Genomic DNA, 45056 nt, shown 5'->3' on the forward strand with positions numbered 1-45056 from the left:
TTGCCCCGCGTGTACATCTCCGCCGTCTTCTCCTCAAAACGCCGGATCGTCGCCATCCGCCGATATAATTCCAGCAAATCGTGCTCGCCCAGCTTTGCCAGCGCACGCTCGCTTACCCGCTCTCGTTCTAGTGCCATGATGCTTCTCTCGTTTGACGTTGGATTCTACTGGCTGGTGAAGACCGTTAAACGATCCGGTCCCCGGCAAGGAGCGTACGGCTAATGGCAAGCTCCAGGCTTACGAAGAAACCTGCGTTGGCAAAGAAGGGGCCGGCGCAGAATCGGAAACGCAAGGCACCGACCAGCCCTCACCGCCGTCAGGTCAGGGTCCGCCACAAGCTACCACCTGCCTATGCTAAACCCGCATTTAACCAAATAAATTATGGATTTGGCTTAGGCGACACAATAGGCCGCGCCCCAGGGCGGGGAGCATTCGACGCGCCCCGCCTGAGCGCTCAAAGCCAAAGGCTAAGTCATTAGTTTGCGGGCCGCGGCTTCAGCTCCGTCGCTTCTGCAGGTCGTGATAGCCGACCTTGGCGCGCGCGCTGCGCAAATCGATGCCCGCCAGCACCATCTCGCGAATCTGGTCCTCGGCGCGATGGATATCCTGGGCCGCCTCGAGGATCTGATCGATACGCGAGGCCGGGATGTTGACCACCCCGTCACCATCGCCGCGCAGGTAATCGCCGGGTTCGACCCGCACGCCGCCGATAGTTACCGGCACGTTGGTGGATTCCAGCCGGACGCGATCCTTACCGGTACGCATCCAGTTGGCCCGCGAATAAATAGGGTAGTTAAGCTCCAGGCTGCGGTCGACGTCGCGACAGATGCCGTCGATCACGGTGCCGGCGACCCCGCGCCGATGGGCAGTGGAGGTCAGCAAATCGCCCCAAATAGTAGCGTCCAGACGGCCGGTATTGTCGATGACCACCACCTGGCCCGGCCCCAGATCATCGATAAAGTCGCCCACGTTGCCGCGGTCGATTCCCACCGAGGCGTAATGCAGGGTGTAGGCGCGGCCGCAGAGGCGAAAGTTACGGGCCAAGGGCATTATCTGGTAGCACTGGCCGTTGAGGCCGTAGCGGTCCAGCGCATCGCTCAACTCGCTAGTGCCTAACTGGTTCAAAATCTTAAGGATTTCCGAATCGCTCACGATATCACCTCTGCAACAAATTCTCGTAATTGGCGCCCATCACGTCCGCCATCGGCTTGCCCGCGCGCACCCCTTCAGCCATCGCACGCTCGCGCGCGGCGATCTCTTCGGCGGCGGCCAGTACGCGCTCAGCTTGCTGAGCGGCCACGAACACCACGCCGCTGCCGTCGGCGAGAACAAGGTCGCCGGGCGAAACCTCGACGTTACCGACTTGCACCTTTTCGTTCCAGCCGTATTCCAACACCCGTCCGCGCGCGGTCAGCGGCACGGCGGCGCGAGCAAAGACCGGCAGGTCTAGCTCGCGGCTTTCGTCGATATCGCGGGCGGCACCGTCGACGATCACCCCGGCCACCCCCTTCTTGACGGCCCCCAAGGACAATAATCCGCCCCAGCCAGCGGCATCCAGCCGTCCCTTGTGGGCCATCACGATAACGTCGCCCGGGCGCGCCGCGTCAACCGCGGCGGTGCCCAGATGGCGCAGTGATTTACGGCCGTCGGCCGGCCCCAGCTCGGTGGTCAGCACACGCCCGGCCACGCGGCGCAGGACTGTCAGCGGACGCAGTCCCAGCACTACCCCGGTCAGTTGCAGCCGGTCCAGGGCGTCGGATACCGCGCAGGTATCGAGGCTGGAGAGGCGCCGAACCAAGTTGTCATCACTCATTTGCTTAAACCTGCCGGCCCGCTGACGCGGGCTTCTCTATGGAGTTTTGGGAAGAGCTTAATTGGCGCAGCGGCGGGAGGCGACCAGGCCGCGCCGGCGCGCGGCCCCATCGCGTCAGATGGCCTGGGCGTGGCAGACCGCCCGCCGGGGTGTCAGGTCCAGCGACCGAAGGCCAATCCGATCCCGGTCCCAGCCGCGGTTCGATAGACCGGGATGTATTCGCTCCACCGCATCTTGAGGCCCGAACCCTGCAGCGCACCGCCCATCACGATCCAATTTCGAATCTCGGAATTGCCCGAATTGAGCAGGCGCGGCGGCAGCGCCCGCAAAGCCTGCTCGTCGCCGTCGCGCAAGGCCTCCAGGACGAGGTTGTCCAGCCGCTCGTCGGTCACGAAATGGCTGAGTCCGCCCGAGGCCAGCACCATCACGCGCAGCTCCAGCGGGCACTGCTCGATGGCGCGGCGCAGGGCCTTGCCGATATCCACGCATCGCGACGGGGTGGGCTGGTTGGGAGGGTAGTAGGTGTTGAGCAGGACCGGGATGATGGGGATCTGCCGATGAGGCATCAGGCGCGCGGCCGGGAAGGTAAAGGCGTGGCCGAAACCGCCGCGCCGGGCCCCCTGCGGCACACCGTTGCTGATCGCCAAATCGATACCCTGCTCCAGCATGCTTGCAATCAGGGCCCGCGCCAACTGCGGCGCGGCCGGATACTCGCGATGGCCGTCCATGCCGTAGCCGACCGCGGTCTCGCGCAGCCACAGCGGCGCGCTATCGGGCAAACGATGCTCGGCTGTCACCTTGTCGCCATAAAAGATCGATACCGAGGGCAGGTTGGCGAACCCGAACAACTCTTCCTGATCGTCGCCCACCACCACTACCACGTCCGGATCGATCTCCGCGAGGTCGGCGGCCAGATGATCCAAAGCGTGCTGGGCACGCTGATAGTAGTCGTCGAACACGGCCAAATTGACATTGGCCGCCCACGGCTCACCATGGCGCTGGCGCAATTGTTCGTAGCTGAGCATCGTACCGTCGGTGTCGTAGAGATCCTTGGAGCGCATCTCGTCGGCAATTCGATCCATCCAAATCGGCGGTTTAATCACCAGAATAGGAGAATGCGAGGTGCCGATGCCCGCGACAATTTCAGCCATGATCCAGCCCTCCGCCGCTTACGTTCCTGTTGGTGTCACCGATCGGCGATGCTTACAAATAATCGCCGGTCGAGGAAAAGTCTCCGCGGCCTTGCTCCTTGCTCTCATCGCCTCCCTCTGCGCCAAGGAAGATCACCCGAGCAAGCAAGCCAGTTTTACAAGCAGGGTGCCCGCTCTCAAAGCACAATCGACTTGGCCGGCTTTGATTTCTAGGCACCCTGCCCGAGAGCGCTGGCTTACACGTCGAGCTTGAACAGCTTGCGCGCGTTGTCCTCCAGAATCATTTTCTTTTCGGCCGCGCTGAGGAAATCCATCTCCTCGATCCACGGCTTCATCATCTCGTCATAGGCTTTGCCGGTCTTGGGATTGACCGCGCTGCCGCTGCCGGGCTTCTCGGTCCCGAACAGGCTGCGGTCGGCGCCCACCACCTTGAACAGGCACTCCATCCCTTCCTTGGACCACACCGCGGTGTCGTACCAGAACTTGCGCATCCCTTCGTCGAAATCGCCCAGACCCTGCGAGGCGCCACCCTCGCCGTAGGCGAAGGAGCGCCAGCGTCCCACCTGCAGCGGGACCGCGCCGCCGGCGTGGCTTACCAGCACTTTGAGCTTGGGAAAGTTATTGAAGACCTTGAACTTCCACATTGAAATGACGGCCAGCGTCTCTTCGGCCAGGAAGTGTTCGGCGTAATACTCACGCCCGTTGTTGCAGCCCGCGGAATGGATATGGATCGGCACATCGAGCTGGCAGGCCTTTTCGTACAGCGGATACCAGTACTCCTGACCCATGTTGGGAGTCTTGTTATCGCCCTCGCCCGGATCGGGGTTGACCAGTACGCCCACAAATTTCAGGTCCTTGATGCAGCGGTCGAATTCCTCCAACGCCACCGTGACCGGCTCGCCGCTTATCTGAGGCAAGCCACCTACGCCGCGAAAGCGCTTGGGATAGAGCTTGACGGTGGCGGCGATCTCGTTGTTGAAAGCCTCGATCCACCAGGGCACGCTGACCGCAGGTTTGTGCGAATGCATCATCGCGTAGGGGCGCGGCGAGATGAGCTGCATGTCGAAGCCAACCTTGTCCATCAGGCCCACGTTGTTGTCCGCGGCTGCCTTGCGCGCTTCCTCGGTGATCCGCGGGCGGCCCTTGCCGTGGGCGCCAGCGGCCGAAGCCAAGCCGGTCCAGTAGGCTTGCAGGCCCAAGGTCACCACTAAATGAGCGTGTGCGTCGATTACCATATGATTTCCTTTCTGTGTTCCCTCTCTGGCACGCCCCGCAACCCGCGCGAGGACGCGCGCCAGACGTTATCCCACGTCCGCTGATCCGTCTTCAGATGACCCGGCCGCGGCCATTTATGCCCCCACAAGACCGCTGCGACTTGCTATCTTCAGATTTCATATGAGCCTAGCCAAAGCGTAAGTCAACGCTGGCTGGGTATCCAAAGGGCATCCACAAAAGGGCAGGGAAGCAAACAGGGTCAGGCAACTTCTGGCAAAGCAACCAAGCTCTAAAAGCGGGCAGCATTGGACACGCTGAAATTGGTCCGACGGCTGGAAGCGGCCCGACGGCTGCGGGCGGAGCTTGGGTCCGGCCGAGCTCAAGCCTCGAGCCGCGGACGCCGGCCAGCAAGCCCAGGTGCGCTTTGGGCGCCGACACGGGTAGGTTAAACTCCCTCCGACGATGGCTGCTCACACCAGTACAGCGGCTCCCAGCCGCGATCGGGAGACGACGGTCCCGCCACGCTGGCTTTTGCTTCCAGAGCTGGGGTTGACCCTCCTGGCTCTGACCCTGTTCTTCTTTCATCTAGGAAGCTACGGCTTGTGGGAGGCGGACGAACCACGCTACGCCGAAATTGCCCGCGAAATGGCCGCCGGCGGCAGTTATCTGGTGCCCCATCTGAACTACGTCCCCTACGTCGAAAAGCCACCCTTACTCTACTGGTTGACCGCGCTGGCTTTCCATCTGCTCGGGGCAACCCAATTCGCTGCCCGCCTGGTTCCCGCCATGGCAGCGATGCTGGGGCTGCTTGTCACCTGCTTTTTTACCCAACGAGTCTTCGATCGGCGCCGCGCGCTGCTGACCGGCGCGATCCTATGCACGGCACCGCTATACGTCGGTCTGGCTCAACTGCTGACCACCGACATGCTGCTTAGCCTCTTGCTGGCGGTTGCCTTCTGGTCGTTTTTTCTACAATGGCGCGAGGGCGGGCGATGGTGGCTGATTTTTTACCCCGCGGTAAGCCTCGCCGTCCTCACCAAGGGCCCCATCGGAGCGGTACTGCCAGGTGCCAGCGGCCTGCTTTTCCTACTGATTTACGATCGGCCGTTAGGCCCGGCCTTGCGCAAATTCCATCTCGTGGCTGGCAGCCTGATAACCGTGGCACTGGCCGCGCCCTGGTTCGTCCTGATAGCGCTGCGCTTGCCCGGATTCGTCGATTTCTACTTTGTCGGCGAGCACCTACGCCGCTTCTTCGTCGCAACTTACAGCCATGGCGAGCCGTTCTATTTTTATCTCCCAGTAATCTTGTTGGGCCTGATGCCTTGGACCGGCTGCCTTCCGCTTCTCCTGAGCGATGGCACCGCAGGCCCGGCGCGCGGCTACTGCCTGAGCGTGAGCGCGGTCATCCTGGGCCTGTTTTCGCTCGCCAATGCCAAGCTGATGCCCTATGTCCTGCCCGCGATTGCTCCGCTGGCGGTGCTGTTGGCCGACGCCATCGTCGGCGCGGCCGAGCGCTCGGTCAGGCAAGCCTCAGATCGACCTCCTTTTCCGTTTCTGCTCACTGGCATAATTGTAGCGGCCGGTGGCGCCGGCGTGACGGTCTTCAGTTTTCTTACGCCATACACCGGCAATCCCTATCTGCCAGCGTTGAGTAATCTGCTGCGGCTAATTGGCGTGACGCTGAGCTTGGGCGGGGCGCTGGGCGCGATCGCCTTTATCCGCCGGCGCGTTGCGGCGGGTTTTGCGCTGCTTACTCTGACCACCAGCGCGGCCGTGATTGGAGCGGGGTATTGCCGGATAGCGCTTGAGCCGATGCGGCCCTTCTCCGCTCTGTCGCGCCAAATCGCTGCCCGGGCGCCTGGCGCCACTCTGATTTGTTACCATCGTTATATTCAAAGTCTGCCCTTCTATACCCATCAAAGGGTCATTTTAGTCGGTCCAGCGTTGAGCGAATTGCGTTTTGGCGCCGAACACAGCCCCGACCGCGGCCGTTATTTTCTGCGCAACGACGATCAACTGCTCGACTTGTGGCGGCGTGCGCGCGATCCTGTGCTCGTGATCGACAGCGATGAGTTGAGCCGTCTCGGAGACCGCCTGGGCCGGCTGCGTCTGCTGGCCGCCGAGAGCGACAAGCGAGCCGTGGGCAAAGCCAAGCTTGGGGAGTCTCCGTAATGAGGTCGCCGACGGCCGTTCGATCCACGATCGAGTCCCCGACCACGCCCACCCCAGGCCGGCTGCGCGGAATCGGTAGCTACGCCATCCGGGCGCTGCTTGGAATCGCAATCTTGAGTTTTGTGCTGAGCCGGCTCAACCGCCATCTGCTCTGGCAGCTGATCAGCCGGGAGAAGCCCAGCTATTTCCTGGCGGCGGGTCTGATTTATCTGCTCGGGCAGATGGTGGCCGCGGCACGCTGGCAGCTACTGGCCTCGCTGGTCGGCATTTTGGCGAGGTACTCCGATTGCTTGCTTTATTTCTTTATTGGAGCGTTTACCAATCTTTTTATTCCTGGACTCGTCGGCGGCGATGCTACTCGTGCGATCTACCTGGGCCGGCGCTATCATGCCTTGGGCCGAGCGATAGCCAGTGTACTGGCCGACCGGCTGATCGGCCTGCTTGCCTTGGTCTGGGTGGCGACCGTGGCGGTGGCGACGTTGGGTCGCGGCGTGCTGCCAACAGCGGTCACCACCCCGGTGTTGATTGTTGGTACGGCCTCTGTCGTGAGCTACTTGTTGCTCCCCGCAATCCATGCCATCACGCGCTATTTGCCTGCCCGCGTCCGCGCCACCAGCGCGATTCTGGAACCCTACTTGCGCGGACGGTTGGCGATGGTGCCAGCGATTGCGCTGGCCTCGGTCCTTCATCTGCTTCAGGTAATCGCCCAATACGTGCTGGCGCTGGGCTTGGGCTTGACCCTACCCTTTCGCTTGTTCCTGCTCTGCGTGCCGCTGACCAACGTGCTAGCCTCGATGCCGATAACAATCGGCGGTTTAGGCGTTCGCGAGGGACTTTACGTAGTGCTTTTCGGTATTTTGGGAGCGGGCAAGGCCGACGCCGCCGCCAACGGCTTGCTGTGGTTCGCCGTGGTCACCGTGGTGGGAATCTGCGAGTCGCTGGCCTTCGTGCTGGCACCGACCCCGCTCCAACAGGAAAGCTCTAAATTGGCTTCCTTGTAACCGCTTTTTTTGCGCGTTATAGTTACTAACCAATCGGACAGGAGCCTGAGAGGCGCATACCCATGGACGTGATGAAAGCCCTATTTCTCAACCCGCCCTCCTACGAAGACTTCGACGGCGGCGCTGGTTCCCGCTATCAGGCCACCCGCGAGGTCTGGTCGTTCTGGTATCCGACCTGGCTGGCCTATCCGGCCGGGATGATTCCCGGGGCGCGTCTGCTCGATGCTCCGCCCCACAATTACGACGTCGCGATGACGGTTGCCGAAGCCAAGGCTTATGACTTGGTGGTGCTCCACACCTCGACCCCCTCGCTGCGCAACGACGTGCGCACGGCCGAGGCCATCAAAGCGGCCAACCCCAACGCGATTATCGCCTTTGTCGGCGGCCATCCCACGGCCGCGCCCGAGGAAGTGCTGAAGTTATCGCCGGCGATCGATATCGCCGGACGCAAGGAGTTCGACTATTCGATGGTCGAGGTGGCCCAGGGCCTGGACTGGGCTAAGATTGGCGGCATCAGCTATCAGCGCAACGGCGTCATCACCCACAACCCCGAGCGCCCGATTCTGACCGGCCAGGAGCTGGACAAACTGCCCTTCGTCAGCGAGGTGTACGAAAAGAACCTCGACTATCTGCGCTATAACAGCCCCTATTGCCAATACCCCTACGTCTCGCTTTACACCGGCCGCGGTTGTCCGGCCCAATGCACCTTCTGCCTGTGGCCGCAGGTCACCCAAGGCCATCGCTACCGCACGCGCAGCCCGGAGAACGTCTACGAAGAGGTTTCGATGTTGAAGGCCAAGTTCCCCAAGATGAAGGAACTGTTCTTCGACGACGATACCTTCACCGCCGACGCCAAGCGGGCCCGTCGCATCGCCGAGTTGCTCAAGCCGCTGGGGCTGACCTGGTCAACCAACTCGCGCGCCAACGTCGATTACGAAACTCTGCGCCTGATGAAGGAGAGCGGGTTGCGCCTGTTCGTGGTCGGGTATGAAACCGGCAACGCCCAGATTCTCAAGAACATCAAGAAGGGAGTGAGCCTGGAGCAGGCCCGCCGCTTCACGCGCGATTGCCACAAGTTGGGAATCCTGATTCACGGCACTTTCATCCTGGGGCTGCCCGGAGAAAGCACCAGCACCATCGAGGAGTCGATCCGGTTCGCGCGCGAGATGGATTGCGAGACCATTCAGGTCTCGCTGGCCTCACCCTACCCCGGCACCGAGCTGTTCAAATATGTGGTGGACAACGGTTTCCTGGCGGTTGATCCGCTGCTGGACGAATCCGGCTACCAGAAATGCACGGTGCGCTATCCTGGGCTGAGCAGCCAGGAGATTTACGCCGCGGTCGAGCGCTTTTACCGCAGTTTTTATTTTCGCCCCAAATATATCTTCAAGGCCGTGCGCAAAATGGCCACCTCCACCGAGGAGTGCAAGCGCCTGCTGAAAGAAGGCCGCCAGTTCTTGTCCACGATGCGACAGCGGCGGGTCCAGGCCTCGGCCTGAGTCAGATTGAGGCCGGCAAGCTGGGTGGCGGGCGCGAAAGCCCGGAGCTGACGAGAGTATCGCATGCACATGTGGTTGTTGGTTAGTTTGTCGCTGGCCGCTAGCTGTATCGCGCTGGGCTATTACGGCGCCACCGTGCTGGCTGGCTGGAAATTCGCCCGCGCGCGCAAACAGCTGCCGCCCTTGCCACCCTCCCTGCCACGGGTGGCACTGCTCAAGCCCCTGCACGGAGCCAACCAGAGCCTGAGCGACAATCTGAACAGCTTCCTGGATGTGGATTATCCCAACAAGCAGTACATCTTCGGCGTCTCCGATAGCCGCGATCCGGCCTGCGCCGTGCTCGCCCAGGTCGTCGCCAACCATCCCGGTATGGAGGTCCGGCTGGAGGTAGGCGGCTTGGCCGATGCCGCCAACGATAAGGTGGGCAAGCTGGTGCGGATGGCGCGACAAGCGCGTCAGGCCGATATCCTGGTCCTAAGCGACGCCGATATCGCGGTTCAACCCGACTATCTACGCCGGGTGGTGGCCGAACTCAGCTCCGATCCGCGGGTCGGCGTGGTCACCAGCCTGTATCGGGCGTGGCCCGGAACCCAAGCCCTGGGCGCCAAGCTGGAGGCGGCCTACGTCAATACCGACTTTCTGCCCTTGGCGCTGCTGGGCAGCACGGTGGGGCCCCTCAGTTATGCTTTCGGCGCGACTATCGCAATCAAGCGCGAGGTACTGGAGGCGGTGGGCGGCTTCGAGGCGCTCAAGGATCTGCTGGCCGACGATTTCCATCTAGGCAACCGCGCCTTTCAGTGCGGCTATGGGATTAAGCTATCGTCCGAACTGGTGACCATCGTTACCAATGAGAGCAGCCTGAGCGACTTCTGGACCCATCAATTGCGCTGGGCGCGGACCTATCGCAGCGTGCATCGGGGCAGTGTGGCGACGGTGTTGACGCACGGCACTTTCTGGGGTCTGGTGCTGATGGCCACCAGCCGCTTCAATCCCATGGCGATCGAGGCCTTCGGCTTGCTGCTGGCGGCGCGCTACGTGACCGCTGGCTTCATGGTCAAGACGGTAGCCCAGCTGCCACTGCGCCTGCGCGATCTGATTTTCCTGCCGCTTAAGGATCTCGCCGGCACCGCTATCTTTTTCGCTAGCCTGCTGGGCCGCACGGTACGTTGGGGCGATCGGCGCTTTCGCGTGCTTGCCACCGGCCATCTGAAAGAGATTCAAGGCTGAGCGGGCTCAACCGACCAAGCACCTCGGCCTTAAAGCCCCAAATTGGCGGGCAAATGGGCCAACTCGCGATTGCGAAACGCAAGCGCGATCCGCAATCGCTCCAGATGCTGTTCAATGGTCTTGCCCGCCTGTTTAACCGGATGGGTGCGGAAGAACTCACTGACCTCGGCCTCGCGGTCGAGTAGCGCAGTGATTCCTTGGCACATCCGCGGCAGCGCATTTTCGGGGTAGCGGGCAACCATCTGCTCCCAATGCTCGCGCATGAAGTCCCAGGCCTCATAGCGACATCGAATATTGTGCAGCAACTCTTGCATCAGGTAGGGCGCGTTCTGGGTACGAACCTCGCCGTTGAGCGTCATCTGCATGGTTCGGCGCAGCAAGGGAAGCTGGTTGAAATCGGCCAAGGCGAATAAATAGCGCTGCTCTTCCTGGGGCGTGCGTGCATTTTTGAAACTGTCGTGGAACTCCTGGTAATCGGCCTCCCCGCCGGTGTGCGCGATAATCCCAATCAGCGCCGGCAGCAGATTGTTGTCCACCGCCTGCCCCTCGCGCTTGTAATGACTGTAGAGTTCGCGCGCCTGGCTTTGGATAGCCTGGTCCTCGCCCAAGGTGCCCAGGGTGGCGATTAGGTTGCCACGCAACTGCCCGGCCAATTCGCTCTCGCCCGGCTGCGGTTGCCACCCCAGGCGCTGAGCCGCAGGCCCAACCAGCGCACGCACCTCGGCCGCCAGCGCCGGCAATTGCGCCGGGCTTACGGCCGCTTGCAGGTAACTCAGTGGCCCCAACAGCGCGCGCCATACGATAAGTTCGGTCTCGTTGCGCAAGCGGCGGGCCAGCGCAAAGAATTCACGCAACGGGGTCAATCCGGCCAGCGTCGCCGCCCACACGTCGTTGACCAGGCTAAAGCGCTCGATTTGGGAAAGTTCTTCTAACGACTGGTTGAGTGCGCTCGCCATCTCCTCGCTGTAACGCACCCGGTAAAACCCATCTCCATTGCGATTGACCACCGCCCATTTGACCGGCGCGGGCAGCGTCAGCGTGGTTTGCGCTTCGGTCATCAGCAGTTTGCGCTCAACGGGCCCCTGCTCGGTCATCGCTTGGACCATCAGCGGGATGTGCCAGAGCTGATCGTCCTGCGTGAGACCGCGCTTTTCATAGATGAAGCGCTGCTGGCGCAGGTTGAGCGTGCGCCGGTCGGCGCCGGCGGTTACGTTGACGATCGGATAGCCGGATTGAAAGATCCACGAGTCCATCATCTTGCGCACGGGTTGACCCGAGGCCTCTTCCAGCGCGTCCCACAGATCCCCGGTCTCGGCGTTGGCATATGCATGGCGGCGCAGGTACAGCGCGATGCCTTTTTGGAACTGTTCAGGCCCCAGGTAGACCTCCAGCATCCGCAGCACGGCCGCCCCTTTTTCGTAAGTCAGCACGTCGAACATGCCGCCCGCCTCCTGGGGAGAACGCACGGTATATTCAATCGGGCGAGTGCTGTGCAGACCATCGACCGTCATCGCGGCGGCGCGCGAGACCCCGAAGGTGATCCAGCGCTGCCACGCCGGCTTCCAGGCATTGACCGCCATCATTTCCATGAAGGTGGCAAAGGCCTCATTGAGCCACAGTCCGTTCCACCATTTCATGGTCACCAGATCGCCAAACCACATATGGGCGTTTTCATGCGAGACCACGTCGGCGACGCGCTCCAATTCGGCGCGCGAGGCGCTCTTCTCATCCACCAGTAAAGCGGTCTCGCGGAAAGTAATCGCACCCAGATTTTCCATCGCCCCCGAGGCGAAGTCTGGAATCGCGATCAGGTCCAGCTTGTCGCCGGGGTACTTGATGCCGTAATAGTCGGCGAAAAATTTCAGCGAAAAGGCGCCGACCTGGAGCGCCCAACTCGCCAGTGCCTGCTTACCGGGGACGTGCACCACGCGCAGCGGGGTTCCGCCCACGTCTACCGGCGCGGTGGCCTCGAACTCGCCCACCACAAAGGCCAGCAGGTAGGTGGACATCTTGATGGTGGGTTTAAACACCACTTCTTTCCGACCGTCCGCCAGCTTGCTTTCATGGGCGATCGCCGTGTTGGAAAAGGCGTTCAAATGCTCGTCGATTACCAGGGTCACGGCGAAGGTAGCCTTCAGCGCTGGCTCGTCCCAGCAAGGAAAAGCGCGGCGTGCGTCGGTCGCCTCGAACTGGGTGGAAGCCAGCAGATGAAGCCGCCCATCGCTGTCTTTGTAGCTGCTGCGATAGAACCCGTGCAGCTTGTCGTTGAGAACTCCCGTGAAAGCGATATCAAACTCCCATCGCCCCGGACCAAGCATCCGTTCCCAATGCACAGTGGCACGTTCGTTGGCGGGGTCGAGTTGCGCCTTGCCCTCGATCCGCTCGCCCGCGCGCATCGCGCTGACCGCGCCCAACTCCAATTCCACCGCGTTGAATGTAACTTCCTGGACCGGCTGATGGACCTCAAGCGTGACGCGTTGCTGGCCACGGAAGGTAAAGGCAGCCAGATCGGGCTCCAAGCGCAATGCGTAGTGAAGTGGGGTGACGGTAGTGGGCAAACGATGCAAATCGCCCGTGGCCTCGGCCTGGGCGCTATCGTGATGCAACATCGGGCTTATTCCTTTCGCTGGCGCGGCGCCAAGCACGGCTGCCGGCGAACGCCGGCCCGTCTCAAATTTTTAGCAGACCGGCGCAAAGCATGAACAGCAACCCGCGCAAAATTCTTCGTCTGCCGCTTAATCGGCGTTCGCCGCGCGCAGCGGGGCGAACGCCTGGGCCAGCGCCGAGTAGGTGGTAAGCTGGATATTTTCGCGCGCCAACAATCCCGGCAGGCGGGGATCGGTTAGGATATCGACCTCGCGCTGCCCCTGAGCCGGTGGGCCGCCAGAAGAGCCCGCCTGGGCCGGATGGAAGTAAATCTCGGTAGCCCCTTTTGGTAAACGGTTCAGCACAGCCTGAAAATAGGCCGCGCTCATGTTGCCGCTTTGATGCAGTCCGTACAGCCAGTCCGTGCTCTTGAGCCCGCGCTCGTCCATCTTGCGCCGAGCCCGCGCGCTCAGGAGGCGGAAAATCACCGCCTCCACCACCTTGCGCCCGCCATGGTCGCGGCTTAAGCGCAGGGTGGTGAAGAGCCGCTCGCGCGGCAGACGGATGCAAGGAACGCGATACTCCTCGGCCAGATCAATCAGGATGTCGAATAGGACTGGATGGACGTGGAAATTAAGGTGGCCGTCGATATGGTTGAGATAGCCCACCAGCTGCAGATGCCGCTCGATTTGGGCGCGAACCTCATCGGTCAACGGGCCGCGCACGCGCCGATCGAAAAAGTAGCGCATCCCGGCCGCTACCGGATTGTTACCAAAGCAGTTGGCCCCGTCGACCAGCCCGCGCAGGCGCGCTTTGGGCAGCACGCTGTGGCCCATGCAAACGACCAGGTGCAGTCCCACGTCCAGTTCGGGACAATCGCGTGCCGCCGCCGCGCCCGCAGCCGCCGCCTTGCCCGCCACCATCATGCTGGTGCTGGTCAGGATGCCATGGCGATGGCAGCGCAGAATACCTTCGTTAACCTCGGCAGAGACTCCGAAGTCATCGCCGTTGATAATCAGTTGTTTCAAGGCCGTCGCCAGCAGGAGATTGGGCCGTGCGCGACGCACGCCTTTCTCTTACCCTGCCAGCCCTCCTCCCCTCATGCGAGCTTTCACGCTTGGCTAATTCTGCTAGGAATGACTCATTCGCTCAAGCTCTTCGTGTGCTAAAATGGGTAAGTGTTGCGTATGTTGGTCATTTTCTATGCTTTCAGGCGCGAAATCGCCCCCCTTCTGACACGCCTGGACCAGCGCCGCGCTCGCCCTGATCTCAACGGCTTTGAGGGCAGCGTGGGCGGTCAAAGCATTTTTCTGCTCGCCACCGGCATCGGCCAAGCCCGCGCTCGTGCGCGTGCCGAACGCGCCCTCGCATCGATTGCGCCACCTCGCCTGGCGATTACCACCGGGGTTGCGGGTGCTCTGAGCGCGACGCTGCATTGCGGCGATTTGCTTTTGGCCGATTCCCTCCTCTTACAGACCGAATTCGGCCCAGCGCGCGCTTTCCCCGTCAATCGGCTTTTGCTCCAAGGGGCCGAGCGCAGCTTGCGCCAAGCCGCTTTGCATGCCCATCGCGGCGCCCTGCTGACTGCCGGTCGGGTGTTGGCGGATCGCGCGGCCAAGCAGATGGCCGGAGAACTCAGCGGCGCCCTCGCGGTGGATATGGAAAGCGCCGCGGTGGCCGAGCTGTTGGAACAACGCGCAATTCCCTGGCTGTGCCTGCGCGCCGTACTCGACGAATTGGAAGACGAGGTGGTGGGCGCCGAGCTCACCGACGCCGAAGGTCGGGTGGCGCCGCTCAAGGCTGCGTTCCATCTACTGAGGCACCCCGAGCAGCTTGGACGCCTGCCGGGGATGGCGCGCAAGCTGGCTCACGCCAGCCGCATCCTGGCCGCCGGCCTTGCCGCTATCGGCGATTTTTAGGCGGGAGGGAAATAATTCTCCACACTCAGGCCATTGCCATCTTTCTTTGAATAGTGGCAAGGGCGCACCTCGTCCGGCCATGTCCGAGGCTTGTGGCAGTCCTGTTAATAAGACCGGCCTCCCGCCCGTCCACCAATGCGTGAGCCTCCTCGCCGCTTCACTGCCGACCTAAAGCTTGCCGACCGCCCTATACCGCCTCTCGCCGCGGCTGCGGCCGGCGCTCGCGGAAGTAGGGCAGCACTTCCTGAGCGATCGCCGCTTGATTCGCCTCGACCATCGCATGAGGCATGGTCCCGAACTGGGTCTTGGTAAGCGAATAGTTGAAGCCGGCCAGATCCTGATACTCGGCCAGCCTTTCGCGCACCGTGTTGGGTCCACCCACGATTACCACCCCTTTGTCGATCAGGTCCTCGGCGCTCTGCCAATCGCTGCGATGGGCCCGAAGCTGGCGAATACGCTTGATCGATTCGATACTGGTATAGCCCGGCGGCATCATCAAAGCCGGATTGGTCTTGAGAAAGTAATTGGCGTAACTCTCCAGATGAGGCTTGGCCTCGCGCAAGGCCCGGGCGTCGCTCTCCGCCACGTAGATCGCATTGGACCAGGCCAGTTGGTCGGGCGACGCCTCATAGCCGGCCCGCTGCGCGGCTTCGCGGTAGAGCTGGAAGGTTTTGGCCACCAAGGCGATGGGCGCCAGCGTCTGGCAGAAGGTGTAGCGCTTGCCCGCCGCCCATTCGATCGTGCTCGACGAGCCCGAAGAGGGAATGAAGATTGGCGGATGGGGCTCCTGGTAGGGTCGCGGCCACGGATTGACGTACTTGAAATTGTAGTGCTTGCCCTCGAAGGCGAAGGGACCAGGCTCGGTCCAGGCGCGCACGATCAAGTCATGGGCCTCGATGAAGCGCTCCTGCGAATAGGTCGGGTTGACTCCCATGGAATGATATTCGGCGCCGATCCCGCGCACAAAACCCGCGATTATCTTGCCACGGGTGATGTTGTCCAGGACGGCGTACTCTTCCGCCACCACCAGCGGATTGGACAGCAGCGGCAGCGCGCGCCCCAAGATCGCGATCTTGCCATGGCGGATTCGGCGCGACAGCGCCCCCGCCAGCACGCCCGGGGTCGGCATCAGACCGTAGGCGGTCTGATGATGCTCGTTCATCACAACCCCGTCGAAGCCCAGAGCGTCGGCCGCTTCGAGCTGATCCAAGTACTGGTTGTAAAGCTCCGCCCCCTTCTTCGGATCGTAATGGCGATTGCTGTGCGTAACCCAGGCGGTACCGTCCCGCTCGATCTGCGCCAGATCGGCGTCCGCGTAAGGCATCAGGTGAAAATTGAAGAGTTTCATGATTCGGCCCGCTCCGCGCAAAACTCGCCGACCAGCCGAACGAAGGTCTCGGGTTGTTCCTGGATCGGGAGATGGCCACAGCGCGGCACCACCGCTAGCCGCGCTCCCGCAATCGCCTGCGCCCACGCCTGGCCGTACACCGGCGGAAACAGCCGATCGTTCTCGCCCCAGATGATGAGGGTCGGAATGCGAATGCGACAAAGCCAGCGCTGCAGGTGAGGATCGTGGAAACGTGGCTGCCACGCCAGCCTGGCCACCGTTCGCTGATTGGCCAGCCGCACGTCCTCGCTCTCAGGTGCGAGCATCGTGGCCACCGCCTTATCGGCAAGCGTTTGGTCGAAAAACAGCGCCCGCACACCCTGCTCCTCGTTTAGCAGGAAAGGGTCGAGCTGCGCGACTCCGGGCAGCAAGAGCCCAGGGGCGTCCATCAAGGCGAGCGACGCCAGCCGGCTCGCGTTGCGCATCGCCAATTCCGCCGCGACCCACCCACCGAGCGACAAACCGACCAGGTGGACGCGGCGCAGATCGAGCGCGTCGAGGAACTCCAGATAGAAATTGGCCAGGTCACCCACGCTCTCCAGCCACGGCGGTAACTGGCCGCCGCCGAAGCCTGGAGCCTGTGGCACGATCACCTCGAAGCGTTGGGCCAGAGCCTGCAGAGCGGGAAGAAACCGCGGGCTCCCACCTCCGCCGTGCACCACCACCATCGGCGCGCCCTGGCCGGCCCGCTTCACGAGGAAGGACGCACCCAACAACGTCATGGTCGAGATCTGCGGTTCCACGGCGCGATCTTCCGAAGGCTCGCGCTGGATGTCAATGACCGGGTCCGGCCTATCGTGGGCAGAAAAGCTTGGCCTGAGCGCGATCTGCTGGCCACATCGTGCACAAAGGCCCCCGGTTTTCCCCAAACATCACCTCTCCAGAAATTGCTGATTTATGATATTAAACCAGTCTCAATCTATCCAAGTACTATTATTTATACTAATATGGCCTAAGCTCGTGCTGGCTTAGGAGGAGCCCTTAACAATGCCAAAGCTAAAACTTCTGCTGTACGCCCTGACTTGCTGTTTGATCACCGGCTGCGCCTCGATCTTCTCAAGTGGCCCCGAGAACCTAACCCTTCAGAGCTCCCCAACCGGAGCGACCTACCAGTACGGCACCTTCAGCGGCAAGACGCCCGACACGATCGCCGTGCCAAGAAATGCTATCTCCAAAGCCTATTCGGTTTCTTTCTCGCTGCCTGGCTACAATACGAAAAGCATGCCGGTGGATACCCGGATTCAGGGCGTAACCTGGTTGGACTTGCTATTTTGGCCCGGGTTCATCGTGGATTTCGCGACCGGAAACGCTTATGCACTGGCGACCCCAGTCGTTAACGCGACCCTGCAGCCGGCTGTCGCCAGCGCTGCGCCATCCACGCCCCCGGTGGCCGCAAAGTAGGTCGCTCTCCGCCACCCGTGGAAAACTGATTGGAGTTTTTTGGTGGGCAGGGAGTGAATCGAACACTCGACACAAGGATTTTCAGTCCTTTGCTCTACCGACTGAGCTACCTGCCCGCCCGCGTCGGCTGAAGAGTCTTTATAGCTACCCGTAAGCCTTCGCCTATGCAACTGCGCCCCGCCCCCGCGGGTACCTTCCGAAAAAAGCGCGGGTGGCCGGCTGAGCCTCCGGCACCCGCGCTTAAACACCGGCATCCCAGGCTATTGCTGCTCAGTCGCGCGCCCGGTGGGATTCTGAGCCGTTTGGCCGGCGGATGCGTCTCGGTCGAGATTCTCGGACATGTGCAGATGGGCCTCCAAAACGGGCAAGGTCTGATGAATATAGGTCTCGGCGGTGCGATTGTCCTGCAACTGCTGCTCGGCTTGGCGGAACTGCTCGATCGCCTGCCGATGCTCGTTGATGTCGTCGCGCAGGAAGGCCCGGTTGAACTGCGCGCCGTTGAGCTGATGGAGCCGATCATAAGTCGCCTGCTGGTTGCGGCTGACCTGATTGGAAAGCTGCACGTGGCTCTGGTTGGCCAGCGCCTGAAGCGCGGCCTGATTGGCCCGATGGTCACCCTCCATGGTATCGGCTAGCGTGCGCATCGCCTAATTGCTTCCAGATTTGTCGCGCGCCAGCGAGGCTGCTGGCTGCTCGCTCTTGTTCATCCGCGCGGCTGCCGGCATCATCTGCGCCAACTCACCCTTGGAGTCCGCGCCAACACTGCTCTGCCCTGCCCGCTGGCCGATTGCTCGTTTTGCGCTAGTGCCACCCCAGCCAAGCTCGTTACCAAGCCTGCTGCCACGACCCAGCCGATCACTCGCCTTATCATTGGATGTGCCCTCCCGCGTTAACGTCGGACACTTGCCCGTGCAAATGCCGGGCCGTCCTGCGCCGTTGTGCAGCGCAGCCGCTTGATCACACAGGGATAGGCCCGGCTCGGAATAGCTAGGGGTTAACGCGGAGCCCGAGCGCTTGCTCGTGGAAGGCAGGGTTTACAGGGTTCACGCTTTCGATGGCGTGCGCGCGCTGAGGATTTGGTCGATTAGGCCATATTCCCGCGCCTGCTCGGCGCTCATGAAGGAATCGCGTTCGGTGTCTTTTTCGATCCGCTTGAGCGGCTGTCCGGTGTGTTCGGCGAGTACCACGTTGAGCGCCTCGCGCAGGCGCAAGGCCTCCCGGGCCTGGATCTCGATATCCGAGGCCTGGCCCTGAAACTCGCCCGAGAGCTGATGGATCATGATGCGGCAGTGGGGTAGCCCGTAGCGCCGCCCCTTGCTGCCCGCCGCCAGCAGCACCGCCGCCATGCTCGCCGCCTGACCCACGCACAAGGTCGAGACCGGCGGTTTGACGAACTGCATGGTGTCGTAAATTGCCAGCCCCGCGGTCACCGAACCGCCGGGTGAATTGATGTACAAGTTGATCTCGAGCTCGGGATTGTCGGCTTCTAGAAACAGGAGCTGGGCGGAGATCAGGTTGGCCACATCGTCGGTAATCGGTCCGCCCAAAAACACGATCCGATCGCGTAGCAGGCGCGAGAAAATATCGTAGGAGCGCTCGCCGCGCCCGGTCTGCTCGATTACGTAAGGAACTAAAACGCCCATGCCCGCACCTGTCCCTGATCGAATATTACCACGGCACGCACCAATCGCAGGCATCGCGCAATGGTGCGGCGCGAGAAAAATCCACGGCGGCCGCTCCACTCAACGCAGCCTGAAGCTGTCGCCCAAAAAGACTTGGCGCACGTTGGCACTTTCCACGATCTCTTGCGGTGCGCCCTCCATCAGGATCTGCCCGCCATGAATAACGTAGGCACGATCGATAATCGACAAGGTTTCGTGCACGTTGTGATCCGACATCAAAACGCCGATCCCGCGCGTTTTGAGATATTCGATAATTCGCCGGATCTCCACTACCGTGATCGGGTCGATCCCGGCAAAGGGCTCGTCCAGGCATAAAAAGGTCGGATTAAGCACCAGCGCGCGCGTGATTTCCACCCGCCGTCGTTCGCCGCCAGATAGCACCCCCGCCTTAACCTTGGCCAGGTGAGTAATATCCAGCTCGCTGAGCAAGGATTGGAGGCGGCCAGTGCGTTCTTCTTCATTCAGCGGCAAGGTCTCCAGCACCGCCAGCAGGTTCTGCTCCACCGTCAGCTTGCGGAATACCGAGGGTTCCTGGGGCAGGTAGCTCACGCCGCGGCGGGCGCGTTGATAAAGCGGCAAACTGCCGACATCTTCGCCATTTAGCAGGATGACGCCAGAATCGGGCTTGAGCAGTCCCACCAGCATATAAAAGCTGGTGGTCTTGCCGGCCCCATTGGGGCCGAGCAACCCCACCACCTCGCCGGCCTCGATGCGAATGCCGACCCGGTTGACCACTCGCCGGCCGTTGTAGCTCTTGGTCAGTTCGCGCCCTTCCAAGGAGCCGCGCGCACCTTCCCGCCCCGGCCACAGCTCGGCCACCGGCCTGCGCACTAACGGCGCCCTGGATAGCTCCACTCCGCTTGCCATTGTCGCCGCGCACCCCTGCCTCGGGCCGCGTGCCTATATATGCACGCGGCAACGCGTGGGCGAGCTGGAACGGGCCCATGTTATTGCGCTCGCCTGCGCCTTACAACCGGTTTCGTGCGCCGGCGCCACCCTAATAGGACAGCCGTCAGATCGAGAATGAGAAGTGACCGTCCCTGATGTCCTGCGTTAACCGGAGGGACGTACTCGAAGACGAGTAAGCTTGGAACCCACCAATTGATTCCGTTGAACACAATCCCAAGGTCCACGACATAGGTATTGGTAGCCACCGATGTCTGCGTGGCAGAACCCATCGGCCGCATACCCGCTGGCGATATGCCGACAGCCGTAACCACGGCGGCCGAGATACACGTGATCTGTGCGCCCGTATCGACCAAAGCGGAAAACAGTCGATTCGGGGCTATCGGTTGAAGGAACCTAGCGGGCGTTACGGCGGCGCTGCCAGCGGGCGCATCGACCCCGACTTGAATCAGTGGACCAATTGCAGGGTTACACTGACCGCTCAGGGACGGCATGTGTGTAGAAGCCTAGATCGACAGAGCCATCGGTTACTTCCTGAATTGAAAATTTGCTTTGCCCATAGTTCTTCAGCCCCACCTTATACGCATCTCCGGCGGTGTCGAAAAACTCGACAACTTGTCCATCGTGCAGCAACGCAAATTTTCCGCGATGGCTGACCAGCAGATTGGGCAGCAAGCGTCGGAATGCCTCGTAATTGCGCCTTACTTCGTCTTTCTCCGTATCGGGCATTGTCGAGGTCTCCATGGGGGTTCTATCCGTACCACGAATTTACCTGTCCCTTCAACGGATAGCGAGCGTCAATCACGCGGGCCGCCAAATTAGGAGGCTGCCGGGCCGCCCTTGGCCGCCAAAGCAGGCCCCACTGGTCGCCCAAATCCGCCAAAGGGCGCTGTCTCCGCATCTGAGGCTTCGCTACGCTTGCTGTTTGCTCCCCCCGTTACGAGCCGTCCCACTCCGTCTTGCCCAACGGGCGGCAATCCTCCAGCAATTGGCGTGCCTGCTCGGGCGTGCGCTTGTGATCGGCCGTCAGATGCATCCACCAGCGGTCGCGATAGGAGTAGGCATTGCTCGTCCTGAACTCGATCCCGCACAGCGGACAATAGCGCCACGTCCCCATCCGGTAGCCCGGATGGTCGTGCTGATTACGTGCAACAACGCGCGACATGAATACCCCCCGAAGCCGTTCATTCGTAGGAGCGATTAAGCCAGCCCTCCAGAAACGGGTCCGCGCACCCGTGCGCGGCCTCATACCGGGCCGCGACCAGACGGCAATAACCGGCGAACTCCGAGCGCAACGCCGCGATCGCCACCGCCGGTGGACAGCGGCACGCCGCGGCCACCGTCAGCGGCCCCACCACCCCGTCATCCTTCAGATCACCCATCCCGCCCGCGCGCAATGCACGCTGCAGGCTCTGATGGGCTGGGACCGGCGCGGTGACCGCCAAATCCAGGAGCTTGGCGGCCAGCTCCGCAGGTAGCCGGCCGTAACCGTAACGCAACCACCAATCCCGGTAGTAGATTGCCGCCGCCTGCTCGGGACGCAGCTCTTTGATATCAAGCTTAGGATAGCTGCGCTGGCTGATCCCGTATTTCGTAGCCCCTCCCGGATCCAGTGGATTGGCGACGTACCCGCCTTCATGACCCAGCACTACCCGCACCGCCGCGGCGAAAGCCTCGTCCTCCCACCATTGCATCGCTGACCCGTCCCGCGCGCAGGCGTCAGGCTAGCCGGCCGTCGCCCGAAATTCGGGCGACGCCAGCACTGCGTCGAGCAATTGCTCGGGATCCACCGATCCCTGCGCCACTCCCGGCAACAAATCGTATCCGCTGGCGCGGATTACCGCGGTGACATATTCGGAGCAGAAAAAATCGCTCTTATGGCACAGTGGATTGCGCGCCAGGCGATGGGCCAGCAGCTTTTCCGCCTCCACCCAAGTCATTCCGAACAGCGCCGCGTAATCGTAGGGCCGGTTGATATAACGGCGCAGACGGGCAATCCCCGGCCACAGGTCGAAATTCGCCAGATAAAGCCGCCGCCGCTCTCCCGCCATCGCCTCGAAGGGCTCCAAGGTAAGCCCGTTCCAATTCGCCCCCAGCGTCATCCGCCCGCCGAAGCACGGATCGTCCCAGGCCAAAAACGCGTGCGAGACCGCCCCTCCCCCTTCAGCCGAGCGAATCAGCGCGCCCAGCAACCCAGGCGCCGCGCTGAAGCCCACCATCACTCGCGGCCGCTCCATCACAACGCCCCGATCACGCCACTGGCCACCGCCGCGTAGGCCGCGTTGATCAACGCGTTGAGGCTGGCCGTGCCCAGGCTTTTGATCGTCGGCCACAAGTTGGCCGCTAGCTGCGTCTTGATCGATTCCGCCACCAACGCGAACTTGTCTGCGCCGCTAAGCCCGCTGTGGCCATTGGCGCCAAGCACGGCGTTTTGCACCGTGGCCACCAGGCTGTGAAAATCCGCTAGCGCCATCGTCTCGATCTTTCCGCCAGCCTCCTTGAGCGCAGCCTCGGCATCCTTCTTGACGAGTTGGTAAATGCCCTGCGCCCACGGCATGATAGGCACCAACGCCTGTTGCAATTCTTCTTGCGCTCCGCCAAACCAGTTCTCGATTGCACCGATCAGATCCATTGCTTGCGCCTCCTGCTCCCGTTTACCAGTCCACTCGCCCCATCCCGCCGCTGCCGGCCTAACCTGCCGTCGCTGACATTCCCGGCGGCGGCATCCGCACCCCGAGCAGATAGGCGGCTACCGCCAGCAACGCGAGCGCGTAGCTTTGGCTGTGCGCGGGAACCAGCCGGTAGATCGCTCCGGTCGCGATAATCGCCCCGACCAGCGACGCCAACGCATGTTTGCCCCATTCCATCTCGCCGTCCTCCCGGCCTCCTCGTTCATCCGGCGCCTAAGCCCGCGATTCGCGCGCTCAGCTCGCCGAAGCGCCGATTATCTTCCTCCCGATGGTCTTCCAGCTCGCGATGGATTTGACTCAAACCGCTGTCGTAGGCGCGTCGATGGTCGGCCAGTTCCACCCGCACCTGATCCAGCTTGGCCTCGATCCGGACGACCGCCGCGCTCATGCCAAGGTCGGGACGCGCGGCGCCGAATAAGCGTCGCACCGCCGCCATGAAACCCAGGCCCGCCCCACCTACCGCCAGCGCGTCGCGCACCTCTTCCGTATTGACTCCGTGTCCCATCCGCCCACCGCTCCACCCACTACTCACTGAACTGAGTACTGAACATTAGCCAGTCCGTCGGCCGGATTGGTCGAACAGCCTGCCGCCGGCGTCTTGATATAGGCGCAAATCTCGTGACCGGCGGCCACCCCGACCGCCAATCCGCTCAGATTGTTACGCCCTGCGCTGACGGTTGCCGTCACCCCCAAATCCGCGCCCGCCGTATGGTCATACACCCCAACCTGCGCGTTGGTACTGCATCCCGCCGGTGCCGTCGCTACATCCACCGTCATCCCGGTCAGCGTGATAGCCGTAGGTGTAATTATACCGCCCAGACAGTCGGTCCCGCTGGTAAACCCAAGCATCATGCCGGCGAAACTCGCAGAGCCGAACGGACCTGCCGGCAAGCCCTCCACGTACACGCTCTCGGACTGTCCCGCCTGTAGCATCGGATCGGCCCATACCACCTGCTGGCCGCCGCCGACCGCCGCATTGTTCATCATGAAATTAAAGCTGACGCTGGTGGTTCCGCTCGGCACCTGAAACGTCGCGCCGGCCGTGCGTCCCTTGATCCCCGAATGGTTCTGCGCCACCGCCAGCGTCGCACCGCCCTGGTTGGAGGTAATCGAACAGGTCGGATTGGTGCTCGGCGTCACCACCTGGCTGGCGTCGATATAACAACTCGCGGTGTAGTAATTGCCAGCACTCACTGGGATGCTGTTCCAGCTCACCTCGCCGTAACCGCCCTGCATGTAAACGCCGGTTCCAGAGGCCAGTGGCCACGGGAGCGTCGGGGAGAGGCCGGTGAAGCTGGTCGCCGTCGTGCCCGTGTAGCTGAAATAGCTGTTTTGCGTGACCAGCGTTCCCGAGCTCGGGAAGCCCGTGGTCGATCCCACGGTCAAGCTGGTGGCGCCCTGCGCGGCGCCGCTGCTAAGCGTAGTCGAATAGTAGGGACCCGTGGTGAAGACCGCGTTGCCGCCGTCGGGTCCCGGCCCGCTTACCGCAAGCCCGCTGTTGCTGATAAAGGTTGAACCAAAATGGAGTCCCGAGTCGGGTATCAGGTTGATTGCCGGGATACTCGCGTTGAGCAGGCTGCCGCTTACCTGACCGCTCGCCGCCACTCCTCCAGCGACCGCGGCGTCGGGAAGCTGCACATGACCCGCGTTGGCCACCACGTGATAAGTCGCCAGATCGCTGCTGTCGAGCCCTATGAACGCGCCGCAACCCCACTCTTCGAGCGATGCCGAGGCGAAGTAGTAATTGGTGTAGTTATTGACCCCCGGCTCCCAGTAAATAAGGCCGCAATTCGGATCGCCCAGGTTGTTCGAGTAGGGGTTTCCCGACTCGATCTCCAGACTATCGATATGCCAGCCGGTGGCCAGCGTGTTGCCCGAACCGCCCCAGGCGTAATCGATCGGATGGGCTCCCTGAGCCACGCTGTTGGACAGCCCCGGACCAGGGCGCCCGAACAGATGGCCGTTATCGATATGCCAGAAGTCGGTACCCCCAGCCGCGCCGCTGTTGCCCGTCCCTTCCGACTCGAAATACAGCCCCGTTCCCGCGTTTTCCTGCGTACCCACGAAATTGACGTCGAACTCGTGCAGATGGTTCAGGTCGAACCAGCCGCCGCCCTGCGCGCTGGAGCCCAGCAGATGGATAAAGTTGTTACCCACGTTGAGCGCGTGAAAACGCGTCATCGTGGCGTTGGTCTCGTAGCCGATCGCGTTGGGATTGCTCGTGAAGTTGAAAAAGATGGCGTCGCGCTGAGGATCGCACAACAAAACATTATCGATTTCCAGCAGCGCTCCGGTACCGTCGTTCTGATAGGCCGCGCCGCCGCTGGAGTACATCCAGATACCCAGATTGCGCAGCGTGCTGCCGACATTATTGCCCGGCCCTCCGCCCGCCGCTTCCACTCCGGCGGTGACAAAATCGGAGGGGTCTCCGTTGAACTCCAATACTGCGCGGGAAATATCGCGCGCCATCACCACGAATCCGCCGGCTTGGCTTTCGCTGCCGCTGGGGCAAAAATTATTGTTGGTCAGCGCGTAGCCCAGCCCCTGCAGCCATCCCGCTCCACTGGCCCCCAGCACCAACCCATGCTCGGGGTAGACTCCCGGCGGCAGCACCACCTCCTGGTCGCGTCCCGCATGCTCGATCGCCGATTGCAGCGCCGCCGTGTCGTCATGCGCCAGAGTCACCCCCGTCAGGCTCTGGCTGGGTGCGGTCGCCAACGTGATCGTGCTCGCGCTGGTGGCCGTGACCTGACTAAACATGCTGTCGGCCAGCGCCGCGCTAGGCGGCGTTGGCGGAATTATTTGATTGGCCGCTGGGATGTCAGGTCGTCCCCAAAGGTTGTAATCATCGATATTCTGACCACCATAATCCAAAATGTTATTGATGATTGCCTGCGCGCTGTCGGCGTTGACTTGCGCGTCGGCCGCCATCACCGCGTTCTGGCTATCGACCACGGTCACGATCGTGCTGCTCAGATTGGCGCCCCCGCTGCCGCATCTAATGCAGGTTACGGTCTGCCCTACGTCCGAGGGCACGAATTGCGGCGTCCCACCGGTGTAAATCACCGGCGATCCCGCCGTCACTTGCAGCTTGTTGAGTTCGCGGCCTACCGGCCATTGTCCGAATACCAGCGCGCCGGCGGGAAAGCTGCCACTGCCCCCACTGACTCCAGTCAGGCTAGTGGCCGTGATGCCGCTGTAGGTCACAACCTGACCACCGTTACCCACTGCCCCCCCAATTACCGCCGTGCCCGACGACATGAAGCCCACCGTGCTCGCCATGGGAATGGTGCTGGCAGGCAACGTCACCGCAGCCGAGCTGTACTGCATCTGGCCGTAGATCGGATACTTGCGCAGCCGCCGCCAGGCCGCGCTCTGGCTGTCGTAGCGATAGATCACGTAGCCGGCGCCCCCGGCAGGCATCGGCGGCAGCGCGAAGGTGTTGTAGTTGCCGAAATTGGCCGGCGGGGTCAACGCCACCGTCGCCCATGCTCCCACGGGGATCGTCACTCCGCTGGTACCCCCGGTGACGCCCTGCAGAACGTTGACGCTGAGCGATGTGTAATTGAGCACCTGGAAGGGAAACGGCTGTCCGTTGACACTGCTGCTCTCCGCTCCCATCACCACCACCGCGCAGCTCGGTGACTGGCAACTGGCTGGCCATCCGCTCGTATTGGCCAGCGCCAGCGCTCCCGCGGGCTCGCTTGTCGCCACGGTCACGGTGGTTGAATTACCGAACCATTCCGGCAAGGAGAGACAATCGTAGTTGCCGCTGGAAGGGCAACCCGAGGCGTAAGGCACTTGGTTGCTCACCGCCGTGCTCGCCGCGCTCGCGGCGGAGATACCGCCATGGCCGTCCAGGATTGCGACTGCATACTGATATTGAGTCGCACAGCCGCCGGCCGATCCGCACACCGCCGCGCCGCTTACGGCCGCGGGCGTCGCGACCGTCTCCGTGGTGCCGCAATGGTAGCATTGGACGCCTTCGCCGACCTTGAAGTCGTGTCCCGAGAGATTACTCAGTGTCGGGTTGCCGGCGGTTGCGGTCGCGCTCCAGATAGTATCGACACCTCCCGCCAACGTGCCATCCTCGTTGAGCGACAGCGCGTTGCGCACTCCGTTCACGCCGTAACCGCTGATCCAATAGGGACCTCCCGCCGCGTTGTTCGCAGTGATACTGCCGCCGGCGGCGATCTGACTGACCGCTACCTGCCCGGGATTGGCGACGCTGGCACTGAGGTCGCCGCTCAGCGTAACCGGCACCCATTGGTTGGCGGCCGCGTTCTGCACCAGGAATTGACCCGCCAGCGGCACGCTGGCCGCCACCGCCACGCCTTGCAGCCCAGTGGTGCGACCCGGTTGCAGCGTCACCGTGCCTACTCCGCCCACGGGCGGATTGGTGACGCTCAGGGCGAAATCGCCGCCCGCTCCGATTCCCAAACCGGTCACCAGCGAGGGCGGATCGCTATTGGCTAGCATCAAGGTGCTGAGGTCGGCGCTGGCAGACAGCGGAATCTGAATCTGCACCGGCTGTCCACTGCCCACCGTTACCAGCACCAACGCCCCCTGTGGGATAGTCAGGGGCGGATTGGTCGGCAGGTTACCTTGGCTATCGGTCAGCACCGAGAAGGTCGAGGGTCCGATCACCGCGCCGCCATAGGTTTGCAGCGCGACGCTCTTGAAATAGACCCGCACATTGGCAGCAGGCTGACCACTGACCTCGCTAAGATTGCCGGTCAACGTGCATAGATTGCCCTGTCCTGCGGCCCGACCCATCACCAGCGCCGAGGCCAACGCCGCCACCACCCCGGCCGCGATCGCTCGCCGCCAAACCCCGCTGACCCGCCGCGCCTCGCCCTGCTCCATTAGCCTGCCCTCCACCACGTCCCTCGCAGGATGCGCAAAACAGCCCGGGTCCCGCCGGCCGACGCCTGCCGGCGGGACCGCGCTGAGCCGGGGTCGTCCCGGCCCGCGCGCTTTTGCGCCGATCCTCTACAAGTCGGCGTTGAATCCGCCCGTTAGCCAATGGTAGGTGCCGTCGTAGTACAAACTACCCACCCGCGACTTGCCCGCGGCCGGTGCGGTAAACGCGCCAATCCGGTAAGCGCTGCCAAAGCTAACCGTGCCCAGGGCGGCGCCCGCGCCGTTGGCCAGATTGAGGGTCCATTCCATCCCGCTTACGCCACCCAGCGGATTGGCAATCGTAAACGGATTGCTGTTGGTCGCCCCCACCGTGACGATCGTCCCCAGGGCCAGGTTGGGAGTCACCGTGGCGCCATAGGCGGCGGCCTGAATCGCGCTGGCGTAGCCGCCCGCCACGATAGCGTTGAAATTGGGGTTGGCCGGTTGTTCGTCGTACAGGTTGACCCCGTCGCTGACAAAGGCCATTACGTCGCGCGCCCCCGGCGCAGTGTTGATTACGGGAGCCGCCAGGCCGCCGAATTTGGCGTTCGCCGGCCAACTCACGCCGTGGCTGCCCAGCTCGTCCTGAGTAAAGATGAAAACCACGCGCCCCGCGCCCGGCACGCTCCCCGCTCCGGCCAATGCCGCGACATTGCCGAAGCTCAACGTGACGTTACCGGTAAGCGTCATGCTGACGATGTTGCCGCGGCTGAAATCCACCGCCACCGCACCGCTGACCGCACCCAGGGCGTTGAGCCCCATCGCCAACGATCCCACCGTCTTGGTACTGCCGGCGGGCTGATCCATCATGAAATTACTCGCCATCGGCTCCTACCTCCTCCTGCCCAAGCTGAGCCCCCAAGGGGGCGTTTAATTGCTCGTGCGGCAGTGCCATCCAGCGCGCCCACGCGCGGCCCGCCCCAGCCTCGGGCTGGGCCTGGCCAAACTGGCGGATAAACGACCAAAAGGCCCGCCGGCTTGCACGGCTACCCATCGCACCACACCAGCGCGCCGCGAATTGCGCGTGGCCACCCCGGGCCAACTCTGCCGCTGCTTGCCGCAGCTCGAGCCCCAAGCGCGCCGCCTCGAGTTCAAATCCGCGATCGAAGCGCGCCCGATGGTTGGAATCGCTTAGCCGTTCCACCATCACCTGGCCCCAACGCGCGCTATCCAGCCACTCGCGCAGTCGGCTGTAAGGCCCGGCCCCATAAAGCCCGCGCAGCCAGCCGCGGTTATAATCGCGAGCCAGCCGCCAGCGCGCGGCGTTTGCCGGCTGCCCCACGATGATCCAGCGGGCGTACTCGGCCTGCAGCCGGGCCAAAGCCTGGCTGGCGGCTCCGGCCGCGCCCAGCATCGCGCTGAATAGCGCGCCGTTGGGGTCGCGCGCAGCCGCGGCCTGCGCCAGCACCGCCGCCGGCAGCGCCACCACTACCCGCAGTCGCGCCTCCTCCTCCCCCATCTCAGCCATCCAGCCATCCCTGCGGCAGGCGCAGGCGGCCCAGGCCGCGATAGCGACCAAGGACGGGCGGTGGGAGCCAGCGATAAGGCGCCTGGCCCACGGGCAGCGCGGGAATAGCGAGCAGTGCTGTGGCGCCGGCCGCCGCCGGCGACATTAAATGGGCTGGGCGCGTCACCCGATGGCGCCGGGCGCGGCGCGAGGGTGGCACCAGCCGCCCCCGGCCCGCGCCATGCCCCAGCATCCCCATCACCAGCCCCGCCGCGGGTCCAGCCTGGACCGCGCCCGCGCCACCCATTCCCCGTCCACTCACCACGCCCCCAAGCCCGTTCAGCCCGCGCTGCGCGGAATGCCCGCGCATCCCCCGTGCCAGCGCCTGGGCCGCGCCCAGGGCCCCCACTGCCGCTGGCGCGGCGGGCGCGCCACCCCCCTCTCGCCCGCCTCGCTGGCGGACCAGATGATGGAGCGCCAGCAGAAGAAATTCCTGACTATTCATTGCTCTGCTCCTTCTGCTCACAGCAGGGTGGAGAGGAGGCCGCCCAAACCACCCAGCCCCGCGCCCAACGGTCCCGCGCTCGCGCCCAGCATCGAGCCACCCAGCAGCGAGCCCAACCCATAGCCTCCCAGGCTGCCCGCCATCAGCCCGCCCAGCGGATAGAGCGCGTTGGGATTGGTCATGCTCGAGCTGGAGTTGTACGCCCCGCCTACCGCCGCCGGCATCATCGCGCCCAACTGTCCCAGCGTTTCGTAGGGATACAGGTACTGGTTGATCGCGTTTTGCTGCGCCGCGTTGAGTTGCGCCTGCTGCTCGTTCTGGCTCAGACCGCCCAGGTTTAATAAGGCTTGCGAGGGCGCGAACGTCGCGCCCAGCAGCCCCGGCACCAGTTGCTGCTCGGCGAGTTGGTTCTGCACCCCCTGCTGGTAGGCTCCTCCGTAGAGATTGGTGGCCAGATTCTGCAACGCGTTACCCAGTCCCTGCTGCGCCAACCCCTCGCTCTGTTGTTGGGCCGAGCCGCCGAAAGCTCCCGCTTGCGCGTATTCAGCCTGGATTCCCGGCTCGGTCGCGTATTGGTATTGTTCGGTGACCGGCAGCGCCGCCTCGTTGAAGGCGGCCTGCAGGTAGGGGTTGGTGGTGGGATTCAGATAGGCGCCCGACAGCGTGTTTTCGGCCTGGGTCAATGCCGGCCCCAACAAACCCTGCGCCCCGATGGCGGCACCGTAGCCCAGGTTGAGCCCCGCCTGCTGATCGGGTGACAGCGGCGCTATCTGAGTCTGCATCCCGGCCGGATAGCCACCGGCCAAATCGCTATTGACGTAATTGCCGGTCTGGCCCAAAAGCCCTATTCCGTAGGGCACCGCCCAGGCCGGCAGATTGGATTGGGTAACGCTCGAGACCGTGCTCGGCCCTCCACCTGATGGCATCGCTACAACTCCTTCTGATAGGTCACGTCCGTGACCCTGAACCCCGCCCGCCAAAGCCGCCGTGCCCAACCCGGGCGAGGTGATTGGAAGCACAGCGCGTCGATTCCCACCCTGCACGCCAGCCCACAGATGTCCTCTAGCGCCAGTTCCACCACGCGCCGGCGACAGGCATAAGCCGCCCACACGTACATCAACCGCCGATTGGAGTACCGCTCGCGGCATTCTTTGAGCACCACGGCTCCGCCATAGCTCCCGTCGAGCAGCCCGACGTGAAGCGTGGCACTGCCGGCTCGCAGCTCGCCTAGTAGATCGGCCGGACGCAGCGGCGAGCGCGCCCGCAGACAGGCTTGGGCCAGCCCCGGCGCCACCAACGGCCACCACGCCTCCAGCTCGTCAGGCGTTACCTGCTGCAGAGCCCAACTCCTCATCGCCCTAGTCGAAATCCGCCCGCAGATAGACCGCGCCGCCGGTGGCCAGGCTCAACTGGGGCGCGCTGGTGCTCTGGGCCCAGCACAGTCCGTTGGAAAAGCCGCTGCCCAGGGCCGCCGCCGCGCTCTGCCAGCCAAAGCCGCTTTGCGCCGCCGCGTAGATCAGCACGTCGGGCGCGGCGCCGTTGGCCGGTACCGTGCTGGCGTCGAACAGCATCACCCACACCGGGCTGGCGCTGCTGTTGTAGCCACTCACGCCCCACACCCGCACCGGGCCGACTGCGATCACCACATCGCTGCTCTTGTAGCTGGAGCCCGAGTTGTATTTGGCGGGCAGCTCGCCCGCGCTGAAGGTCAACGATCGCGCCATCGCTTTAGCTCTCCTTTTTGCTCCGGGGCCGTTGCTGGATTGAGGGAAAGCGCCGGCGCACCGCGGCGCGCACCTGCGCCTTCTCTCGCGCCGTGCCAAACTGCGCCACCCGCGCCAGCGCCGCCCGGGCATGGGCGCGATCCTGGATTGGATACTTGCGTGCCTTGGGCAGCGCGAAGCTCTTGGGATGTAGCCGTGCGCGCTGGCGCGCGCTCAGTTCAGCCATCGCCGAACCCCTCCCTCCAGTTCTCAAGGCGCGCTTAGATACCAGCGCGCGCCGTCGTAGTACAGCACCATCAATTGGTTGGGTATGGCCGTAACCGGTGCGCCCAAAACCAGGTTGCCGCCCCCCTCCAGCGTGAAGCTGCTAAGCGCAATCAGATACAGTGCTCCGGTGAAACCAACCGGCGCGTTGATCGTGATCAAAGACCCGCTGCCGGTCACGAAATGGGCTTGGGCCGCGATTGCGATTGCCGCCCCTGATCCGCTCACGGTCAGCGTGCTCAGGGCGGAGCCCGGATTGCCGCTGGCCCCGCGGCTATTGGCCCCCAGCCCGTTGAGCGCTGCCGTCACTGCCCCTGCCCAGGGCGCTAGGCGCTGAAACAAGGCCAGCCAATTCGAATCGGCCGCCACCGGTAGCCTCAAGCTTGCGATTTTGTTCATCAGCGTGTGCCCTGCGCCTGCCAGTCCAGCTCCAGACCGACAATCTCGCACGGCGCCGACACGCTCAGTTTGGCCGCGTGATAGCGCGCGCTCTGGCGCAGGCTGAACCATCCGTAGCTGGTCAGCGGCACCGGCGCGCCGGCGTACTGCTGGTCGCCCAGGTTGAAGCGATACAGCGGCTGCAGTTGGGCCGCGCTGGCGGCGGGGTAGAGCGAGAACAGCGGCCGCACCCCGCGCAGCAAGCTGAAGCGGCCTGCGATGCCCACGTCGCCGCTGGTCAGATAGGCTCCCTTGGGTGCCCCGCTCAGTTGGTAGATAGCGTTGTCGGTCAGCATCAGCGCCTGCGAAAAGACCGCCAGCGGCGAGTACTGCAACTCGCCCGCCAGGTTCACCGGCGCCTGCGCCACCGCCTGCACCGCGGCCAAGTTGATACCGGTGGTCCAGCGCTCCAGGCTGGGACTCCAGCACACGTAGCGATCCAGGCTGCCCGGCGGATTGGCCGCCACCGAGGGGTAATACCAGACCACTACCGCGCGCAGCCGATCCCATACCCCCCACACCAGGTTGGCGTTGCTATTATCCAGGCTCTGCTCGAAGAACCAGTTGCGCAGCGGGCTGCCGATTACTTGTGGTGGACCACCGTCGCATAGGTAGAAATTGTCGAACCCCACGAAAGCGTGGCTGCCCCCCAGATCCACGACCGCCTCGTTGCTGACCGCGCCCCGATCGCTGGCCAGCAAGGTAAAGCCCCAGATAATCGGCGGTCCCAGATAGCTGCCGAGATAAACCGCACGCTGCTTGTAGACCAGCAGATTGGCTCCCAGCGCGCGCGCTCCCACGATCGGCCCCGGCGTGTCGCCCAGCACCCCGTTGGCGGCCTGGGTCGCGATATCCGGACTCCACGTGGCGGGATTGCCGATTCCGCTGCAGTTCCAATCGTTGCCCGCGCTGTCCAGGATGAACACGAAATCACCCACCGCCGCCACCAGCGCCCCCCGCGGCGGATTTCCGCCAAGCGCCACCGCCGTATTGTAGTTGGGCGCGGCGAGCAGTTGCGGCACATCGTTGGGATTGAGCGCAATCACGTCCGCCCCGAAATTGGTGAAACGCCAACGCGGGGTGCGATAATCACCGCTGGTGGGGGGTCCCTGCGGCGAAGGTCCATTGAAGGTTTGCCCGCCCGAAACATCGACGAAATCCTGACCCAGCGCCTGGTATTGATACAGCCGGGTTTGTGCCCCGAACAGCAGATTGGCGCCCCCCACCTGTTGATTCTGCTGCAGGTAGGCTCCCATTGCCGGCTGCGCCATCGGCGCGGGCGCCGCGCGCACCGGCGCCTTGAATGGCCGATAACCTGCCGGCGTGGGATACAGCCCGTTGCTGTCCACGATAATCCCCGCCGTGTCGCTGGCCAGGTCGGGAGCAAATCCGCGCGCGAAATTTACCTGCACAATCGCCATCGCCGCCCTACCACCACGGCCGCAGTCGCCCGGTGAACTTCTTCATCCCGGTTTCCAGCTTCAACTTGCGAAAAAACTCATCCGCCAGCGTTTTATCCACCGCCGCGCTGGCGCCGTCGTTGAGCACGTTGAGTCGCAGTAGGTATCGCGCATAGGCCCGAATCAGTTCGCGCGCTTCCACGGTCCAGAAATTGCTGTCGGTGTCGTTTACCGGAGGGGAAATTATTTGAATATAGTTGTAGGTCAGCGTATAAACCGCGTCGGGAGTGGGAAACAGCCGCAGCTGCATTCCCGTCCCGAGCAGATTCAGTGCGTAGTCGACCGGCGGTCCCTGGACCGGACTTAACTGGTTGGAGTCCTCCGCATTAAGTTGATCCCAGGTCTTCCAATGCAGCTTGTAGACCGTCCCGGAGACGGTCGCGAATAGGGCCCGCAGCTCGGCTATATCCAACGGCGCGCTGTAGATATTCAACCCTGCGCTCGTGCTTTGGGTAGCCTGTGCGTCGTTCTTGAAAAAGGCGTCGCGGCGGTAATAATCGCAGGCCTCGGTAATCGCGTTGGCAATCTGATCGGCCAGATCGGTACGCTGCAATTCATCGGCCATTCGCGCCTGCATGTCGGCAAATGTCGAATCCGCCACCGCCCGCTACCCCTCTGCTTGCGCCCGAACTTGTTTCCCTCCCCCATGCTTCGCCATGGGGGAGGGTTAGGGTGCCTGCTACCTACTTTCGATCCCGCTCGCGCCGCTCGCCCATCGGATCGTCGGCGTAGGGATTGCCCACCGACTCGGTCTCCACGCCAGGCTCGAACCGCGCCCGCGCGTATGGGATATCCCACGCCCCGCTCTCGCGGTCCGTGGCCTGTTCGGTGTCGCCCCTGCGCTGATGCCGCTTGCTCGGCTTTTCCTCTTTCATCGCTTCCTTTCCTCTCAGCGCCTACTGGTTCTGACCGCCCCAGAACAGCGCATGGCCGGTGATAGTCCCGCTGACGGTGGGCGTGGTCGGGGCCGCATGGATCTTGAGCACCAGGTTGTCGGCCGCCGCGTAGCGATGGGGCAGCGCGCCCTGTTGCCAATTGCCGGCCGCGCTCCCTGCGATCCCGCTGGGCGTCAGTACCGTGTCAGTGGCCGAGCGCCCCAGCGCCCCCGCCGCTATATAGCGCTGGCTGTTACCGCCGTCGCCCAGATCGATCGTCACCGTCGGGCTGCCCGCGCTGTCCAACTGCGGGCAGTCGATAGCGAAGTCGATCAGCGCGCAGTAGGCGGGAATCTTCAGCAGAGTTACGGTGTCGCCCACGCCGAAACCGACGGCCGGAATCGCAAAGCTGAACGTCTCCACGAAGGCGCCAGTCTCGTAGACCGCCTGTATGCCCGCCGTTTCCTGAGTCGAATAGTAGTTATTGGACATGGTCTCTTCCTTGCCTCGCTCCCTACATCAACTGCGCCCAAGTGCTGGTCACGATCGTGGCGAAGTCCGACCCGTTGAAGGTCGATTTCACGCACCCGAATACCGAGCCCACCGCCACTCCGACCTGATCCTCATAGTCGTCGGCCTGGGTTACCCACTTGTATTTGGTCGGCCAGTTGTAGTTGCGGCCAAAGGCGATCACCGCCGATTGGGCACCGCAAAACAGACCGCGTGCTACGTTGGTGGTGCCCGCCGCGGGCGCACCCAGATCGGTGTGTAGGCTGTTCTGCGTATTGTCGCCGTAGGGCACCCGCGCGTCCTCGTGCAGGATGACCCCGTTGAACATCCCCAGCGCCCCGGTCAGAATCGGGTTGTCCTCGACCTTTCCTCCCTGCATCGCCGCCATCTGGATATCTTTCCAGTCGCCCGCGGTGGTCGATTTACGCAGTGCTTGCACCTGATACGGATGGAGCAGCATGACGTAGTATTCGCCGCCCGACAGCCGCACCGGCCGAATCGCCGGGGTCATGGTCTTGGCGCGCGCCACGCACTGATCGATCAGGGAAAGAGTGAAGGTGTCGGTCGCGGTCAGGCTGGCTTCGCTGCTCGCCCCACCGGCAAAGACCTGATGGTTGACATCAGGCGCCAGCGGCTGATTGTTGCCGGTATACCGGCCGTCGCTCTGCGCCGCGTTGCCGCCCAAATGGTTGAGCACCGCGACGTCGTAGCGGCTGGCGAACCAGTCCGACAGCGCCATCTTGGCCTCGTTCATCAGGTTCCACGGTACCCGCTGCTGCGACACCGAGCCCTGCAGCTTGACGGCGTGACGCAGATTGTCGATCAGCAGGGAGTTGGTATAGAAGGTCATCGCCTCTTCCTGGCCCTGCAGCACACCGAAACCCAGTACTCCGGCTCCCGCTAGTTGCATCCGCAACGTGTACGTAATCTTGTCGCCCGGATGTTTCTGAGTATCGTCCAGAATCTGGATCAACGACTCCGACGTCGGCCCGATAAACTTAGTCGCGACGGTCTTTTTCTTGGTCTCGCGGTAGAGCTCTTTGCTCCACAGCAAATTGGTGGACGGATCGGATGGATTGAAAAAACTCGTGGCCATCGGCCAATCTCTCCGCGTTTGCTGGTCAAAGACTAGTTCTCTCGCGACCAGGCGGCCGCGAAAGTACCTTCTTCAACGCCGAAGGATTGGCTGCTTCAGCTCCGCGCCTAGGCGCCTCGCTGAAGCCATTCCGCTAGAGCCCGGAAGTGGCTGCTCCTCATCGGGCTGGGAGCCGGCCCCGGCGCTTTAGCTACGCACTGCGCCGGTCAAGTGCTGGCGGCGCCGTTTGACGCCGCGCCATCGGCTATCGCCCCGATGTGGCCTGCTCGAATAAGCTAATTATACCCGGGCCCGTTCCTCCCCCGCAAATTTGATCCCGCCCGGCCCTATAGCGGCGGGTATCCCTCTATGGCGCGTGCAAAAGATAGTGAGGAAAACTCCGCCGCAGCGGCTTCGTTCCTCTTTCTTGCGCAAGAATGACGGGGCAAGGAGTTGAGCAAGACAGCAGCCCCTATGATATGCAGGGTTCAGCAAGGGAGACGGGCCCTCCCGCCGTTTTATCCACCCCGCACACTTCGAGACTTGCGCCATTCCACCCCATTCTCGCCCGGCTCCCGCTCCCTTTCCGCCCCCACGTTGGTAAACTACTGGGGCGGACGTTACGTCTTTTAAGGATGGCGACGGTTTTTCTTGGCATGCATAAAAGAATTGCTCTAACTAATTACGCGCGGATTTGCGTGACTTTGACCGCGATACCGCTGCTCACCGCGCTGATCGCATCGGCCAGGCCTGTTTGGGCTGGCACTGCGCCCCTGCTTGAGTTGGCACAAGCCTCCCAATTGCAGAACTTTCAGCCCGGCTATCCGCCCCCATTGCCAGCCCAAAATGGCTCCCAGCAGACTCTTACCCTGCCGCCCGTCGCGCCGCAGTCTTCGTATCCGCCCGCGCTAGAAATTCCCCCTGCCCGCGGCCAGACCGGCACGCTCGAACTCCCCGTCCAACCCCGGGCTCAAGCCGGCGTAGCCAGGATTTCGATTACCGTTACCGATGACAGCGGTGGATGGGTGCCCGACCTGCGCAAACAGGACCTTACCATCTACGAAAATGGCGTTCGTCGCCCCATTCTCGCCCTTCAGCGCGATACCAATACCCCCGCTAGCATCGGCATCGTGGTCGATACCAGCGGTAGCATGGAATGGAAGTTGCCCGCTGCCGAGGCCGCGTTGCGCCACTTCGTCAATACGCTCAACCCGCGCGATGACGTCTTCCTGATGGCCTTTTCAGGCCGCGCCTATCTGCTCCAGGACTTTACTAGCGATCCCGCGGCCTTGGACCACGCCATCACCATCCTCCACGCCTACGGCCAAACCGCTCTGTTCGACGCGATAGTCCAGGGGCTGGTCAAGGTCGAGCAGGGACGTTGGCCGAAGCGAGCCCTGCTCGTGATGACCGACGGAATGGACAATGCCAGCACCTACACCCTGCCCGACGTCATCGCCGCCGCGCGCCGTGCCGGCGTGCTGATTTACACCGTCGGGCTGGGCGTCTCCAACATATCCAACGCCAGCAACACCCCGTTCTTCGGTGGTTTCGGCTTCGGCTTCGGTCGCCGCCTGTTGGCCGCTCAGCAGGAAGAGGTTGACGCCTCGACCCTGCGCACGCTGTCCGAAGACACCGGCGGGACCACCTTCGTGCTCAATCCACGCGTCACCAACCTCTCCGAGCTGGACGCTCACTTCCAGGCCATTTCTGCCGAATTGCGCGAGCAGTACACCGTGCTGTTTTCCTCCTCCGGCGGTTCTGGCCCGCAACCGATCAAAGTCGAAGCCACTCGCCCCGGACTCGACGTGCGCGCGCCCAAATGGGCCGACGCCGGCGCCTACTCCGCCAGCCGTTGAATTTGACGAGTTAGCAGCGGCGCGGGCGGCCCTGCCAAGCCCAAGCCAGCTTGTTCCGTCAATCTGTGTAGCAATCTCCCCTCCCTGACCAGGGAGGGGATTGAGGGAAAAGATCTTTAACTTCTCTGGCTCCCTTCCCATAACGTGCCATGAAACAGGGTTGAGCTTGGAAGTGCCCGCCGCCCTGACCGGCTACCACCCTCACCGCTGCCCTATCGCCTATCCTCGCTGCAGCAGCGCGTTCAGATCCCCTCCCGCCTGTTCCAATAATTTCTCGTACGCTTCGTCGTCTAGCGCCGCGATCGCTTCCAGCGTTAACGGTGCCGGCGCCGCCCGGCCACCCAGCGTCTGCAAACTCTGTCCCGCCGCTTGCTTGCGCGCCAGCTCACGAATCTTCTCTTCGCCCTGACTCACCCCCCCGCCTGACCCAGCTGCGCTCTTATAGCCCCATTCCTCGGCCAGACGATAGGCTACTTCGGCCGGATTTCGCCCCTGGCGCAAGGCAGTGGCTACCAGCGACTGGCTATCTTGGTTGACTATTCGAGCACGCTCGGCTTCATCCGTGATTCCCATCAGCTCGAGCTCGCGTGCCCGGCGCGCCTTGATGTACTTGACCCGGTCGTAGTAGTCAGGATGGCCGTTCTGGGCGTATTCCTGCTCCAGGCGCCACGCGATGGTGCCTTGATGCTGCAAGGCGGCCGCCTGCGCCGCCGCTTGTTGCTGCTGATACAGACCGGTCAAGGCCCGCTGATACTGGCGCATCTGCCAAGCCTGATGACCCGCCGGATCGGCCGCCCGATCGGGTTCCGGATCGCCCCCCTGCACCCCGTGGGGCTTGCGCTCCTGCAACTGCGCCAGCCGCTGATTGGCCCGCGCCCACGCTTCTTCCTGCGCCGCCAGCTTGCGGCGCAATTCGCGCACTTCCTGGCGTTCTTTGACCAGCGACCACGCCGGCACGCTGTCATTGGGCCCCAACTTGCGCATCGCCTCTTCGCTTAGCCCCCGCCCTTCCTCGCGCCCTGCCGCCGCCTCCTCGCCCTCGCTCTGTCCTCCCGCTCGCGTTGCCACCTTGGGCGACGCCTCTGCCGCTTCCGGCACGACCGCCGCCGGTACATTCCCTGCCGCCAGCAAGGCTTCCTCGCTGGCGTCTAGCAGCTCCGGATCCTCTCCCGCCGCGCTCACCTGCACTGTTTTGTCCGTCGCCTGCATATTCTTTGCCTTCACTTCTTCTCCTCCTCCAGCCACCCACCCAACCCAATCTCGTGCCACCTCGTCGCTGGCTTGACTACCAATCCACTCCCACCTTGCTTCCCGCCTCGATCGCAGCCATCACCCGCTCCAGCGCCTGTCCATCGAACTCAACCTCCAGCCCTTCCACCGCTTCCGCATGCCGCATCGCCGCCTCCACCGCCTCGTCCAGGCTTTGGCCCAAGCCAATGGCCGCGCCGAACTCACGAATCTTGAGCGGTACCGCATAGTCTTGCCCTTGAATTCGGCAATGGCCGTGCAGCTTGATGAATGCTCGCAATTCGGGCGGAAATTCCACTCCAAGGAAGTGTTCGCGGCCCCATTCCGAGCGCAACACCACTTGCGCCATGTACCGGGCGACCGGCCGCGGCGTCACTAGCTCGCCCGCCGCTCCCGCCCACATGATTTCATCCCAGTTGGAAAACAGCTCGATATAGGCTTCCGACGGTGGCGACCCGGCTCGCATCGCCGGATCCATCAGATACGGAACCCGATCGCTGCCGATTCGCACTTCACTGGAAAAAAACCCGCGGCATCCCAATTCGCCGAGCACCGGAGCCAACCGCTCGTTTATAACCTTCAGAGCGGCCGGCAACGTCTCCCAGCTCCGCACCTGCCCAATGTATCCGACGTCCTTGGCCTCGTAGCCGAAGGCCGCAATCGCGGGAAAACGGCCATCGATGGCAAACCCATCGTAGCCCGCCTCAACTCCGGCCAGCGGCTCCTCTACCACGAACAAAGTCTGTCCCGCGCGCGGCCCCAGATGGAGCGCCAACTCGTCAAGCAACGGCTTGGTGGCCTGGAAATGGCGCGCACGAAAGGTTTCGACATCGCCCCGGAACAGATTGCCCTTCACATAGACTCCGGGATGCGATTTCAAATGCTCTGTCAGTTGCTCCAGCCCAGTGATCAGCTCGTAGGGCCCCACCGCCAATCCCACGCGATGCAAAACTCGTTTCAGCTCGTCCCGATATAGCTCCAGCAGTTCGGCCTGCCCCGCGCCCCATACGCGCTTTCCCTGGCGCCTCAAATATTCCTGCTCGGCTCCAAAATAGGTATCCGGGAAGACTATCAAGTCCGCTTCTTCGATATGATCCCAGGCGTTTTCAACCCGCTCGATTCCCTCCAGCCCCGCACCGATGTTGAAACTTTCCGAGACCGGGAAAGCGCAGCGCCAGCCGTTGCAATAGTAGAGCACCCGTCCGAAACTCTCGGCCAGCTTTTCGGCCACATGTACGTAAAGCCCCTGGTCGATCACCAGTGCCGTCTTGTCCGCAAACTCCATTCCCACCTCCCTTCCCGCCCATGACTATTCCTGGAATAAAAAAATTAATCAGTGGCGCGGTCGTCAGCGCCGCCTCTGGCTGCTTGATCCCACAGCGGAGCTAGCAGCCCCCATCCGCTCGCGGCGGTCCACTCCTCCGAGCTGGCACCGCTTTCTGCGGCTTCGCAACACTAAACTTAGGCGACAGGAAACCTTAGCGCGCGCGCCGCGCGCCGTGACGCGCCAGCAAATCCGCCACCAACGCCCCCTGTTCCAGCTCCTGCCGCCGGGCCCGCGCCTGCGTATCCATCAGCTTGCCCGCCGTTGCGACGATCGATCCCAACTGCCGCAAGCGCGATTCCTGCTCGCGCAGCGCAAGATTCTGCTCCATCACACGCGCCCGCGTCGCGGCTAGCTGCGCCGAACTCCCCTGCCCTCCGCCCGCTGCCGCCAGCGGACCTCCTGCCGCGCTCGCGCCGGCTCGCTGCTCCAATTGCGCCTTGAGGCGCGCCACAATCGACGCTGGGAACGGGCTGTAATCCAGAATTTCGGGCAAAAAGGCGTTGTTTTTGATTAAGACCGGAATGATCGGCGCCATCTTGTCCCAAAACGCCTCCTTGGCATTGGGTGATTTGGTCGGCTCGTCGATCACCAGGCTGTAGTCCACCGGCAGATGCTCGCGCAGAAGCGGAATCGCCCGCGAGTTGTAGGGCCCACCCAGATTCACCAGGCGGCCATCGGCCACGAAATTGCGGATGAACTCGAACACCGTGCGGGCCTCCTCGCGCAGGTAGCGGGTCAGCGCGCTGAAGTACCCCGCGTTGATCGTCATCCCTTGCACCTGGCGCTGGCGCTGCGCCACCCCTGGCACGTCGCCCACCGTCGCCCCCAGCAGCTCGGGATTGATTCCCGATACCCCGCCCAGCGCTTCGATGCACCACTTGAGCATCACGAACGTGCCCTCGGGCAGGGCCGGCCGCGAACGCTCCTGGATGCGCGGATGGTTGCCCGACAGCGCCCCGTCCTCGAGCAGAATCAGCGCCGCCGGATTGGCCCAGTCCTGCTCGGCTCGGGTCGGGTCCGCAAACGCCGTGGCCTCGGCCAACAGCCCGCCCTTGGCGTTGCTGTTGATGATATGCAAGGTTTGGCTAAAGAATTTGTTGGCGAAGCGCTGCGGATCCATCAGTACGTGCAACAGCCCGCGCCACACCCCAGCCGCCGCGTCGAATCCACCGGTGAGCGCTTTGTAGGTAAATCCTACTCCTTGCACTGGCAGGTCGCCCGCCGCCAGCTCAAGCGGCCCCGCGCAGAAAACCCGCTTGTACACCCGCCGCTCCTGGCGGACGTAGCCAACTCCCCTCCCTTCGCCCCCCTCGATCATGCGCTCGCCTAGCGCCGCCAACCGGCGCGCCAAGCGCTTGAATTCGTCCTCTCCCAGCTCGATCAGCTCGCCGCTCAGCGGGTCGGCCAACCGATAGCGCGGCTGAACTTCGTAATACTGATATTCCACCACCCGCACGCTGCCGGCGGGCGGCCCCAATGCCAATTCGGTCTGATTGCCGGGCTGATATTCGATCGGGGTCGCATGCTCGACCTCCAGTTCCCCCTGCCCCGGCCGCTCGCTCAGGAATTGCGCCGCACGTAGCTCGCTCTCCTTGTACGGCCAGCGCCGGATAGCCTCCTGCAGCGCAATCTCTTCCTCGCACGCTACCCAACGCGCATCTTCCAGGTTCTGCTTGCGCGCGGCCGGGTCCCAATACATCTTCAACCCGTCCACCCGCTCCATCACAATCCGACCCTCGGGATCCAGCTCCATCTCCAGCCGAATTCCGGTCCAGCCCATGCCGCGCACCAACATGTCCTCGAATGCGGCCGAGCGTTCCTCGGGCCCGTTGCAGGCCTCGATCACCGAGCTATATATCGCAGAAGCCAGTTCACCTGCCGCGTTGGCCAGCCCCGCCTGCGGCATGCGCGGCACAAATACGACCTCCTGCCGGTTGTGCTGCTCGGTACCGGCCACGATCCGAATATATTTTTGGGCGTAGTTGAAAACCGCCGTGGGCCGATCTTCCTCGTTAAGCCGCGCCTCGTCGGCCGGATGCCATTGCTGGCCGGCCATGAAGCGATCCGCCTCGCGCGCTTCCTTGCGCCAGCGCCCCACCGTCGCCGCCGCCCGCTCCAGGTCGCGTCCCACTCGGCGCGCCAGCTCGCTTATCCCCGCTACCCCTGCTTCACTCTCGCCGACTTCTGCGACCTTCACCCGCTGCGCCGCCTCCGCTCCCCGACTGTTCCCGCCCCCCTTAATAAAATACCATGGCTACGATAGCCCCCGCTTTCCGGCCTTTATCCTGCCAGCGCTCCCTAGCGGCTAGATTTTTTTAAGCTCGAGGACTTTGTTTTGAGCCACTCGCCCGCACGTTCAACCGAGCTGCTACTGGTTGACGATAGCACTGCCGACATCGCCCTGGCCCTTCACGTGGTCCAGGAACGCCAACCCCAACCCACCGTGACAGTCGCCCACAGCGGCTCCGATGCGCTGGATTTCGCTTTCGCCACTGGCAAATACGCGGCTCGCAACCGCGCCGAACAACCGCGCTTGATTTTGCTGGACGCTACATTGCCTGGGATGAGCGGCCTGGAGGTGGTGCAACGTCTCAAGGGGCATCCGCGCACTCGGCCAATTCCGGTGGTCGTGCTCAGCAATTCTCGCGCCGCAATTGACCTGGACCGCTTCTATACCGCCGGGGTTAACTCCTACCTCTACAAAGACACCGATTTCGAAAACTTTTGCCGCGCTTTGCACACTACCCTGGATTACTGGCTGGAATTCAATCTGCTCCCACCCCCGCCCACTGCCTGAGCTGACGAATCGGACTCGCGCGCGCAAGCGCAAACCGTACCGTGTCATGAGCAGGCTGAATTAAAGGCAGAGGCCGTCGGAAAACGCGTAGCGGCCTATTTCGTCTTTGAAGCCGATACCCGGTCTCAGCGCTGGCCGTTTTGGGCCAGCACCGGTTGGACCGGCTCACCATCGGCCGCGGCCTGACCTACATTGACGGCCACCAACTCGCCGACCGTGATACCGCTGGGAATCTCCACGTCGATCCCATTGTCATTGCTCAGACTTACCGGAACCAAATGAAGCCGACCCTCTCTGACTACCGGCACGTACGGATCGCCGTTTTTAAAGATCAGCGCGTCGTCCGGCACCAGCGGCAATTGAACCGGCGTAGTGATGGTAAATCTCACCCGGGCATACATTCCCGGATATAGAATCCGGTCGGGATTGGCTACATCCACCTCGACCAGCATGGTCACGCTGGTGCTGTCCAAAGCTTCGGGATGGCGGGTTACCGCCCCGCCGAATTTACGCCGAGGAAACTGCGCTACCGTCACTACCGCCGGGTCGCCGTCGCGAATAAACGGGGCGTCGCTTTGCGGTACATAGGCATAGATGCGCAAACGATCGAGCGTCGCCATCGACACGATTGGCGTGCTGCCGCTGGATGGTCCGGTAACTTGTGGAATCAACGCCCCCGGATCGACATACCGGGCGGTAATCATGCCCGAAAATGGCGCCCGGATCACTTCATAGCTCTGCAACGCCAGCATCTGTCGGAGCTGAGCCTGGGCACTCAACAAGGCTTGATGGGACTGATCGGCGGTTTGCGGCGCCACCACCCCAGCCTGCAGCAATACTTGATTGCGTCGATCAGTCAGCAAATCCAGTTTGTAAGTGGCCCGGGCGTTAGCTACCTGCTGATCGGTTTCGGGCGATTCCAGAATTGCCAAAATCTCGCCGCTCTTGACCCGATCGCCTTTATCAACCCGGATCGATTTCAGATAACCCGCTACTTTGGCGTAAACCGGTGTCTCCACGTAGCCGTGAACCGCTGCGGGCAACTCAATGGTGCGCCAGCGCGGGCTGCTACGTACCTTGGTTACCAGCACTCGGGGGCCGAGGTCGGCTTGGCGCGCAAGCTGGCCGCTCTGTCGGATTATCCACGTAGCGCGAGCGCGCACTAAGCTGGCGGTGGCAATCGCCACCGCCACCACCACCACAATCCAACCGATAAAAAAGCCTCGCCCCGGCTTAGGCGTGGAATGATGGCCGCGGCCGGCCGAAGGATTTTCCATTTCCACGCGCTACCTCACAGCGGCTGATTGAACAACGCGGCTATTTCGGCATCGCGCTGATGCTTGCCGATCACCTCGCGGCCAAATAACGAATAAGCCGCGGGCACCACGAATAACGTCATGAACGTGGCCGCCAGTAACCCGCCGATTACCGCCCGACCCAGCGGCGCGTTTTGTTCCGCGCCCGCGCCCAACGCCAGCGACATCGGCAGCATGCCCAAAATCATGGCCAATGCGGTCATTAGTACCGGGCGCAGTCGAATCCGCGAGGCCTGCAAAGCGGCCGCCAGCGCCGTGTAACCCTGCTCACGCAGATCGTTGGCGAAAATCACCACTAGGTTGGCGTTAGCCACCCCCACTCCGATCGCCATGATCGCGCCCATCAAGGATTCCACGTTGATCGTCGTCCCGGTCACTACCAGCATCCACAGACATCCCGCTAACGTTCCCGGGACCGCAAGGAAAATTACCAACGGTTCCATCCAGGACTGAAAATTGGCCACCATCAGCAGATAAACCAGAATCGCTGCTAAAAGTAATCCTTCCTCCAAACTGCTGAAGGATTCCCGCATCGCCTGGCTTTGCCCGCGAATCCGAATAGTGGTGCCCCGCGGCAACCGACCCAGCGTGCCAATCGCGCGCTCCACTGCTGCTGTGCTGCTACCCAGGTCTCTGCCGACGACCCCGCTATCGACGTCG

At 62.9% G+C, this 45056-nt stretch carries 45 protein-coding genes and 1 tRNA gene; 8 read left to right on the plus strand and 38 right to left on the minus strand.

The features are described 5' to 3' along the window. Positions 1 to 495: 495 nt before the first annotated feature. The 4 genes from VKV28_04670 to VKV28_04685 all read right to left on the minus strand — a co-directional run bounded on the left by VKV28_04670 (position 496) and on the right by VKV28_04685 (position 4199). Entirely contained in the window at positions 496 to 1152 is a 657-nt protein-coding gene (locus VKV28_04670) for an RraA family protein (protein HLH76083.1), read from the minus strand. A 4-nt stretch (positions 1153 to 1156) separates the two neighbouring features. After that, on the minus strand, positions 1157 to 1813 hold the full coding sequence (locus VKV28_04675; protein ID HLH76084.1) for a hypothetical protein: 657 nt from the start codon (positions 1811 to 1813) through the stop codon (positions 1157 to 1159). A gap of 152 nt (positions 1814 to 1965) precedes the next feature. Further along, entirely contained in the window at positions 1966 to 2964 is a 999-nt protein-coding gene (locus tag VKV28_04680) for a hypothetical protein (protein HLH76085.1), read from the minus strand. A 236-nt stretch (positions 2965 to 3200) separates the two neighbouring features. Beyond that, positions 3201 to 4199, minus strand: a complete 999-nt coding sequence (locus VKV28_04685) for an amidohydrolase family protein (GenBank protein HLH76086.1) — start codon at positions 4197 to 4199, stop codon at positions 3201 to 3203. Positions 4200 to 4641: 442 nt separating this feature from the next. Here VKV28_04685 and VKV28_04690 point away from each other — a divergent pair, with 442 nt between their 5' ends. The 4 genes from VKV28_04690 to VKV28_04705 all read left to right on the plus strand — a co-directional run bounded on the left by VKV28_04690 (position 4642) and on the right by VKV28_04705 (position 10078). Beyond that, positions 4642 to 6351 (plus strand): glycosyltransferase family 39 protein, encoded by a 1710-nt coding sequence (locus VKV28_04690; protein HLH76087.1) that lies wholly within the window; start codon positions 4642 to 4644, stop codon positions 6349 to 6351. Next, on the plus strand, positions 6351 to 7352 hold the full coding sequence (locus tag VKV28_04695; GenBank protein HLH76088.1) for a lysylphosphatidylglycerol synthase transmembrane domain-containing protein: 1002 nt from the start codon (positions 6351 to 6353) through the stop codon (positions 7350 to 7352). Before VKV28_04690 ends, VKV28_04695 begins: the two co-directional genes overlap by 1 nt. 62 nt (positions 7353 to 7414) lie before the next feature. Beyond that, complete coding sequence (gene hpnJ / locus VKV28_04700) at positions 7415 to 8851, plus strand: hopanoid biosynthesis associated radical SAM protein HpnJ (GenBank protein ID HLH76089.1); 1437 nt, start codon at positions 7415 to 7417, stop codon at positions 8849 to 8851. Positions 8852 to 8920: 69 nt separating this feature from the next. Then, a complete protein-coding gene (locus tag VKV28_04705) occupies positions 8921 to 10078 on the plus strand; it encodes a glycosyltransferase (GenBank protein HLH76090.1) in 1158 nt (385 codons plus the stop codon). A gap of 29 nt (positions 10079 to 10107) precedes the next feature. Here the strand turns inward: VKV28_04705 and VKV28_04710 are convergent, their stop codons facing one another. Further along, on the minus strand, positions 10108 to 12687 hold the full coding sequence (locus tag VKV28_04710) for a M1 family metallopeptidase (GenBank protein ID HLH76091.1): 2580 nt from the start codon (positions 12685 to 12687) through the stop codon (positions 10108 to 10110). Between the two features lie 126 nt (positions 12688 to 12813). Further along, a complete protein-coding gene (hpnK, locus tag VKV28_04715) occupies positions 12814 to 13731 on the minus strand; it encodes a hopanoid biosynthesis-associated protein HpnK (GenBank protein HLH76092.1) in 918 nt (305 codons plus the stop codon). Positions 13732 to 13851: 120 nt separating this feature from the next. Here hpnK and VKV28_04720 point away from each other — a divergent pair, with 120 nt between their 5' ends. Next, positions 13852 to 14583 (plus strand): hypothetical protein, encoded by a 732-nt coding sequence (locus VKV28_04720; GenBank protein ID HLH76093.1) that lies wholly within the window; start codon positions 13852 to 13854, stop codon positions 14581 to 14583. 187 nt (positions 14584 to 14770) lie between these two features. Here the strand turns inward: VKV28_04720 and VKV28_04725 are convergent, their stop codons facing one another. After that, positions 14771 to 15931, minus strand: coding sequence for an LLM class flavin-dependent oxidoreductase (locus VKV28_04725; protein ID HLH76094.1), 1161 nt, complete (start codon positions 15929 to 15931; stop codon positions 14771 to 14773). Beyond that, the gene (locus tag VKV28_04730; protein ID HLH76095.1) at positions 15928 to 16713 is read right to left on the minus strand and encodes an alpha/beta hydrolase; all 786 of its coding nucleotides are present in this window, start codon (positions 16711 to 16713) and stop codon (positions 15928 to 15930) included. Before VKV28_04730 ends, VKV28_04725 begins: the two co-directional genes overlap by 4 nt. Before the next feature lie 244 nt (positions 16714 to 16957). Here VKV28_04730 and VKV28_04735 point away from each other — a divergent pair, with 244 nt between their 5' ends. Continuing rightward, a complete protein-coding gene (locus tag VKV28_04735) occupies positions 16958 to 17371 on the plus strand; it encodes a hypothetical protein (protein HLH76096.1) in 414 nt (137 codons plus the stop codon). 40 nt (positions 17372 to 17411) lie between these two features. On the opposite strand, the gene VKV28_04740 is transcribed toward VKV28_04735, so the two are convergent. From VKV28_04740 to VKV28_04860, 25 genes are all read right to left on the minus strand, one after another. After that, a tRNA-Phe gene (locus tag VKV28_04740) sits at positions 17412 to 17487 on the minus strand. A gap of 144 nt (positions 17488 to 17631) precedes the next feature. Beyond that, positions 17632 to 18015 (minus strand): DUF4142 domain-containing protein, encoded by a 384-nt coding sequence (locus tag VKV28_04745; protein ID HLH76097.1) that lies wholly within the window; start codon positions 18013 to 18015, stop codon positions 17632 to 17634. Between the two features lie 399 nt (positions 18016 to 18414). Further along, entirely contained in the window at positions 18415 to 19014 is a 600-nt protein-coding gene (gene clpP / locus VKV28_04750; GenBank protein ID HLH76098.1) for an ATP-dependent Clp endopeptidase proteolytic subunit ClpP, read from the minus strand. Between the two features lie 99 nt (positions 19015 to 19113). Beyond that, positions 19114 to 19920, minus strand: a complete 807-nt coding sequence (lptB, locus tag VKV28_04755) for an LPS export ABC transporter ATP-binding protein (protein HLH76099.1) — start codon at positions 19918 to 19920, stop codon at positions 19114 to 19116. 507 nt (positions 19921 to 20427) lie between these two features. Further along, the gene (locus VKV28_04760; protein ID HLH76100.1) at positions 20428 to 20688 is read right to left on the minus strand and encodes a hypothetical protein; all 261 of its coding nucleotides are present in this window, start codon (positions 20686 to 20688) and stop codon (positions 20428 to 20430) included. A gap of 208 nt (positions 20689 to 20896) precedes the next feature. After that, positions 20897 to 21124, minus strand: coding sequence for a hypothetical protein (locus tag VKV28_04765; protein ID HLH76101.1), 228 nt, complete (start codon positions 21122 to 21124; stop codon positions 20897 to 20899). A gap of 19 nt (positions 21125 to 21143) precedes the next feature. After that, the gene (locus VKV28_04770; GenBank protein HLH76102.1) at positions 21144 to 21653 is read right to left on the minus strand and encodes a glycosyl hydrolase 108 family protein; all 510 of its coding nucleotides are present in this window, start codon (positions 21651 to 21653) and stop codon (positions 21144 to 21146) included. A 30-nt stretch (positions 21654 to 21683) separates the two neighbouring features. Beyond that, a complete protein-coding gene (locus tag VKV28_04775; GenBank protein HLH76103.1) occupies positions 21684 to 22196 on the minus strand; it encodes a hypothetical protein in 513 nt (170 codons plus the stop codon). Then, positions 22196 to 22591, minus strand: coding sequence for a hypothetical protein (locus VKV28_04780; GenBank protein ID HLH76104.1), 396 nt, complete (start codon positions 22589 to 22591; stop codon positions 22196 to 22198). Before VKV28_04780 ends, VKV28_04775 begins: the two co-directional genes overlap by 1 nt. 58 nt (positions 22592 to 22649) lie before the next feature. Then, positions 22650 to 22826: a hypothetical protein gene (locus VKV28_04785; protein HLH76105.1), complete on the minus strand. Its 177-nt coding sequence runs from the start codon at positions 22824 to 22826 to the stop codon at positions 22650 to 22652. 25 nt (positions 22827 to 22851) lie between these two features. Continuing rightward, positions 22852 to 23154, minus strand: a complete 303-nt coding sequence (locus tag VKV28_04790; GenBank protein HLH76106.1) for a hypothetical protein — start codon at positions 23152 to 23154, stop codon at positions 22852 to 22854. A 23-nt stretch (positions 23155 to 23177) separates the two neighbouring features. After that, a complete protein-coding gene (locus tag VKV28_04795; GenBank protein ID HLH76107.1) occupies positions 23178 to 27515 on the minus strand; it encodes a hypothetical protein in 4338 nt (1445 codons plus the stop codon). A 126-nt stretch (positions 27516 to 27641) separates the two neighbouring features. Then, a complete protein-coding gene (locus VKV28_04800; GenBank protein ID HLH76108.1) occupies positions 27642 to 28376 on the minus strand; it encodes a hypothetical protein in 735 nt (244 codons plus the stop codon). Further along, on the minus strand, positions 28366 to 29019 hold the full coding sequence (locus VKV28_04805; protein HLH76109.1) for a hypothetical protein: 654 nt from the start codon (positions 29017 to 29019) through the stop codon (positions 28366 to 28368). The genes VKV28_04800 and VKV28_04805 overlap by 11 nt, the downstream gene beginning before the upstream one ends. Further along, positions 29012 to 29503 carry a hypothetical protein gene (locus VKV28_04810; GenBank protein HLH76110.1) on the minus strand — a complete coding sequence of 164 codons (492 nt, stop codon included), beginning with the start codon at positions 29501 to 29503 and terminating at the stop codon, positions 29012 to 29014. The genes VKV28_04805 and VKV28_04810 overlap by 8 nt, the downstream gene beginning before the upstream one ends. Positions 29504 to 29520: 17 nt before the next feature. Continuing rightward, positions 29521 to 30429, minus strand: a complete 909-nt coding sequence (locus VKV28_04815; protein HLH76111.1) for a hypothetical protein — start codon at positions 30427 to 30429, stop codon at positions 29521 to 29523. A gap of 2 nt (positions 30430 to 30431) precedes the next feature. Beyond that, positions 30432 to 30857: a hypothetical protein gene (locus tag VKV28_04820; GenBank protein HLH76112.1), complete on the minus strand. Its 426-nt coding sequence runs from the start codon at positions 30855 to 30857 to the stop codon at positions 30432 to 30434. Between the two features lie 4 nt (positions 30858 to 30861). Then, positions 30862 to 31227, minus strand: coding sequence for a hypothetical protein (locus VKV28_04825; GenBank protein HLH76113.1), 366 nt, complete (start codon positions 31225 to 31227; stop codon positions 30862 to 30864). Between the two features lie 4 nt (positions 31228 to 31231). Further along, a complete protein-coding gene (locus tag VKV28_04830) occupies positions 31232 to 31453 on the minus strand; it encodes a DUF6582 domain-containing protein (protein ID HLH76114.1) in 222 nt (73 codons plus the stop codon). Between the two features lie 23 nt (positions 31454 to 31476). Further along, the gene (locus VKV28_04835; protein ID HLH76115.1) at positions 31477 to 31890 is read right to left on the minus strand and encodes a hypothetical protein; all 414 of its coding nucleotides are present in this window, start codon (positions 31888 to 31890) and stop codon (positions 31477 to 31479) included. Continuing rightward, on the minus strand, positions 31890 to 33350 hold the full coding sequence (locus tag VKV28_04840; protein ID HLH76116.1) for a hypothetical protein: 1461 nt from the start codon (positions 33348 to 33350) through the stop codon (positions 31890 to 31892). The genes VKV28_04835 and VKV28_04840 overlap by 1 nt, the downstream gene beginning before the upstream one ends. A 7-nt stretch (positions 33351 to 33357) precedes the next feature. Beyond that, positions 33358 to 33990 carry a hypothetical protein gene (locus VKV28_04845; protein HLH76117.1) on the minus strand — a complete coding sequence of 211 codons (633 nt, stop codon included), beginning with the start codon at positions 33988 to 33990 and terminating at the stop codon, positions 33358 to 33360. Between the two features lie 82 nt (positions 33991 to 34072). Next, positions 34073 to 34264: a hypothetical protein gene (locus VKV28_04850; GenBank protein ID HLH76118.1), complete on the minus strand. Its 192-nt coding sequence runs from the start codon at positions 34262 to 34264 to the stop codon at positions 34073 to 34075. Positions 34265 to 34285: 21 nt separating this feature from the next. Beyond that, on the minus strand, positions 34286 to 34756 hold the full coding sequence (locus VKV28_04855; GenBank protein HLH76119.1) for a hypothetical protein: 471 nt from the start codon (positions 34754 to 34756) through the stop codon (positions 34286 to 34288). A 22-nt stretch (positions 34757 to 34778) separates the two neighbouring features. Then, positions 34779 to 35870, minus strand: coding sequence for a N4-gp56 family major capsid protein (locus tag VKV28_04860; protein ID HLH76120.1), 1092 nt, complete (start codon positions 35868 to 35870; stop codon positions 34779 to 34781). A 635-nt stretch (positions 35871 to 36505) separates the two neighbouring features. Here VKV28_04860 and VKV28_04865 point away from each other — a divergent pair. Continuing rightward, a complete protein-coding gene (locus tag VKV28_04865; protein ID HLH76121.1) occupies positions 36506 to 37708 on the plus strand; it encodes a VWA domain-containing protein in 1203 nt (400 codons plus the stop codon). Positions 37709 to 37927: 219 nt separating this feature from the next. Here VKV28_04865 and VKV28_04870 read toward each other — a convergent pair whose 3' ends face one another. The 3 genes from VKV28_04870 to VKV28_04880 form a co-directional block, all read right to left on the minus strand. Next, positions 37928 to 38932 (minus strand): hypothetical protein, encoded by a 1005-nt coding sequence (locus VKV28_04870; protein ID HLH76122.1) that lies wholly within the window; start codon positions 38930 to 38932, stop codon positions 37928 to 37930. A gap of 61 nt (positions 38933 to 38993) precedes the next feature. Continuing rightward, positions 38994 to 40241 carry a hypothetical protein gene (locus tag VKV28_04875; GenBank protein ID HLH76123.1) on the minus strand — a complete coding sequence of 416 codons (1248 nt, stop codon included), beginning with the start codon at positions 40239 to 40241 and terminating at the stop codon, positions 38994 to 38996. Between the two features lie 193 nt (positions 40242 to 40434). After that, the gene (locus VKV28_04880) at positions 40435 to 42480 is read right to left on the minus strand and encodes a hypothetical protein (protein ID HLH76124.1); all 2046 of its coding nucleotides are present in this window, start codon (positions 42478 to 42480) and stop codon (positions 40435 to 40437) included. Positions 42481 to 42618: 138 nt separating this feature from the next. Here VKV28_04880 and VKV28_04885 point away from each other — a divergent pair, with 138 nt between their 5' ends. Further along, on the plus strand, positions 42619 to 43080 hold the full coding sequence (locus VKV28_04885) for a response regulator (protein ID HLH76125.1): 462 nt from the start codon (positions 42619 to 42621) through the stop codon (positions 43078 to 43080). Positions 43081 to 43205: 125 nt separating this feature from the next. Here VKV28_04885 and VKV28_04890 read toward each other — a convergent pair whose 3' ends face one another. Together VKV28_04890 and VKV28_04895 are read right to left on the minus strand one after the other, a co-directional pair. Then, positions 43206 to 44357: an efflux RND transporter periplasmic adaptor subunit gene (locus VKV28_04890; GenBank protein HLH76126.1), complete on the minus strand. Its 1152-nt coding sequence runs from the start codon at positions 44355 to 44357 to the stop codon at positions 43206 to 43208. Positions 44358 to 44371: 14 nt separating this feature from the next. Next, positions 44372 to 45056 (minus strand): efflux RND transporter permease subunit (locus VKV28_04895; GenBank protein HLH76127.1); only part of this gene is annotated, 685 nt, incomplete at its 5' end.

The sequence above is a fragment of the Candidatus Binataceae bacterium genome, from assembly GCA_035294265.1.
Taxonomy (GTDB): Bacteria; Desulfobacterota; Binatia; order Binatales; family Binataceae; genus DATGLK01.

Bases quoted from the DNA above. Each gene is read 5' to 3' on its own strand.
- VKV28_04675 (HLH76084.1), bottom strand. From the start codon at position 1,813: ATGAGTGATGACAACTTGGTTCGGCGCCTCTCCAGCCTCGATACCTGC.
- VKV28_04680 (HLH76085.1), bottom strand. From the start codon at position 2,964: ATGGCTGAAATTGTCGCGGGCATCGGCACCTCGCATTCTCCTATTCTG.
- VKV28_04685 (HLH76086.1), bottom strand. From the start codon at position 4,199: ATGGTAATCGACGCACACGCTCATTTAGTGGTGACCTTGGGCCTGCAA.
- VKV28_04690 (HLH76087.1), top strand. From the start codon at position 4,642: ATGGCTGCTCACACCAGTACAGCGGCTCCCAGCCGCGATCGGGAGACG.
- VKV28_04695 (HLH76088.1), top strand. From the start codon at position 6,351: ATGAGGTCGCCGACGGCCGTTCGATCCACGATCGAGTCCCCGACCACG.
- hpnJ (HLH76089.1), top strand. From the start codon at position 7,415: ATGGACGTGATGAAAGCCCTATTTCTCAACCCGCCCTCCTACGAAGAC.
- VKV28_04705 (HLH76090.1), top strand. From the start codon at position 8,921: ATGTGGTTGTTGGTTAGTTTGTCGCTGGCCGCTAGCTGTATCGCGCTG.
- VKV28_04710 (HLH76091.1), bottom strand. From the start codon at position 12,687: ATGTTGCATCACGATAGCGCCCAGGCCGAGGCCACGGGCGATTTGCAT.
- VKV28_04720 (HLH76093.1), top strand. From the start codon at position 13,852: ATGTTGGTCATTTTCTATGCTTTCAGGCGCGAAATCGCCCCCCTTCTG.
- VKV28_04725 (HLH76094.1), bottom strand. From the start codon at position 15,931: ATGAAACTCTTCAATTTTCACCTGATGCCTTACGCGGACGCCGATCTG.
- VKV28_04735 (HLH76096.1), top strand. From the start codon at position 16,958: ATGCCAAAGCTAAAACTTCTGCTGTACGCCCTGACTTGCTGTTTGATC.
- VKV28_04745 (HLH76097.1), bottom strand. From the start codon at position 18,015: ATGCGCACGCTAGCCGATACCATGGAGGGTGACCATCGGGCCAATCAG.
- clpP (HLH76098.1), bottom strand. From the start codon at position 19,014: ATGGGCGTTTTAGTTCCTTACGTAATCGAGCAGACCGGGCGCGGCGAG.
- lptB (HLH76099.1), bottom strand. From the start codon at position 19,920: ATGGCAAGCGGAGTGGAGCTATCCAGGGCGCCGTTAGTGCGCAGGCCG.
- VKV28_04760 (HLH76100.1), bottom strand. From the start codon at position 20,688: ATGCCCGATACGGAGAAAGACGAAGTAAGGCGCAATTACGAGGCATTC.
- VKV28_04765 (HLH76101.1), bottom strand. From the start codon at position 21,124: ATGTCGCGCGTTGTTGCACGTAATCAGCACGACCATCCGGGCTACCGG.
- VKV28_04770 (HLH76102.1), bottom strand. From the start codon at position 21,653: ATGCAATGGTGGGAGGACGAGGCTTTCGCCGCGGCGGTGCGGGTAGTG.
- VKV28_04775 (HLH76103.1), bottom strand. From the start codon at position 22,196: ATGGAGCGGCCGCGAGTGATGGTGGGCTTCAGCGCGGCGCCTGGGTTG.
- VKV28_04780 (HLH76104.1), bottom strand. From the start codon at position 22,591: ATGGATCTGATCGGTGCAATCGAGAACTGGTTTGGCGGAGCGCAAGAA.
- VKV28_04785 (HLH76105.1), bottom strand. From the start codon at position 22,826: ATGGAATGGGGCAAACATGCGTTGGCGTCGCTGGTCGGGGCGATTATC.
- VKV28_04790 (HLH76106.1), bottom strand. From the start codon at position 23,154: ATGGGACACGGAGTCAATACGGAAGAGGTGCGCGACGCGCTGGCGGTA.
- VKV28_04795 (HLH76107.1), bottom strand. From the start codon at position 27,515: ATGGAGCAGGGCGAGGCGCGGCGGGTCAGCGGGGTTTGGCGGCGAGCG.
- VKV28_04800 (HLH76108.1), bottom strand. From the start codon at position 28,376: ATGGCGAGTAATTTCATGATGGATCAGCCCGCCGGCAGTACCAAGACG.
- VKV28_04805 (HLH76109.1), bottom strand. From the start codon at position 29,019: ATGGCTGAGATGGGGGAGGAGGAGGCGCGACTGCGGGTAGTGGTGGCG.
- VKV28_04810 (HLH76110.1), bottom strand. From the start codon at position 29,503: ATGAATAGTCAGGAATTTCTTCTGCTGGCGCTCCATCATCTGGTCCGC.
- VKV28_04815 (HLH76111.1), bottom strand. From the start codon at position 30,429: ATGCCATCAGGTGGAGGGCCGAGCACGGTCTCGAGCGTTACCCAATCC.
- VKV28_04820 (HLH76112.1), bottom strand. From the start codon at position 30,857: ATGAGGAGTTGGGCTCTGCAGCAGGTAACGCCTGACGAGCTGGAGGCG.
- VKV28_04825 (HLH76113.1), bottom strand. From the start codon at position 31,227: ATGGCGCGATCGTTGACCTTCAGCGCGGGCGAGCTGCCCGCCAAATAC.
- VKV28_04830 (HLH76114.1), bottom strand. From the start codon at position 31,453: ATGGCTGAACTGAGCGCGCGCCAGCGCGCACGGCTACATCCCAAGAGC.
- VKV28_04835 (HLH76115.1), bottom strand. From the start codon at position 31,890: ATGAACAAAATCGCAAGCTTGAGGCTACCGGTGGCGGCCGATTCGAAT.
- VKV28_04840 (HLH76116.1), bottom strand. From the start codon at position 33,350: ATGGCGATTGTGCAGGTAAATTTCGCGCGCGGATTTGCTCCCGACCTG.
- VKV28_04850 (HLH76118.1), bottom strand. From the start codon at position 34,264: ATGAAAGAGGAAAAGCCGAGCAAGCGGCATCAGCGCAGGGGCGACACC.
- VKV28_04855 (HLH76119.1), bottom strand. From the start codon at position 34,756: ATGTCCAATAACTACTATTCGACTCAGGAAACGGCGGGCATACAGGCG.
- VKV28_04860 (HLH76120.1), bottom strand. From the start codon at position 35,870: ATGGCCACGAGTTTTTTCAATCCATCCGATCCGTCCACCAATTTGCTG.
- VKV28_04865 (HLH76121.1), top strand. From the start codon at position 36,506: ATGCATAAAAGAATTGCTCTAACTAATTACGCGCGGATTTGCGTGACT.
- VKV28_04875 (HLH76123.1), bottom strand. From the start codon at position 40,241: ATGGAGTTTGCGGACAAGACGGCACTGGTGATCGACCAGGGGCTTTAC.
- VKV28_04890 (HLH76126.1), bottom strand. From the start codon at position 44,357: ATGGAAAATCCTTCGGCCGGCCGCGGCCATCATTCCACGCCTAAGCCG.